The organism is Marivivens donghaensis (genome assembly GCF_030410045.1).
In the GTDB taxonomy this organism is placed as follows: Bacteria; Pseudomonadota; Alphaproteobacteria; order Rhodobacterales; family Rhodobacteraceae; genus Marivivens; species Marivivens donghaensis.
The window spans coordinates 56561-113677 of record NZ_JAUFRA010000005.1; the positions used below are offsets into that span (position 1 = coordinate 56561).

Annotated in this window: 60 protein-coding genes, 1 tRNA gene and 1 other RNA gene (2 of these 62 only partly in view); 13 read left to right on the plus strand and 49 right to left on the minus strand. The window is 56.5% G+C overall.

Annotation, left to right across the window (positions count from 1 at the left end; translation table 11 throughout):
* On the plus strand, positions 1–393 hold the 3' end of the coding sequence (locus QWY83_RS05820; RefSeq protein WP_249945686.1) for a methyl-accepting chemotaxis protein. It extends 1017 nt beyond the left edge of the window; the window shows 393 of its 1410 coding nt (coding positions 1018–1410); its start codon lies beyond the left edge, outside the window; it ends in the stop codon at positions 391–393.
* Positions 394–591: 198 nt separating this feature from the next.
* On the opposite strand, the gene QWY83_RS05825 is transcribed toward QWY83_RS05820, so the two are convergent.
* The 5 genes from QWY83_RS05825 to sciP all read right to left on the minus strand — a co-directional run bounded on the left by QWY83_RS05825 (position 592) and on the right by sciP (position 6335).
* Positions 592–714, minus strand: coding sequence for a hypothetical protein (locus QWY83_RS05825; RefSeq protein WP_290245694.1), 123 nt, complete (start codon positions 712–714; stop codon positions 592–594).
* Between the two features lie 108 nt (positions 715–822).
* The gene (gene recG / locus QWY83_RS05830) at positions 823–2913 is read right to left on the minus strand and encodes an ATP-dependent DNA helicase RecG (RefSeq protein ID WP_249945685.1); all 2091 of its coding nucleotides are present in this window, start codon (positions 2911–2913) and stop codon (positions 823–825) included.
* Complete coding sequence (gene ligA / locus QWY83_RS05835) at positions 2910–5174, minus strand: NAD-dependent DNA ligase LigA (RefSeq protein ID WP_249945684.1); 2265 nt, start codon at positions 5172–5174, stop codon at positions 2910–2912. The genes recG and ligA overlap by 4 nt, the downstream gene beginning before the upstream one ends.
* Before the next feature lie 77 nt (positions 5175–5251).
* Entirely contained in the window at positions 5252–5965 is a 714-nt protein-coding gene (gene ctrA, locus QWY83_RS05840; protein WP_249945683.1) for a response regulator transcription factor CtrA, read from the minus strand.
* Positions 5966–6056: 91 nt separating this feature from the next.
* Positions 6057–6335, minus strand: a complete 279-nt coding sequence (gene sciP / locus QWY83_RS05845; RefSeq protein WP_105236343.1) for a CtrA inhibitor SciP — start codon at positions 6333–6335, stop codon at positions 6057–6059.
* A gap of 139 nt (positions 6336–6474) precedes the next feature.
* On the opposite strand from sciP, the gene mnmA reads away from it, so the two are divergent.
* Positions 6475–7614: a tRNA 2-thiouridine(34) synthase MnmA gene (gene mnmA / locus QWY83_RS05850; protein WP_249945682.1), complete on the plus strand. Its 1140-nt coding sequence runs from the start codon at positions 6475–6477 to the stop codon at positions 7612–7614.
* Positions 7615–7617: 3 nt separating this feature from the next.
* On the opposite strand, the gene QWY83_RS05855 is transcribed toward mnmA, so the two are convergent.
* From QWY83_RS05855 to pyrH, 14 genes are all read right to left on the minus strand, one after another.
* On the minus strand, positions 7618–8046 hold the full coding sequence (locus QWY83_RS05855) for a YqaA family protein (protein ID WP_249945681.1): 429 nt from the start codon (positions 8044–8046) through the stop codon (positions 7618–7620).
* The gene (gene lpxB / locus QWY83_RS05860) at positions 8047–9186 is read right to left on the minus strand and encodes a lipid-A-disaccharide synthase (RefSeq protein ID WP_249945680.1); all 1140 of its coding nucleotides are present in this window, start codon (positions 9184–9186) and stop codon (positions 8047–8049) included.
* Positions 9183–9980 carry an LpxI family protein gene (locus QWY83_RS05865; RefSeq protein WP_249945679.1) on the minus strand — a complete coding sequence of 266 codons (798 nt, stop codon included), beginning with the start codon at positions 9978–9980 and terminating at the stop codon, positions 9183–9185. Before QWY83_RS05865 ends, lpxB begins: the two co-directional genes overlap by 4 nt.
* On the minus strand, positions 9980–10765 hold the full coding sequence (gene lpxA, locus QWY83_RS05870; protein ID WP_249945678.1) for an acyl-ACP--UDP-N-acetylglucosamine O-acyltransferase: 786 nt from the start codon (positions 10763–10765) through the stop codon (positions 9980–9982). Before lpxA ends, QWY83_RS05865 begins: the two co-directional genes overlap by 1 nt.
* Positions 10765–11226, minus strand: a complete 462-nt coding sequence (gene fabZ / locus QWY83_RS05875; protein WP_249945677.1) for a 3-hydroxyacyl-ACP dehydratase FabZ — start codon at positions 11224–11226, stop codon at positions 10765–10767. Before fabZ ends, lpxA begins: the two co-directional genes overlap by 1 nt.
* 77 nt (positions 11227–11303) lie before the next feature.
* Entirely contained in the window at positions 11304–11867 is a 564-nt protein-coding gene (locus tag QWY83_RS05880) for an OmpH/Skp family outer membrane protein (protein WP_249945676.1), read from the minus strand.
* The gene (gene bamA / locus QWY83_RS05885; RefSeq protein ID WP_249945675.1) at positions 11867–14191 is read right to left on the minus strand and encodes an outer membrane protein assembly factor BamA; all 2325 of its coding nucleotides are present in this window, start codon (positions 14189–14191) and stop codon (positions 11867–11869) included. The genes QWY83_RS05880 and bamA overlap by 1 nt, the downstream gene beginning before the upstream one ends.
* A 125-nt stretch (positions 14192–14316) precedes the next feature.
* On the minus strand, positions 14317–14451 hold the full coding sequence (locus QWY83_RS05890; RefSeq protein WP_290245703.1) for a hypothetical protein: 135 nt from the start codon (positions 14449–14451) through the stop codon (positions 14317–14319).
* Between the two features lie 75 nt (positions 14452–14526).
* A complete protein-coding gene (gene rseP / locus QWY83_RS05895; protein ID WP_249945674.1) occupies positions 14527–15840 on the minus strand; it encodes an RIP metalloprotease RseP in 1314 nt (437 codons plus the stop codon).
* A 3-nt stretch (positions 15841–15843) separates the two neighbouring features.
* Positions 15844–17013, minus strand: coding sequence for a 1-deoxy-D-xylulose-5-phosphate reductoisomerase (gene dxr, locus QWY83_RS05900; protein ID WP_249945673.1), 1170 nt, complete (start codon positions 17011–17013; stop codon positions 15844–15846).
* Positions 17010–17795: a phosphatidate cytidylyltransferase gene (locus QWY83_RS05905; protein ID WP_290245705.1), complete on the minus strand. Its 786-nt coding sequence runs from the start codon at positions 17793–17795 to the stop codon at positions 17010–17012. The genes dxr and QWY83_RS05905 overlap by 4 nt, the downstream gene beginning before the upstream one ends.
* 3 nt (positions 17796–17798) lie before the next feature.
* On the minus strand, positions 17799–18530 hold the full coding sequence (gene uppS, locus QWY83_RS05910) for a polyprenyl diphosphate synthase (protein ID WP_249945672.1): 732 nt from the start codon (positions 18528–18530) through the stop codon (positions 17799–17801).
* Positions 18531–18557: 27 nt separating this feature from the next.
* Positions 18558–19118 (minus strand): ribosome recycling factor, encoded by a 561-nt coding sequence (gene frr / locus QWY83_RS05915; protein WP_067545256.1) that lies wholly within the window; start codon positions 19116–19118, stop codon positions 18558–18560.
* 49 nt (positions 19119–19167) lie between these two features.
* On the minus strand, positions 19168–19893 hold the full coding sequence (pyrH, locus tag QWY83_RS05920; protein WP_249945671.1) for a UMP kinase: 726 nt from the start codon (positions 19891–19893) through the stop codon (positions 19168–19170).
* 126 nt (positions 19894–20019) lie between these two features.
* Between pyrH and miaA the strand changes: the two genes are divergently transcribed.
* Both miaA and QWY83_RS05930 read left to right on the plus strand, forming a co-directional pair.
* Positions 20020–20886 carry a tRNA (adenosine(37)-N6)-dimethylallyltransferase MiaA gene (gene miaA, locus QWY83_RS05925; RefSeq protein WP_249945751.1) on the plus strand — a complete coding sequence of 289 codons (867 nt, stop codon included), beginning with the start codon at positions 20020–20022 and terminating at the stop codon, positions 20884–20886.
* 142 nt (positions 20887–21028) lie between these two features.
* A complete protein-coding gene (locus QWY83_RS05930) occupies positions 21029–21814 on the plus strand; it encodes a helix-turn-helix domain-containing protein (RefSeq protein ID WP_249945670.1) in 786 nt (261 codons plus the stop codon).
* Here QWY83_RS05930 and QWY83_RS05935 read toward each other — a convergent pair.
* The 4 genes from QWY83_RS05935 to QWY83_RS05950 form a co-directional block, all read right to left on the minus strand.
* A complete protein-coding gene (locus QWY83_RS05935; RefSeq protein ID WP_105235007.1) occupies positions 21811–22392 on the minus strand; it encodes a lytic transglycosylase domain-containing protein in 582 nt (193 codons plus the stop codon). The genes QWY83_RS05930 and QWY83_RS05935 overlap by 4 nt on opposite strands.
* Before the next feature lie 44 nt (positions 22393–22436).
* Positions 22437–22991 carry a helix-turn-helix transcriptional regulator gene (locus tag QWY83_RS05940; protein ID WP_249945669.1) on the minus strand — a complete coding sequence of 185 codons (555 nt, stop codon included), beginning with the start codon at positions 22989–22991 and terminating at the stop codon, positions 22437–22439.
* A gap of 3 nt (positions 22992–22994) precedes the next feature.
* The gene (locus QWY83_RS05945) at positions 22995–23522 is read right to left on the minus strand and encodes a cytochrome b/b6 domain-containing protein (RefSeq protein WP_249945668.1); all 528 of its coding nucleotides are present in this window, start codon (positions 23520–23522) and stop codon (positions 22995–22997) included.
* A 69-nt stretch (positions 23523–23591) separates the two neighbouring features.
* Complete coding sequence (locus tag QWY83_RS05950) at positions 23592–23837, minus strand: PepSY domain-containing protein (protein WP_249945667.1); 246 nt, start codon at positions 23835–23837, stop codon at positions 23592–23594.
* A 234-nt stretch (positions 23838–24071) separates the two neighbouring features.
* On the opposite strand from QWY83_RS05950, the gene ssb reads away from it, so the two are divergent.
* Complete coding sequence (gene ssb, locus QWY83_RS05955; protein ID WP_105235003.1) at positions 24072–24569, plus strand: single-stranded DNA-binding protein; 498 nt, start codon at positions 24072–24074, stop codon at positions 24567–24569.
* A gap of 53 nt (positions 24570–24622) precedes the next feature.
* On the opposite strand, the gene QWY83_RS05960 is transcribed toward ssb, so the two are convergent.
* The gene (locus QWY83_RS05960) at positions 24623–25030 is read right to left on the minus strand and encodes a SufE family protein (protein ID WP_249945666.1); all 408 of its coding nucleotides are present in this window, start codon (positions 25028–25030) and stop codon (positions 24623–24625) included.
* Positions 25031–25151: 121 nt separating this feature from the next.
* Here QWY83_RS05960 and QWY83_RS05965 point away from each other — a divergent pair, with 121 nt between their 5' ends.
* The gene (locus QWY83_RS05965; RefSeq protein ID WP_249945665.1) at positions 25152–25640 is read left to right on the plus strand and encodes a hypothetical protein; all 489 of its coding nucleotides are present in this window, start codon (positions 25152–25154) and stop codon (positions 25638–25640) included.
* Here QWY83_RS05965 and rnd read toward each other — a convergent pair.
* From rnd to QWY83_RS06015, 10 genes are all read right to left on the minus strand, one after another.
* Positions 25637–26794, minus strand: a complete 1158-nt coding sequence (gene rnd / locus QWY83_RS05970) for a ribonuclease D (RefSeq protein ID WP_249945664.1) — start codon at positions 26792–26794, stop codon at positions 25637–25639. The two genes, QWY83_RS05965 and rnd, sit on opposite strands and share 4 nt — an antisense overlap.
* Positions 26795–26854: 60 nt before the next feature.
* Positions 26855–27451 carry a phosphoribosylglycinamide formyltransferase gene (gene purN / locus QWY83_RS05975; protein WP_290245714.1) on the minus strand — a complete coding sequence of 199 codons (597 nt, stop codon included), beginning with the start codon at positions 27449–27451 and terminating at the stop codon, positions 26855–26857.
* Positions 27448–28491 (minus strand): phosphoribosylformylglycinamidine cyclo-ligase, encoded by a 1044-nt coding sequence (purM, locus tag QWY83_RS05980; RefSeq protein ID WP_249945663.1) that lies wholly within the window; start codon positions 28489–28491, stop codon positions 27448–27450. The genes purN and purM overlap by 4 nt, the downstream gene beginning before the upstream one ends.
* Before the next feature lie 107 nt (positions 28492–28598).
* Complete coding sequence (locus QWY83_RS05985; protein WP_249945662.1) at positions 28599–29723, minus strand: ABC transporter permease; 1125 nt, start codon at positions 29721–29723, stop codon at positions 28599–28601.
* Between the two features lie 11 nt (positions 29724–29734).
* A complete protein-coding gene (locus QWY83_RS05990; RefSeq protein ID WP_249945661.1) occupies positions 29735–30643 on the minus strand; it encodes an ABC transporter ATP-binding protein in 909 nt (302 codons plus the stop codon).
* Entirely contained in the window at positions 30640–31578 is a 939-nt protein-coding gene (locus tag QWY83_RS05995; protein WP_249945660.1) for an HlyD family secretion protein, read from the minus strand. The genes QWY83_RS05990 and QWY83_RS05995 overlap by 4 nt, the downstream gene beginning before the upstream one ends.
* 154 nt (positions 31579–31732) lie before the next feature.
* The gene (locus tag QWY83_RS06000) at positions 31733–32725 is read right to left on the minus strand and encodes a phosphotransferase family protein (RefSeq protein WP_249945659.1); all 993 of its coding nucleotides are present in this window, start codon (positions 32723–32725) and stop codon (positions 31733–31735) included.
* On the minus strand, positions 32725–34257 hold the full coding sequence (locus QWY83_RS06005; protein WP_249945658.1) for an AMP-binding protein: 1533 nt from the start codon (positions 34255–34257) through the stop codon (positions 32725–32727). Before QWY83_RS06005 ends, QWY83_RS06000 begins: the two co-directional genes overlap by 1 nt.
* Positions 34258–34304: 47 nt before the next feature.
* Positions 34305–35513: an acyl-CoA dehydrogenase family protein gene (locus QWY83_RS06010; RefSeq protein ID WP_249945657.1), complete on the minus strand. Its 1209-nt coding sequence runs from the start codon at positions 35511–35513 to the stop codon at positions 34305–34307.
* Between the two features lie 10 nt (positions 35514–35523).
* The gene (locus tag QWY83_RS06015; protein ID WP_249945656.1) at positions 35524–36255 is read right to left on the minus strand and encodes an SDR family NAD(P)-dependent oxidoreductase; all 732 of its coding nucleotides are present in this window, start codon (positions 36253–36255) and stop codon (positions 35524–35526) included.
* A gap of 78 nt (positions 36256–36333) precedes the next feature.
* On the opposite strand from QWY83_RS06015, the gene QWY83_RS06020 reads away from it, so the two are divergent.
* Positions 36334–37023, plus strand: a complete 690-nt coding sequence (locus tag QWY83_RS06020; protein ID WP_249945655.1) for a TetR/AcrR family transcriptional regulator — start codon at positions 36334–36336, stop codon at positions 37021–37023.
* A gap of 29 nt (positions 37024–37052) precedes the next feature.
* Here the strand turns inward: QWY83_RS06020 and QWY83_RS06025 are convergent.
* The 9 genes from QWY83_RS06025 to acuI form a co-directional block, all read right to left on the minus strand.
* A tRNA-Ser gene (locus QWY83_RS06025) sits at positions 37053–37142 on the minus strand.
* Between the two features lie 75 nt (positions 37143–37217).
* Positions 37218–37934, minus strand: coding sequence for an alanyl-tRNA editing protein (locus QWY83_RS06030; protein ID WP_249945654.1), 717 nt, complete (start codon positions 37932–37934; stop codon positions 37218–37220).
* Position 37935: 1 nt separating this feature from the next.
* A complete protein-coding gene (locus QWY83_RS06035; protein WP_249945653.1) occupies positions 37936–40287 on the minus strand; it encodes a DUF3772 domain-containing protein in 2352 nt (783 codons plus the stop codon).
* On the minus strand, positions 40287–41318 hold the full coding sequence (locus tag QWY83_RS06040; protein WP_105234988.1) for a cysteine synthase A: 1032 nt from the start codon (positions 41316–41318) through the stop codon (positions 40287–40289). Before QWY83_RS06040 ends, QWY83_RS06035 begins: the two co-directional genes overlap by 1 nt.
* Positions 41319–41369: 51 nt before the next feature.
* Positions 41370–42470 (minus strand): NUDIX domain-containing protein, encoded by a 1101-nt coding sequence (locus tag QWY83_RS06045; RefSeq protein ID WP_249945652.1) that lies wholly within the window; start codon positions 42468–42470, stop codon positions 41370–41372.
* The gene (locus QWY83_RS06050) at positions 42470–42913 is read right to left on the minus strand and encodes a TrgA family protein (protein WP_249945651.1); all 444 of its coding nucleotides are present in this window, start codon (positions 42911–42913) and stop codon (positions 42470–42472) included. The genes QWY83_RS06045 and QWY83_RS06050 overlap by 1 nt, the downstream gene beginning before the upstream one ends.
* Before the next feature lie 40 nt (positions 42914–42953).
* Complete coding sequence (locus QWY83_RS06055; protein ID WP_249945650.1) at positions 42954–44162, minus strand: SAM-dependent methyltransferase; 1209 nt, start codon at positions 44160–44162, stop codon at positions 42954–42956.
* A gap of 79 nt (positions 44163–44241) precedes the next feature.
* Complete coding sequence (locus tag QWY83_RS06060) at positions 44242–45663, minus strand: cryptochrome/photolyase family protein (RefSeq protein ID WP_249945649.1); 1422 nt, start codon at positions 45661–45663, stop codon at positions 44242–44244.
* Positions 45664–45713: 50 nt separating this feature from the next.
* Positions 45714–46703, minus strand: coding sequence for an acryloyl-CoA reductase (gene acuI / locus QWY83_RS06065; protein WP_249945648.1), 990 nt, complete (start codon positions 46701–46703; stop codon positions 45714–45716).
* Positions 46704–46791: 88 nt separating this feature from the next.
* On the opposite strand from acuI, the gene ssrA reads away from it, so the two are divergent.
* Positions 46792–47145, plus strand: a transfer-messenger RNA (tmRNA) gene (gene ssrA, locus QWY83_RS06070).
* A gap of 6 nt (positions 47146–47151) precedes the next feature.
* Here ssrA and QWY83_RS06075 read toward each other — a convergent pair.
* Positions 47152–47535 carry a hypothetical protein gene (locus QWY83_RS06075; protein ID WP_249945647.1) on the minus strand — a complete coding sequence of 128 codons (384 nt, stop codon included), beginning with the start codon at positions 47533–47535 and terminating at the stop codon, positions 47152–47154.
* Positions 47536–47674: 139 nt separating this feature from the next.
* Here QWY83_RS06075 and chrA point away from each other — a divergent pair, with 139 nt between their 5' ends.
* The 5 genes from chrA (at position 47675) to QWY83_RS06100 (ending at position 51456) form a co-directional block, all read left to right on the plus strand.
* Positions 47675–48916: a chromate efflux transporter gene (chrA, locus tag QWY83_RS06080; RefSeq protein ID WP_249945646.1), complete on the plus strand. Its 1242-nt coding sequence runs from the start codon at positions 47675–47677 to the stop codon at positions 48914–48916.
* Between the two features lie 64 nt (positions 48917–48980).
* Entirely contained in the window at positions 48981–49451 is a 471-nt protein-coding gene (locus QWY83_RS06085) for an SspB family protein (RefSeq protein ID WP_197498061.1), read from the plus strand.
* A gap of 118 nt (positions 49452–49569) precedes the next feature.
* Positions 49570–50964: a class II fumarate hydratase gene (gene fumC, locus QWY83_RS06090; protein WP_249945645.1), complete on the plus strand. Its 1395-nt coding sequence runs from the start codon at positions 49570–49572 to the stop codon at positions 50962–50964.
* Between the two features lie 97 nt (positions 50965–51061).
* Positions 51062–51241 carry a DUF4169 family protein gene (locus QWY83_RS06095; RefSeq protein ID WP_105234980.1) on the plus strand — a complete coding sequence of 60 codons (180 nt, stop codon included), beginning with the start codon at positions 51062–51064 and terminating at the stop codon, positions 51239–51241.
* A complete protein-coding gene (locus QWY83_RS06100) occupies positions 51238–51456 on the plus strand; it encodes a ribbon-helix-helix domain-containing protein (protein ID WP_067545352.1) in 219 nt (72 codons plus the stop codon). Before QWY83_RS06095 ends, QWY83_RS06100 begins: the two co-directional genes overlap by 4 nt.
* On the opposite strand, the gene QWY83_RS06105 is transcribed toward QWY83_RS06100, so the two are convergent.
* The 5 genes from QWY83_RS06105 to QWY83_RS06125 form a co-directional block, all read right to left on the minus strand.
* Positions 51441–51665 (minus strand): hypothetical protein, encoded by a 225-nt coding sequence (locus QWY83_RS06105; RefSeq protein WP_249945644.1) that lies wholly within the window; start codon positions 51663–51665, stop codon positions 51441–51443. The genes QWY83_RS06100 and QWY83_RS06105 overlap by 16 nt on opposite strands.
* A 173-nt stretch (positions 51666–51838) precedes the next feature.
* Positions 51839–53191 (minus strand): cytochrome P450, encoded by a 1353-nt coding sequence (locus QWY83_RS06110; protein WP_249945643.1) that lies wholly within the window; start codon positions 53189–53191, stop codon positions 51839–51841.
* Positions 53188–54429: a hypothetical protein gene (locus QWY83_RS06115; protein ID WP_249945642.1), complete on the minus strand. Its 1242-nt coding sequence runs from the start codon at positions 54427–54429 to the stop codon at positions 53188–53190. Before QWY83_RS06115 ends, QWY83_RS06110 begins: the two co-directional genes overlap by 4 nt.
* Before the next feature lie 57 nt (positions 54430–54486).
* On the minus strand, positions 54487–55251 hold the full coding sequence (locus tag QWY83_RS06120) for a cytochrome c biogenesis CcdA family protein (protein WP_249945641.1): 765 nt from the start codon (positions 55249–55251) through the stop codon (positions 54487–54489).
* A 135-nt stretch (positions 55252–55386) separates the two neighbouring features.
* On the minus strand, positions 55387–57117 hold the 3' portion of the coding sequence (locus tag QWY83_RS06125; RefSeq protein WP_249945640.1) for an Rne/Rng family ribonuclease. 1059 nt of this gene lie beyond the right edge of the window; the window shows 1731 of its 2790 coding nt (coding positions 1060–2790); its start codon lies beyond the right edge, outside the window — the gene reads right to left on this strand; its stop codon occupies positions 55387–55389.

Consider the following 57117-nt stretch of genomic DNA (forward strand, 5'->3'; position numbering starts at 1 on the left):
ATCCCTGCAACCAATCCACAGCAGGTCATGTCGCGCTTTACGCGGTTCACGGATGCCGTTCTTCCGAAATTCCAAGAACCTGCGCTGAAACTCGATCCAAGAGTGGTGTTCAGCGCCGCCGTGGACGATCGTGGCTACTTGCCAACGCACAACCTCAAATTCTCGTTCCCGCAAGGACCTGACGTTGTTTGGAACACTGCGAACAGCCGAAACCGCAGGATTTTCGACGACCGTGTCGGCCTAAAGGCTGGTCAAAGCCGCGAACCTTTCCTTATGCAGGTCTATCGCCGTGATATGGGCGGTGGCGAATTTGCGATGATGAAAGACCTCTCTGCCCCGATCACCGTGAACGGTCGTCATTGGGGTGGCCTCCGCCTCGCCTATAAAATCTGACCGCAAAAAGAAAACCGCCGCACGTCACAATGGACGGCGGCGGAGAGCGGTGTTTCGCGTGGGACCCGTATCCGGTGAAAACGGAAAAGAGGCAGGACTCCGTTTGACCAATTTGGACAGGCAGTGGTCGACGTCAGAAGTTTGGGACAGGACGACAGACCGGAACGGCGCGGAACACGAGGGCAGTTGATAGGCAGGTTACAAGAACGCAGGCAGCGTGAGGCCAGCATAGAGGATCACAACCAGCGACACCGCCCCAATCAGATCGGACAGAACAGTCACGGGTGACCGGCTCAGTACGGCTTTGATATCTTTCGCCATGTTGATTTCTCCTGCTGCGTTAACCTTGTTGCTTATTTGTTCTCACATGATTCCGATTCAATCAAGAACTTTTTGAGAACATTTGCGAACATTTAGGAGAACATCAGGTTAACCCACTGAAATCAAACGGATCGCTTTGTCCTGTTCCATGAGCCAAAGGAGAACACGCGCGGCCCGTCCCCGATCCGATTCCAGTTTTGGATCATCCAATAACAGCTTTCGCGCATCCGCCTGCGCGGTCTGCATCAGCGCCGCCTGACGTTCCAAGTCAGCGATCCGAAACCGCGGAAGACCCGATTGCGCAGTGCCGATCATGTCGCCCGCACCACGAATGGCGAGGTCTTCCTCAGAAATACGGAATCCGTCTTCCGTCTCGCGCAGAATTTCCAAACGCCGTTTGCCACTCTCGGTCAGGGGCGGTTGATACATCAGCAGGCATGTCGAAGCCGCAGACCCGCGCCCTACCCGTCCACGCAATTGGTGCAACTGCGCAAGACCAAAGCTTTCCGCCCGTTCGATCACCATGATCGACGCGTTTGGCACGTTCACGCCCACCTCGATCACGGTCGTTGCAACCAGAACTTTGGTCTCGCCCGCCACAAACCGCGCCATTGCGGCATCCTTTTCGGACGGTGGCATTTGGCCATGCACCAGCCCGACGACGCCATCGCCCAAGGCCGCACGAAGCCGTTTGAACCGCTCTTCGGCGGCGGTCATATCGCTGACCTCGGACTCTTCGACCAAGGGGCAAACCCAATAGGCCTGACGCCCCTCGGCCACAGCGCGGCGCAGACGGTCAACGACCTCATCCATCCGCTGCGTGCTGACCAAGGCCGTTTGCACAGGCGTCCGCCCCGGTGGCTTTTCATCGAGCACCGACACATCCATATCGCCATATTGCGCGAGCGCGAGGCTGCGCGGGATCGGCGTCGCCGTCATCACCAGAACATCGACAGCCGTGCCTTTGGCACCCAGTTCCATCCGTTGTGCCACGCCAAAACGGTGCTGTTCGTCGATAACCGCGAGCCTAAGGTCCGCGAACTCCACATCCTTTTGAAACACCGCATGGGTGCCTACCAAAATCCCGATGTCGCCATTTTTCAGCGCGGCGAGTTTGGCCTTACGTTCATTGCCCTTGTCGCGACCCGTCAGAATTTCCAGAACGACACCCGCGCTTTCGGCCAAGGGGCGCAACCCCTCTAGGTGCTGGCGTGCCAAAATCTCGGTCGGGGCCATCATGACGCCCTGCCCGCCGGCCTCAACCGCAATCAAGAGTGCCATCAACGCAACGAGCGTTTTCCCTGACCCGACATCGCCCTGAAGCAAGCGGTTCATACGCGCCCCATGCCCCATGTCGTCAGCGATTTCGTCAATTGAACGGAGCTGCGCATTGGTCGGCCGATAGGGCAAGGCCGCCAAGACCTTGGACCGCAGCGCTCCATTCCCTTTGTTCACTTGACCCTTGCCACGCCGCACCTGCGCGCGCGCCAGCGTTAGTGTCAGTTGGTGCGCTAGAACCTCGTCATAGGCGAGCCGTTGACGCGCTTTATCAAAGGGCGACAAATCGGTTGTCGATTGCGGATTATGCGCCGCCTCGACCGCATCACGCCAATCTGGCCAGTTTTCGCGGGTCTTAAGCGCGGGATCGATCCACTCTGGCAGAACGGGCGATAGAGCTAACGCGGCACGACTGCCTTTGAACATCAGCTTTTGCGTGATGCCAGCGGTCAGCGGGTAAACCGGTTCAAAGGCGGGAATGCTGTCGGCGTCATCGGCGGCAAGAATGTGATCGGGATGAACCATCTGACCCACACCGTCGAAAAACTCGATCTTACCTGACACGATCCGCCGCGACCCAACGGGCAAAATCTTAGTCAGATAATCGCCACGCGCGTGGAAGAACACGATCTGAAACGAGGTCTCGGCATCCTCGACCGTGACCCGATACGGACGCCCTTTTTGACGGTTCGGCGTGTGGCCCGTGACCACTACTTCAACGGTCACTGTCGCTGGCGGCGTCACATCACGGATAGACCGACGCCGATGGCGATCAACACCGGATTGCGGCAAGGTAAACAGCAAATCGCGCGGCGTTTTGATTGCAAGGTTTTCAAGATGCGCAGCCGTTTTCGGACCGATCCCGTCTAACCCAGTCAAATCGCCAAATAGCGGCCAGAGTATTTCGGGCCGACCGCTCATGCGTCCCCAATCAACGCGAGCCAACCGTCTTCGTCGATGGTCTCAATGCCTAGTTCTTCGGCCTTCTTCGCCTTGGACCCTGCACCTGGTCCCGCGACCAGCAAGTCGGTTTTTGCACTCACCGACCCCGCGACCTTCGCGCCCAGTGATTCCGCTCGCGCCTTTGCCTCTGCCCGTGTCATCTTCTCGAGCGAACCGGTAAAGACGACCGTTTTACCCGCAACAGGACTGTCGTTTGATCGTTGTTCCGGCGCTTGAATGTCAAGCTCGGCCACCAATCGGTCAATGACGGCCCGCTCTTCGGGTTGGGACAGCGTGGTGATCAACGACACCGCCAAGACGGCCCCGATCCCATCGATTGACGTAAATTCATTCCACGCCGCGAGTGCGTCAGTAGGACAACCCGCCCAAGCCGTATCCCGCGACTTCTTAATATTCGCCCGACGGCCTTGCGCCTCAGCCGACGCGCGTTCTTGGGCTTCCGCCTCCTCAGCCATGACTTCGCATTGCGCGGCCATGCGGGCAGCATCTGCCGTTTGAACCAAGGCATCCCAAGTGATAAAATGACGAGCAAGATCGGCACCTGCGACCTCACCTAGGTGGCGAATACCGAGAGCGAACAAGAACTTCCCAAACGGTATTTTTCGTTTCTGTTCAATAGCCTCAAACAGCTTATTCGTGCTCTTTTCACCAAAGCCATCGCGATTTTTCAAACGCGCTAGGTTCTTTGCGTCACGTTTCGCGAGCGTGAAAATATCGGCAGGTTCATTGATCGGGAGCACTGGATCATTGTGGAACATTTCGATCTGTTTTGCGCCGAGGCCTTCGATATCAAAGGCCCCGCGCGATACGAAATGCTTGAGCCGTTCAACAGCCTGCACAGGACATACCAAACCGCCCGTGCAACGCCGAACCGAGTCTCCCTCGTCGCGGATCGCCTCTGACCCACATTCTGGGCATACATGCGGGAACGCGAAAGGCTCAGCATCATCGGGACGTTTTGACAGATCAAGGTCCGCAATTTTGGGGATCACATCGCCAGCGCGGTAGACCTGCACCCAATCGCCGATCCGAATGTCTTTGCCATCGCGAATGGGGTGACCATTGCTGTCACGGCCCGCGATGTAATCCTCGTTATGGAGCGTGGCATTCGACACTACGACCCCGCCGACCGTCACGGGCTGGAGACGTGCCACGGGCGACAAAGCCCCCGTTCGACCAACCTGAATGTCGATCGCCTCAAGCCGCGTCCACGCCAGTTCAGCAGGGAACTTATGCGCAATCGCCCAACGCGGCGTCGTGGATCGGAACCCGAGACGGCGCTGGAGGTTCAGGTCATTCACCTTATAAACCACACCGTCGATATCGTAGCCGAGCGTTGCTCTCTGCGTTTCAATATCTCGGTAGTGGCTGATCATTTCTGCGGTGGACGCACATAGTCGCGTTAAAGGATTTACTTGAAATCCCAATGCTTTAAATCGCTCAATTGCATCAAATTGAGTCTCACCAAGCGGCTCACTGACCTCACCCCAAGCATAGGCAAAAAACCGAAGCGGTCGTGCGCGTGTGATCTCTGCGTCTAGCTGACGAAGGCTCCCCGCGGCAGCGTTTCGAGGGTTCGCAAAGGTCTTTCCACCTGTCGCGGCATGGCGTTCGTTCAGCGCGGCGAAATCCGCGTGGCTCATATAGACTTCGCCGCGAACTTCGATCACGGCTGGTGCGCCAACGATCTGATGCGGAATATCTGAAATCGTCTTGGCGTTTTCTGTGACGTTTTCACCGACTTCGCCGTCGCCACGTGTCGCGGCTTGAACCAAAATACCGTACTCATACCTTAGCGACAATGAAAGCCCATCAATCTTAGGCTCAGCGGTGTAAGAGATCGCCTCTTCCGTGCCGAGGTATTTGCGCACCTGTTCATCAAAATCGGCAACATCATCGTCGTCAAACGCGTTCGACAAGGACAGCATGCGAACAGCATGCGCGATTTTGCCAAACCCATCGCCGACAGCCGCACCAACCTGTTCGGACGGGCTATCGGAACGTTTCAGGTCAGGAAAACGAACCTCAATCGCAGCATTGCGCCGCTTGAGCGCGTCATACTCCGCATCCGAAATATCTGGAGCATCTTCAGTATGATAAGCCGCATTCGCCCGCGCCAAAACATCGGCAAGACGTGCCAATTCTTCGGCGGCTTGTTCACTTTCTAGCTGCTCTACCGCGATTGTCGCTGTGGCCGATTGCGTCACGCTCTTCCCCATCTTCTGCCAAGGCTGAAATCAGCCTCAGCAATGTTCTAGGGGTCCACCTGCCAATCGACAAGATGCTAGGGGCAATCTCAGGCGCCGACCGCGATTTTGGTCGTGGCACGCATCGGTTCAGGATCGCGGAGCACATAGCCACGGCCCCAAACGGTCTCGATGTAGTTCTCACCACCTGTAGCCGACTGCAATTTCTTCCGCAGTTTACAGATAAACACGTCGATGATCTTCAGTTCAGGCTCATCCATGCCGCCATAAAGATGATTAAGGAACATTTCCTTGGTCAGGGTGGTCCCTTTGCGCAAAGAAAGAAGTTCAAACATTTGATACTCTTTGCCCGTGAGGTGAACAGGCGAGCCTTCAACCTCGACCGTTTTAGCATCGAGGTTCACACAAATTCGGCCCGTGTTGATCACCGACTGCGAATGGCCTTTGGACCGACGGATAATCGCATGGATACGCGCCACGAGTTCTTCGCGGTGGAACGGTTTGGTCAGGTAGTCATCGGCACCGAACCCGAACCCTTTGATCTTGCTCTCAATTCCATCGTCACCTGACAGGATCAAAATTGGGGTTTCAACCCGCGATAGACGCAGCTGGCGCAGCACCTCGTGACCGTTCATATCTGGCAAATTCAGGTCCAGAAGGATCAAATCGTAATCGTATAGCTTTGCTAGATCGATCCCCTCCTCACCTAAATCCGTCGAGTAGACGTTAAGGTTCGCATGGGTCAGCATCATTTCAATGCTTTTCGATGTCGTCGGGTCGTCTTCAACCAGCAGCACTCGCATCTGCAGCCTCCGCATTTTGTGTTCTGACGTTAACCTTGATGCACAATGGTTAATTACACGTTACCGCTAAGGCTACCTTCACACATTCTACCTAAAGTTGTCTATATTTTTGTACAGCCGTAGCTTTTAAGGCTGACTTTCCATGCAAACGGATCGCCGAAACCCACCCATCAAACTCTTCCTCAGAGAGATCATACCGATCCAAGGCGTTGTTCTTAGTTAACAATCCCGAGAATACTGCCTGCACAACCGCTGCTTTGCGCGACGCAACCCAGCGGTTTGTTCCCTCCGGCGGCAGGTCTGCCACCGTCATGTGCGTCCCATCGGGTAAGGTCACCGCACGCGGACCATCAATTTTCCTAAGGTACATGGTTTCATCCTCATATAGACACGTCATGCACAAACACTGTGCCGTGATCATTTAACGAGGAGTGAAACCGCCCCTTGAGAGTAGTTAGCATTTTCATATATTCCCTCGGACTTGCCCTACCCAGTCGCCGGAGGCTGACATGTCGCTTGATCACCCACTAAACTCTCTTGGCTTTGCCAAGCCGCCCTCGGAAACCCGCGTGGTTGTCGCTATGTCAGGCGGCGTGGATTCATCTGTAGTCGCCGCGCAGCTCGCCGAAGAAGGCTATGACGTGGTCGGCGTGACGCTCCAGCTTTACGATCACGGGGCGGCGCTGGCGAAAAAAGGCGCGTGCTGTGCGGGTCGTGACATTCATGACGCCCGCCGCGTGGCCGAGGAAATGGGCTTCCCGCATTACGTGCTCGACTACGAAAACATCTTCCAAGAAGCAGTGATCGACGAATTCGCTGACAGCTATCTGGCTGGCGCGACCCCTGTGCCCTGCATCCGTTGCAATGAGCGCGTAAAGTTCAAAGACCTCTTGCAGACGGCAAAGGATCTGGATGCCGACTGCATGGCGACGGGTCACTATATTCAGCGCATGATGGGGCCGAATGGAGCGGAACTGCATTGCGCCGCCGATGCGAACCGCGACCAGTCGTATTTCCTGTTCTCAACCACGCCAGAGCAGTTGGATTACCTGCGCTTCCCACTCGGCCATTTGCCGTCCAAAGACGCGACGCGCGCTTTGGCGACGAAATACGGTCTGGCGGTTGCGGACAAACCTGACAGTCAGGACATATGCTTTGTCCCGAATGGTAACTACGCAAGCGTGATTGAAAAGCTGCGTCCGGGCGCGGCTGAGCCTGGAAAGATTGTCGACACGGACGGCAATGTCTTGGGTGATCATCGCGGCGTGATCCATTACACGATCGGCCAGCGGCGTGGTTTGGGTATCGGCGGCCTCGCTGACCCGCTCTATGTTGTGAAGCTCGACGTGGACAATCGTCAGGTCGTTGTCGGCCCTAAAGAGCTGCTCGCGACCCGTCGCGTGCCGATCCGCGAAATCAACTGGCTCGGCGATGGGGCGTTCACTGACGTGGCTGAACGCGAAATCTCGGTCAAGGTGCGGTCCACCCGTCCTCCTGCCCCTGCGATTTTGCGGGCGATCTCGGACACGGAAGCAGAGGTTGAATTGCTAACGCCCGAGGAAGGCGTGTCGCCCGGTCAGGCCTGTGTGTTCTACGATCCAGAGAGCACTCGCATTCTAGGCGGCGGTTGGATTTGGAAGGGCAATTAAGCCTTACATCAAACCAACCGTGACCCAAGCGAGCACGGCATACCGCCCAAACTTTGCAATCGTGACCACGGTCAGAAACCGCCAAAGCGGTTCTTTCATCGTACCCGCAACAACGGTGAGCGGGTCTCCAATAATGGGCACCCATGATGCAAAGAGGCTCACCCAACCCCATTTATGATAGCTCCGCTGTGCCCGTTCGATCTGTTCGGACGAAAACGGAAATCGTGGATGGCTGAACAGGCGACCCAGATAGCGACCGAGGATCCAGTTGACCAAAGATCCAGCCACGTTTCCAACAGTCGCGACAAAAAGCAGAGTGCCAACCGCGTGTTCGCCCGCGATAATAATCCCGACCAAGACAGCCTCTGACTGTGCGGGGACAATCGTCGCAGCCAGAAACGCGGCAAGGAATAACCCCGTCAGCCCCAACATCTAGAGCCGCGCAAGCACCGCACGTGCCGCACGAAGGCCCGGTGCTTCGCCCCCTTCACCAAGCCGCTGCATCGTCAAATCCATGGCAGCGCGCTGCGCGGTCGGGTCATTGAGGACAGAAAGCATCGCAGGTGCGATCAACTCGGGGCGACACTCAGGCCCGAGGAACTCAGGAACAGCCCGCGTTTCGCTGACGAGGTTCACGAGGGTAAACGTATCAATCAACGCCATGCGCCGCATGATCGCCCATGTGATTTTGTTAAAATCGTAAGCAATTACCATCGGTGTCCGCGCTGCTGCCAATTCGAGAGAGACAGTGCCAGAGGCCGCCAAAGCAATATCCGCAGCCTTGAATGCCGCGCGTTTGTCTGCTGCCGTTGTTTCGCTTGGGTCTAGCAGAATGGGCTGCACCGACCAATTTGCGGTCAGTTCACGCACCAACTGGGTAACTGGTGCAGCGCAGGGCAAAACAATCTTTGCATCAGGTTTCTCCGCAACAACCTGTGCCAAAGCCGCGCCAAACCGATCCGCCAAACGCGACACTTCCCCCCGACGCGACCCGGGCAAAGCCAAGATCAAAGGCGCATCTCCAATGGCAAAACGCGCACGGAAATCGGCAGCCTCAGCATCAGTCGCTTGGATCTCTGTTGTAACGGGATGTCCGACAAAGTCACACTCCATCCCATGCGGCGTCATATAGGGCGGCTCGAACGGTAAGAGTGCGAGGACGTGATCAATCACCTTCGCCATCTTCGCTGCACGTTTCGGTCGCCACGCCCAAACAGAGGGCGCAACATAGTGGACGGTCCGAATGTTAGACGCCTCTTTGACCAGTTTGGCCACCCGCAGCGAAAAATCGGGCGCGTCGATGGTAATCACCACGTCAGGTTTGAGACGCAGGATTTCATCGGCCGTTTCACGAATACGGCGTTTGAGGTGAAAATACTTTGGCAGAACCTCAGCCAAGCCCATGATGGACAGTTCTTCCATCGGAAACAGGCTGGTCAGCCCATGCGACTGCATCTGTTCGCCGCCGATGCCGTGGAATTCGATGTCGTCGCGCAACTCCTTGAGGCCCGCCATCAGTGCTCCACCAAGGCGATCCCCAGAAACTTCACCCGCTAAGAGAAAGACCTTCATCCCCGCGCCCTCACCGACAGAAACATGCCATGCGCGTCCAATGTGGCGATGACCTGCGGCAAGTCCATGACCATCACGCCGCCTGCCTCGATCACGATACCGTCCATCCCCGCCTCAGCCGCGCCAAGCGCCGTTTTCGGACCAATCACAGGAAGGTCCACGCGGCGGTCTTGATTTGGCTTAGGGGCTTTGAAAAGGATGGCCCGCTGCGCGTTGGATAACGTGCCAATCATAGCGTCCGTGCCATCTGGGCCTTCTTCGGCGATGACCTCACCCGCACGAACAACACAGGCTTGCCCACTGTCACGGCGTCCCATGTCGGCGACAAAGGCCTGCCCGATTTCAGCATCGTTGCTATTCTGTTCTGACGGGCGAACAACAGTTAAAACGCCAGATGGCGGCAATAGCGTAGGCGCGATCTCGTGAGCGGCGCGAATGGCGATGCCGGCCTCCTCAAAGATCGACAGGATCACGCGAAGCGCACCATCATCACCCTGCCCCAAGGCCGCCATCAAACGCGGCACCAATGGCGCTGTTTCGGCATCGATCAAACTGGGATCGACGTCAGGACGACGCACCGCACCAGCGAGGCAAACCTCTGTCACGCTACGACGTTGCAATTCGGAAATGAACGACCCGAGCGTCTCTAATCGAAATCGCACCCGTGGCAGGTCAGACGATACATCAGGTTCAAAGTCGCCAAAGATGCAGATCAGTGGGGTTTCCCCCTGCGCTTGCAATTCGGTCACAAGCGCAGCAGGCAACGCACCTGTCCCTGCGATCAGTGCAAGCATCAGGACGGTGTCAGAAAATTACGGTCACTTTCACCTAGGATGAAACCGACCATCTCGCGGACATATTCGCTCTCTGCTTCGTCTCCCAAACGCTTTGCACGGTCGAGGAACGTGCCCTCACCGTCTTTGAGCGCCTGAAACGCAGCACGCAGCGCTGTAATGTCCGACCGATCAACGCCTTTGCGCTTCAATCCAACCAGATTGAGGCCATCGAGTTTGCCGCGTGGACCTTGAACCAAGGCATGCGGGATCACGTCGTTCGTCACCATGGTCAACGCGCCGATGATAGCACCACGGCCGATGCGAACGAATTGGTGGATACCACAAAGACCACCGATGATGACGTCATCCTCAACAATGCAATGGCCCGCAACCGCTGAACTGTTCACCACAATCACGCGATTGCCAATGTGCGCATCATGGGCGACGTGACATCCAGCCATCAACAGGCAGTCGTCGCCGATCGAGGTCAGCCCACCGCCACCAGCGGTCCCCGTATTCACCGTCACATGTTCACGAATTCGCGCCCGTGCACCGATGCGGAGCGCGGTCTTTTCACCACCGAACTTCTTATCCTGCGGGATTTCACCAATCACGGCGAACGAAAACACCGTACTGTCGTCACCGATGTATGTGTCGCCCGTAATCACCACATGAGATTTCAGCGTCACACCACGGCCCAGAACAACCTCTGAGCCGACGATGCAAAACGGCCCGATCACACAATCAGGACCGATAGTGGCGCCATCCTCAATAACGGCGCTGGGGTGAATTTGCGCAGTCATTAGGCGCTCGTGTCCATCATTGCGGTGAATTCAGCTTCAGCAGCCATTTCACCATCGACTGTTGCAACCCCTTTGAATTTCCAAACCTTTGCACCCGGTTTGCCGCGTGTCGTTTCGATCTGCATCTCTAGAACATCACCCGGCACGACCATGCGACGGAACTTCACGCCATCAATCGCCATGAAGTAAACCTTCATGTTTTTATCAGCCATGCCAAGCGACACGCCGACCATAACGCCAGCCGTTTGCGCCATTGCCTCGACGATCAGAACGCCAGGCATGACAGGCTGATCAGGGAAGTGACCTGTGAAATGCGGTTCGTTCATCGTGACGTTTTTGATGCCCTTACCAGACTGAGTGCCATTGATATCGACAACCTTATCCACCAGCAAAAACGGAAAGCGGTGCGGGATAATCCGCTGGATCAGTTGGATATCGGCGGTGGTTACGGCGTCAGTCATGTCGTGGTCCTTATCGAGCCCGTCGCGGGCACTTCGTCTATTGAGTAGCAATTCGCCCGCAACGGGGCAAGGTCGCGTTAGTTCTCAGGGGCTTGGGTGCCATCACCCAATGTTGCATCAATCTGCGCGATGGCGGCATCCGTGATATCGATGGCGCCGAAGTAGAGGATCACATCGCGGCGGGCCATGAGAACCGCGGCCTCACGGTCTTGCATCAGTTTGCCCAAAACGGGCCGGATAGCCGTGTCAAAGTTTGAACGCGCCGCTGTGAGACGGTCCTGAAGCTCTTGTTCTTTGGCATCCTGCGCACGACGAATACCGACAACCTTTTCGTCAAACGCATCCGCCTCAGCACGAAACACCGAAGGCTCCATCGACGGACGGCGCGCGGCAATATCTTGTTCTTCGGCGGTCAACGCATCCGCAATGCGCTGGTTTTCAGCCTTCAATGTTTCAGAAGCGGATTGGATTTCGGACAAAATCCGCTGACCGTATTGTGTCCCCGAAAACACCGTTTCAATGTCGATCAACAAGACAGGTGATCGAACAACTGCTGCCGCGTCCTGCGCCTGAACCGGCGCGACTGCCCAACCCCCAAAGGTCAGCGCAATCGCAACGGTCAGAGCATGAACCCAACGCATTAGAAGCTTGTCGAAATGGTCACGTCAAAGGATTTGGCTTCATCCAAGTCCTCGGACAGCAACGTATCGGTAAAGTTAAACCGCAGCGGACCAACTGGCGTATCCCAGAACAGCGATACACCAGCGACCGCGCGAGGCGTGAAATCGCAGTAGTAGTAATTCGTGCCACAGGTCATGCCTGGATCCCAAAGTGATCCGTAATCCATGAACGCGCCACCGTGGATGCCGTATTCATCGGGCAAACCAATTGGGAACTCCGCCTCAACACGAGCGACGGCGTAGGCGTTACCCCCAAGCGGATCGTTAAAGCCGTTCGCAGAGTCGTAGTAACGCGGCCCCATGCCATACAAATCAAAACCGCGCATCTGGCGACCAGACAAGAAGAAGCGGTCAGAAATGGTGCTGTCGCTACCCGAATAGTGCAAATACCCGCCTTCGAGCGTCGCACGAAGGGTTACCTCTTCGTTCAGCACCTTCGACTCCGCCCCTGCGGTCGCGGTCGTCTTGATAAAGGTGGTGTCCCCGAACCCGAATTCCTGTCCAAAGCGCAAGATCGCTCCACGATTGACGTCAAGACCAGACCGGCGTGTATCCCATGTATAGGTATAGCCGAGAGAATGGGTCCACTGCCCATCCAACGCGACATCAGCCGCGATGATTGGAGACAACGTGGTCGCAGCATCGGTTAGGTCCGAATAACGGCTCTGGACGTATGTCTGCAAACGGCCATTTTCGCTGACGCTAAAGGTCAGGGACGGACGAATGGTGAAGCTCTCGGTATCGTAGTTCGCTGACTCGTTGTTCGTCTGGCCGTAGTTCATATCGAAACCAAACGCGAGGTCGCGGCCCAGAAGGTAAGGCTCATCGAAGTTGAGCGTGAAGTATTTATTCGTCTCAGCGGTCGAGAACTGCAGGCTCAACGCTTGACCACGGCCAAGGAAGTTCTGCTGACGGAAGGACGCCAAAAGACCGAGGCCAGTATCGGTGTTAAAGTTCGCACCAAAGGACAGCGACCCAGTGGGGGCTTCGGCCACGTTCACATCAATGACAACCTGATCATCGGTCGACCCGCGACGGGCCTGAACATCGGCGTTGGCAAAGAAGCCAAGCGCACGGATACGTTCAGCGGTTTCACGAATGGAACGCGGGTTAAAGGGATCGCCCTCTACTTCGCGGAATTGCTGACGCACCACACGGTCGAGCGTGGTGTTGTTACCTTCAACGTCGATACGCTCCACGAAAATGCGTTCGCCGCGTACCAGCGCATAGGTCACATCAAGCGTAAGGTCGCGGTCATTTCGGGTAATGCGCGGTTCGACCTGAACAAACTGAAGGCCGCGCTGCAGCGCCAGACGCTCCAAACGGGCAACGTCGTTTTCGATATCGAGCGGCGTATAAGTCGTGCCCGAACGGGTCCGAACGGCCTCTTGGAATTCTTCGAGGTTGGCTTCGGGGATTTCCGAAATGACATCAATCGCGCCAAAATCGAACTTCTGCCCCTCTTCAACGTCAAACGTGATCAGATAGGCATCACGGCCACGGGTCAGCTCAACGTTCACATCATTAACCGTGAAGTCGACGTAGCCACGCGATTGATAGAAGTCGGTCAGAACGCGTTTATCGAAATCAATACGATCAGCAACGTAAGTATCGCGGCCGATAATTGCGCGCAGGATACCTGCTTGTTTTGTAGCGAGGACACCGCGCAGGCGACGATCCGAGAAGCTGCGGTTGCCAGAGAACCCGATCCGTTCCACCTCGGTCACGCCGTTTTCTGCAATTTCGAAAACAACGTTAACGCGGTTGTCGGGCAGACGGATGATGCGCGGCGTTACGATGGCGTTGATCCGCCCCTTATCTGCATAGGCTGCCGTAATGTCGGCAACGTCAGCCTCAACGCTGCTCGGGCTGTAAATCCGGCGTTCTTGCGAGCTCAGAAGCGCAAAGAGTTCGTCATCCTTGAGACGGCTGTTGCCTTCAAAGTTGATGCGATACACGGTCGGGTATTCAGATACGGTGATGACCAGCTGGCCGCCGCGAGGCTCTACCTCGACCGTTTCAAACAATCCCGTTGCGCGAATACGTTGGCTCGCATCGTTAAGTTCGGCGGCCGATACTGTCTCACCCTGCGCGATGCCCAGATAGCTGAGGATCGTTGCGGTTTCGATCCGCTGGTTCCCCTCGATCGAGACGGTGTTCACGGTAAAGGACTGCGCCCCAACCGGTAGCCCCTGAAACGTCAAAAGCGAAAGCCCAACCGCCGCTGTGAGTTTCAAGAGTGCTTTGCCCGAAGGCCCGTTTTCAGAGAAAGAAGTAAATCGCATGAATCCAGCCAATTCGAACAGCCCCGTTTGGACTATGACCTAACCAGATTGAGGGGTCTTGTCAAAACGAACAACGCACCCCGTGGGGTGCGTGCGATCCATTGCTCATCGAGGGTTAACCGATGTTAGTGCAGTCCGTAGGTGCCAATCAAAGACCCGATCCATAGTGCGGCAACAATAGCCACAAAATAGAAGATCCGGTCCCAATTGAGGTTCACCAGAAAAGACAGGCTGCGATAGCTCGCGTTGATCGTATGCATTTCTTCGGCTCCCTTGCCATGCGCAGGCTCAACCTAAACAATAAATGGGGCGAAATAATGACGTCAGACGCGAAATTATGGGCAGAGCACCAAATCGTTCAGAAGGCCAAACAGTGTCAGTGTCAGAATGACCGATAGCCCCAGCGCGATAAGGATACGCATTGCACCATCGCTGGGACGACGACCCGTAATGGCCTCATAGGCGTGGAACACAAGGTGCCCACCATCCAAAACAGGGATCGGGAATAGGTTCAAAAGCCCAACCGCTGCGGACAGGAACCCGATGAAACTGATAAAGTCCGTCAGGCCAGCCGCAGCCATCGCGCCAGATGCTTGCGCAATACCGACAGGGCTCGATAGGTTACAAGTCGAAATCTGCCCAGCAATCATATGCCACAGGGCCGAGATAGAGGTTTGCAGTACATACCAAAGCTGACGCAGGGCGTCGGTGAAAGCCTCAACGACGTTGGGCGTCATGGTCTCAGGGTCAAAGAAAATGCCGCCAGAAACACCCATCAACCAACGGGTTTCAAACCCGCCGTCAGCCGTTGGCAAATCTGTGCGACGCGGCGCAACTTCGATCTGCAAGCTTTCACCCGACCGCCAAATATCGAGCGTCAGAACCTTGCCGTCCGAGGCGCCGACAATCTCGACCATTTGCGAGAAAGCATAAACAGGCGCACCGTCGATTGCGGTAATTACATCGCCCTCTTTCACGCCAGCAACGGCCGCCGCGCTGTCATGGTTGACGGACAGAACGCGAGTGGTTTCGGGGAATGGACCTTCCACCTGCTGTTCAACACCATCCCGCAGGACCGTGTAAGTAAGAGACGGCTGAACAGGCAATTGATCCAAGGCGATGCTGAAATCGGCCACGGACCGCGCATCCATGTCCTCAACCGCGATGATTTGATCTCCGACCTCGAGGTCTTGGATAAAGCTTGCGGGCAAATCAGGAACGCTGCGCAAGGTTAGCGGATCAGTGGCCTTACCGACCCAGAGGCCAAGGCCCGTGAAGATCACAATCGTCAGGATAAAGTTGAACACGGGGCCCGCAGCCACGGTCGCGGCCCGCGCCCAAAGAGGCGCACCCAGCATCGTATCACGCCCGCCGACCGTGCCACCAACACTGGCAGCATTCGCATCACCGTTAAACTTTACATATCCACCCAACGGGATCGCAGCGATCTGCCAGCGTGTGCCGCGTTTATCGACCCGCGAAAACAGAACAGGACCAAACCCGAGCGAGAACACCTCTGCCCCGATCCCAGACCAGCGGCCAACGATGTAGTGACCATATTCATGGATCGCGACGATGATCGACAAAGCGACCACAAACGCCGCAATCGTAAACCCTGCGCTTCCGAAAAATGGAAGAAAATCGGCCATAAATTATCCCAACTGCTCTATCATCTGCGAAGCCACGCGGCGGGCCTCTTTATCTGCGTCACGGATCGTATCTAGGTCCGGAATGTCATTTTGCAGCCCCCGACGTGGCGAAATCGCGTCCATTGTCCGTTCAACAACGCGTGCCATATCGAGGAACCCGATTTGACGGTCGATAAACAGGTCCAAGGCGCGTTCCTTAGCTGCGTTGAAAATCGCCCCAGACAAACCGCCGTCTTCCATCACCCGCCATGCGAGCGGCAAAGCAGGATAACGGTCAGGATCGGGCGCACGGAACGTAAACTGTCCGATCCTTGTCAGATCGAGACGTTCTACAGGCAACGGTTTGCGGTCAGGCCAATGAAGCGCGTAGCCGATTGCGTGGCGCATATCAGGCGCCCCAACGTGGGCCATCAGCGCCCCATCATGGAACCCAACGAGCGCGTGGATCATGCTTTCAGGGTGAACGACGACTTCAATTTGATTGGGCAGAACACCAAAGAACTCTTTGGTTTCAATAACCTCTAGCGCCTTATTAAACATGGAGGCGCTATCAATTGTGATCCGCTGCCCCATGTCCCAGTTCGGGTGGGTCGAGGCCTGTTCAACGGTAGCCTTCGCCAGTTCGTCCATCGGCCAATCGCGGAAAGCACCGCCTGAGGCAGTGATGATGATCCGCTCCACCGCATTGATGTCTTCGCCAACGAGACCCTGAAAAATCGCAGAGTGTTCGCTATCTACGGGCAGAACACGACCGCCATGATCCCGCGCGGTCTTCATCAGCAACGGCCCAGCAGTGACGAGGGATTCCTTATTGGCCAGCGCGAGTGTCGCGCCCTGCTCTAACGCCCGAAGCCCCGGCGCTAGACCTGCCGCACCAACAATCGCCGACATCACCCAATCGGCAGGGCGTGTGGCCGCATCGTGCATCGCGGCCTCACCCGCCGCAGCCTCGACCCCAGACCCCGCCAACGCATCACGCAGCGCGGGGAGTTCGTCATCAAAGCATGTCACAGCAACATCAGCGTTCAGTCGAATAGCATCGCGGGCCAACTGCGCCACATTGCGACCGCCCGTCAAAGCCACCACATCGTAGCTTTGGGGATCGCGAGCAATAAGATCGATTGTGTTCTGGCCGATGCTACCCGTCGCGCCAAAGATAGAGACACGCCTCATCGCCACCCATGAACCCCGAACTGCGGCCCAGCAATATAAATGAAGGCTTCAACAACCAAAGCCGCCCCCATCAGAGCGTCAAAGCGGTCCAAAACGCCACCATGCCCAGGGATCAGGTTCGAGCTATCCTTGACCCCTGCCCGACGTTTCAGCGCGCTTTCCGCAATGTCGCCCATTTGTCCCGCAAAGGACATGAGAACCGACACTGGTACGATGATCCAACCTGCTTGCGGCATGATGAGAACACCAACGACAGCCGCGCCGATCCAACCAGCAACAGTCCCGCTCCATGTTTTTTTGGGGCTGACAGCGGGCCAGAATTTCGGACCGCCGATCATGCGACCCGCGATATAGCCCATCACGTCAGAGGCAACGACGACCAGCGCGAGCCAAAGTGCGAGACGCAGGCTTTCCCCCCGAATGAGCCAGAAGGCATCGCACGCCAGAAGTGCCAGAAATCCATAGATGGCGAGAACCTTGCGGTCATGTTTGCCTCGAAGGAAGATCACACCAGCAACAAGCGCAAAGAGTAGAACATCGGCCCATTCAGGCAGACGCAACGCCGCAGCAACCAGTCCAGCCGCGACGAGGCCAATGACCTCAGGCTGAGCGATACGCGCCATCCGCGCGACTTCCCAAGTGAGAAGTCCACCAGCTGCAATCACGAGCAGAGCGAAGGGCAGTCCGCCCCAAACGACAGCCCCCACAAAGACGACCGCCATCACAACGCCCGAGGCGACGCGAGGACCGAGGTCCTGCCAATTATCCTTGAAAACAGCCAATGATCAGACCTTCACGTCGCCAAATCGGCGTTCACGTTTTCCGTAGCCTTTCATCACGCGACCAAATTCGGCAGCGGTGAAATCGGGCCACAGGGTGTCGACGAATTCATATTCCGAATAGGCCGACTGCCACAAAAGAAAGTTGGAAATCCGCGCTTCGCCACTGGTGCGGATCACCAAATCGGGGTCAGGCAAAACATGCGTATCGAGGAAGCGCGACAGCGTTTCCGCATCCACATCTTTGTGCGACAGACGCCCCTGTTCGACCTCATAGGCCAATCGTTTCGCCGCACGGGTCACCTCATCCCGACCACCGTAGTTGATCGCAATGGTGAGGTGCACACGGTCATTTCCAGCGGTGAGAAGCTCCAACTCGTCCATCAGCGTGACCAGCTTATCCTCAAGCTTGATCCGATCGCCGATAAAACGAACACGGATGCCAGCCTCGAACAGTTCACGGGACTCGCGTTGGATATAACGGCGGAACAGTTTCATAAGACCCGCAACTTCGGTCTGGGTCCGCTTCCAGTTTTCGGTCGAGAACGCGAAAATCGTCAGGTACTTAACGTTATTTTCAGGGCACGCTTCGACAATTTCACGAACACGGCGCGCACCTGCGTGGTGCCCGAAAAGCCGCGGGCGGCCGCGCATCTGCGCCCACCGCCCGTTGCCATCCATGATGATCGCGACATGCCGCGGGCCTTGGTCTTGGCTGGGTTCATTCAGCGTCGTCATTTCGGCCCCCCGGCACAGTGCAGGTGATTAGACCTGCATAATCTCGGCCTGTTTAGACTCGAGCATTTCATCAACACTTTTAATAAATTTGTCTGTCATGCCCTGAACTTCGGATTCCCAGAATTTCTGGTCATCTTCGGACATGCCGTCTTTGTTCTTTTTAATCTGGTCCATGCCGTCACGACGAATGTTGCGGATCGCAACACGGCTGTGTTCGGCGTAGCTGCCAGCGACCTTGGTCAGTTCGCGGCGGCGTTCTTCGTTCAATTCTGGGATCGGCAGCATGATGATTGTGCCGTTGAGCTGCGGGTTAATGCCGAGGCCCGACTCGCGGATCGCTTTTTCGACCTTACCAACCATCGCCTTGTCCCAGACGTTGATCGTCACCATGCGCGGCTCTGGAACGTTCACAGTGCCAACTTGGTTAATCGGAGTCATCTGACCATAAGCATCGACCATCACCGGTTCGAGCATCGACGCAGAGCCACGGCCCGTACGCAACGACGCAAATTCGGTGCGCAGCGCCGAAAGAGTGCCTTCCATGCGGCGGTTCAGGTCATCGGTATCGAGTTCAAAATCGTCGGACATATTTTCTGCTCCCCATGCGGGTTCTTAGTAGGTTTGAACCGCTATAGCCTTAGGCGTGCACAGTTGTATAGGTGCCTTCACCAGCGAGAATGCCACAGAAACCGCCTGCGTCGTTCAAGTTGAACACAATCAGCGGCATCTTGTTATCGCGGCAAAGCGCGATCGCCGAGGCGTCAGCGACCTTCAGATTGCGACGCAGCACTTCGTCATAAGACACCCGATCAAACCGCACAGCATCTGGATTGGTTTTAGGATCGCTGTCGTAAATGCCATCAACCTGCTTGCCCATAAAGATCGCTTCGCAGTGCATTTCGGTCGCGCGAAGCGCGGCAGCAGTGTCGGTCGTGAAATACGGGTTACCGGTGCCAGCCGCGAAAATACAAACGCGCTTTTTCTCGAGGTGACGCACTGCACGGCGACGGATGTAGGGTTCGCACACCTGATCCATCGGAATTGCGCTGATCACGCGGGTGAACACGCCCAAACCTTCAAGAGCGGATTGCATCGCAAGTGCGTTCATCACCGTCGCGAGCATACCCATGTAGTCAGCGGTCGTGCGTTCCATGCCTTGGGCAGAGCCAGACAGACCGCGGAAGATGTTACCGCCACCGATCACGAGGCAGATTTCAACGCCAAGATCGTGAACCGATTTAATCTCTTGCGCGATACGCTGAACGGTCGGAGGGTTCAGACCGAACTGGGTATCGCCCATCAGGGCTTCACCTGATATCTTGAGCATGACCCGCTTGAACTTTACCTGTTTGGCCTCGCCCATCGTGACATCCTCTTTGACTGGTCTTTGATTGGGCGCGAAAATGTCGCAAAAGGCGAAAAGGTGCAATGGGCGAATACCCGAAAAACCGCGCCTAGGCCTATAAATCCGCAAAAGGACCCCTAAGTGGTGTTTGATCCCAAAGACATTCCCGACCAACAGCCCGTACTGATTGCTGGACCGACGGCATCGGGGAAATCTGCCTTGGCCTTGGAAATTGCGGAAACAGGCGGTGGTGTCATTATTAACGCGGACGCGTTACAGATCTTTGATCGCTGGCGGATTTTGACCGCGCGTCCTGATGATAGCGATTTGGCGAGGGCGCCGCATAGGCTTTACGGTCATGTGCCGATTGATGGCGCCTATTCGGCAGGTCATTGGCTGCGCGATGTCGCGCCTCTGCTCACTGGTGCGGAACGGCCAATCATCGTCGGTGGGACCGGTCTGTATTTCATGGCGCTGACCGAAGGGTTGGTCGAAATCCCATCAACACCGCAAGAGGTCCGTGACGAAGCAGACACAATCGCCCTGCCCGACCTCATTGCGACCTTGGACGACCAAACCAAAGCGCGGATCGACCTGAATAACCGCGCCAGAGTGCAACGAGCATGGGAAGTTCTGCGAACCACAGGTCGCCCGTTGGCCGACTGGCAAGACGATACGCCGCCGCCGCTGCTGCCCATCGAACAGAGCACCGCACTTGTTTTGCGGCCCGACGTTGAATGGCTCAACGATCGGATTGAGCGGCGGTTTGACATCATGCTGGACCAAGGCGCACTGGACGAGGCCCGCGCGATACTTCCTGATTGGGACCCAGCCTATCTATCGTCCAACGCCATTGGCGCGCCTGAGCTTATCGCCCATCTCAATGGTGAAATGACCCTCGCAGAGGCCCGAATGGCCGCAATCATCGCGAGCCGCCAGTATGCAAAACGACAACGAACATGGTTCAGAAATCGCATGAAACTCTGGACACCGATCTCATTGCCTTGCTAGGCATTGGCAACAATATGTTTCCGTAATGGCACAAGAACAACCTTGAGGTGATTGCGAATTCCGATATTGTTTCACAATTCGAACATTCGGAGTCGCAATGCAAAGCCACCAATTTTCCCATCTCAGCGATTTGGAAAATCGATTGGCTCTGTCAGCAGTGCATCAACCTACCCCTGCGACGCGGTGGAAGACGGAATGCCTGCACAGCCACCCGACCCCTCGCCTATTGATCTTCACCAAAGGTCAGGGCCGCATCACTGTAGCAGGTCTGACCAGTGGGTATGGTCCGAACAACGTGATCTTCATTCCTGCCCACACGCTCTTTAGCTATGAAATCGGCCCCACCGTCTTTGGCTACATGCTGACGATTCCGTCGGCTATGTCAGGTGATTGGCCCGAGGAACCTGTGCACATGCGTCTGCGAGATGTGGTGGCACAGAAAGAACTGATTTCGCATGTTGATGCTCTCGAACGGGAACTCAAGTCGGATAAAGAAGGCCATAATCGTGCGGCTCTCTATCTGCTCGGTATTCTGTCGGTGTTTATCGAACGGCAACTTACAGACAATCCGCCAAAGGACACCATGGCGCGGGCGGCAACGACATCGGCACGTCTTGTCGCCGCCTACACGGATTTGGTTGAACGGGATTTCGCGACGGGCAAAGGTGTATCAGACTACGCGGCCGCATTGGGCGTCACCGCCACGCACCTCACCCGCTGCTGCAACCAAACCTGTAGCCGTTCGGCCATCGCAATATTACAAGACCGCATCTTGTTTGAGGCCCGCACGCTCCTTCAATCGACGAAAATCCCGGTCAAAGATATTGCGGCGCGTTTGGGTTTCTCTTCCGCGGCCTATTTCACCCGCAGTTTCCAAGGCGAAACCAAGCTGACACCAAGCGCATTCCGCAAGGCGTCGCAAGCTTAACTGCCGTAGATCACGCGCACATAGTTACGGGTTTCGCGATAAGGCGGAATACCACCGTGCCGTTCGACGGCCTCAGGCCCCGCGTTATACGCCGCCAGAGCTAGACGCCAATTCCCGAAACGGTCGTATTGTTGACGCAGATACCGTGCCCCGCCCTCTAGGTTTTCAGCAGGGTCATGTGGATCAACGCCCAAGAGACGCGCAGTCTGTGGCATCAATTGAGCAAGCCCAATCGCACCTTTGGGGCTCACAGCGCCAGGGTTCCAACCGCTTTCTTGTTGGACCAATCGCAGGAAAAGTCCTGACGGTATTCCATAACGGTTCGCCGCCGCCCGCGCCATTTGCAGATAAGGACCGCTATAGCTGCCTAGAAATTCGGGCCCATTGATCGTCGGAACGCGGAACTCTTCGGGTTGGAGGCGGATAGAGTTGGAATATTGCTCAGACGCACGACCATCGAGGATCGCGGTTTGGCTCTGAAACAACGCCATTCGGGAAGATGTGGACACACTATCCGCACCGGCAACTCCGCTCAGGCCTGACAAGACAAAAGCGGCTAACACACTCAATTTACGCATAAATGGCCTCGGCTCATCCAATCCGCTGCGTAACTTAGTGCATTTTAGGCCAGTCCGCTAGCTTTTGGCATGTCCTTCGGCGGTTCTTTGCGTTCGATAAGAGGCTGCGCAAGTAGATCATCAACCAAAAGCCCCAACAACGCACCCCGCCCAGAGGTCCCAGATTTGCGATAAATTGCATTGAGGTGCGCCTTGACCGTTCCCTCAGCCGTTCCGCGCAGTTCGGCAATCTCGGCGATATCCAGCCCTTTGATCGCAAAAGTCGCGACGTCCGCCTCGGACGGTGTAAGCCCCCACTCATCGAAATACTGCTCCATCAAATCATGGAGAGCACCAGAGGCAATCGATAGCCCACGTTCGGCATGGGCATTTCTGCGCAGCAACCGAACCAGAAACTGACCTTCTAATATTACCGCCACAATCAGCGACAATGTGGCGATCATTTCGACATGAAGATGCACGTCGTTCAGGGCCGCCATGCCGTCAGCGATGATATCAGCAACCGCGTCAGAGAGGAAAAACACACTACAGGCCGACTGGGTCACGATGAGAGCCAAAAGGCCGATGGTCGTTTTATCGGGCTTGGTCTTTGACGACATTCGTTAAACTTCCGTCGGGAGCGTCTTTGATCCAGTTACCATAGCTTTGGGAAGGTTGACACCGGTACGGCGGCTTTCCCAGACAACTGCGGCGATATGTGCAACGACGGAAAATTCCGCCCATGTCACGCAAATCTCATGCAGTTCTTTGACCCACTCGATGCCCCAGAACCGCAGGGTTGTCATCATATATCCAGAAATCGCGATGCCAATCAGGGTCAGAATCAAGTTATAGATCATCAGCGCACCAAGGGGCGTATGGCCCACGTGTATCCGCTTCCGACCCGTCGCCATGTCAGACAGCTGACCCACAGAGCCAGAGATGCTCGGGGGAAAGTCACGGAACCGCGCGTGACGCGACCCGATAAAGCCCCAGATGATCCGAAATGCGACCAGCCCTGCGACCACATAGCCAATCTGACGATGAAGCTGGGACTCTGGATCGGTGATCAACGCGTTCGAGGTAAAACAAATCACCAAGGACCAGTGAAATATCCTGACAAGCGGGTCCCAAACTTTGACGTTTTTCATAGTGGCCTCCTGATGCTGGCATTACGGGGACGGCGCAAAAGGGAGTTCGCGCCGTCCAACCGCAGGTGATTAGTTTTTGACTTCGATGATGTTCATTTCTGCATCGAGGTAGACCTCAAACGCTTTGCCATCTTTGATCGCGTAGGCTTCGATCATGCCGTCTTCCATTTGCACGGAACGCACTTCGTAACCCTGCGCGGTCAAGGCAGCGGTTGCCTGTGCTTTGACTTCGTCAGAAACGGGCGAGCCTGCGACTGCAGCGCCAGCAACAGCGAACGAGAGAACAGATGCAGCTAGGATGGATTTGAAGGTCATAGGGTAATCTCCGAAATTGATGTGAACGGATCACCGTGATCCGTTGCTGATCAATTGCCCTGCCCCCTCAACCATTGGTATTGCACTGCGGTTGCAGATGCCCGTCTTAGACCTGCGGTTAGAGGCTCCTATGACCGAAGTTTAGGTCGTCCGCCCCGATATTGGGGTTTCATTAACGCCGCTGGAGTGATGTAACGTCTGAAACGGTATTTTCAGATTCGAGGGGGACGCGGCATGGCCGGATCCGTGAACAAAGTTATCATCATCGGCAATCTTGGTCGTGACCCAGAGGTTCGCACCTTTTCCAACGGCGGCAAGGTTGTGAACCTGCGCATCGCAACGTCGGAAACCTGGAAAGACCGCAACACTGGCGAACGCCGCGAGCGCACCGAATGGCACTCTGTCGCGATCTTCAACGAAGCGCTGGGCCGCATTGCAGAGCAATATCTGCGCAAAGGTTCGACCGTTTACATCGAAGGCCAGTTGGAAACTCGCAAATGGCAGGACCAATCTGGCGCCGACCGTTATTCGACTGAAGTCGTTCTGCGCCCCTACGGCGGCAACCTGACCCTGCTTGGCGGTCGTGGTGATGGCGGCAGCGGTGGCGGTGCTGGCGGTGGCTACGATGGCCCGCCCGCTGATGGTGGTTACGGTGGCTACGACGACCGTTCGTCGGGTGGCTCCAGCAACCAAGGCGGCGGATCGAACATCGACGATGAGATCCCGTTCTAAGAAACACAAAACCCCGCCACTGGCGGGGTTTTTCTTTGGGCGATGGGGATTGTTTAGGCCGCAGCCGCAACAGCCCGAATACGTTCGACCATCGCGCGGACACCGTTGGATCGTTGCGCCGAAAGGTGATCATTCAGCCCAAGCCGCCCCAACTCTGCTTGAGCGTCAATTGAGAGCACCTCAGACACGGGCACGTCGTTATACAGCGCCCCAAGGATCGCCACGAGACCGCGTACGATCATCGCGTCGCTTTCCCCACGGAACCGAAACACGCCATCTGAAATCTCAGGCACGAGCCAAACCTGCGACGCACAGCCTTCAACCTTGGTCGCGGGCACTTTGAACGCATCCTCAAGCGGTGGCATCGCCTTGCCCAATTCGATGACATGACGATAGCGATCTTCCCAGTCGTCTAGGAAATCAAAGGTATCCGCGATGTCTTCGAATGCTTGCGTGGCCATAGTGCGTCCTTTCTATTGCCCCATGACTTAGGTTGCATCACATGAAACGTCCAGAGGGTGCTTTTCAACTCGGTTCAATCCCGTTATCCCTTTTGGCAACGATACGGGAAAGGAAATTCCAATGTTGCGACCCATCGGGATGGCTGCTTGTCTGGTTCTGACAGTTTCGGGATGTTCCCGTTTGGCAGGATCGCCCGTGAACCCGATGAATTGGTTCAACAAAGATCGTGAGGCCCCTGTCGCCACCGCACCGCAAGCCACACAGCCCTTGGTCCCGACCAAACGTGACCTGGTTGTCGTCGATAGCCGCGATCTCATCGCACAGGTGGTATCTGCCGAAGTCTCACAAACCCCATCGGGCGCGATCTTGCGTGCAACTGGCGTTGCCCCGACCCAAGGCTATTTCAACGCGGAACTGGTCCTTGAGAGCATCCAGAACGGCACAGCGACCTATGCGTTCCGCGTCGAACGCCCTGCCCGCTTTGAAATCGAAGGCACTACGGCGTCCCGCACTATCACAGCCGCAACGGTTTTGTCGGCGGGTGACCTAGCAGGCATCCGATCCGTGGTCGTCAAAGGTGCTGGGAATACTGTGACGGCCCGCCGTTAAAGGCGGATCGTCACCACATTGGTGCCCTTGGTCGCCAGCGCAACCTTACCCTGACACAAGAGCAGCGCCTCTTCGCCAAAGACCTCACGGCGCCAGCCGGACAAGGCAGGCACATCACGCTCTCCTGCTGCAATCGCATCGAGGTCCGCAGAGGTCGCAATCAGTTTCTGCGCAACACCTTCTTCTTCGGCTTTTGCTTTCAACAGCACACGCAGAAGGTCCGCGATCGCAGGGTTCACCTGTAGCTTTTCACGGGTCAGATCGGGCTTTGGCGCCTTTTCGGGCGGGGTCGCAATACCAGCTTTCACGGCGGCCAAGATACCATCGGCAATCTCGCCCTTGCGAGCTTCACGCAGCAACAAACGCGACCGCGCGAGGTCTTTTTCGTTCTCGGGTTTGGTCGAGGCCAATTCCACCAACGCATCGTCTTTATACACACGACTGCGCGGGATGTTGCGGGTCTGGGCGAATTCCTCGCGGAAACGCGCCAACTCTTTGACGATCGACAGGAACTTGCCCGAATTGGTGCGAGTTTTCACGCGCATCCACGCATCTTCGGGATGGGTGCGATAGGTGTCTGGGTCCTTGAGGACGGCCATTTCCTCGGACACCCAACGCTCACGACCCGATTTAGCGAGGCGTTTGGACAGAACCTCGTAAATGTCGCGCAAGTGGGTCACGTCTGCCAGCGCATAGGTCAACTGCGCGTCCGTCAGCGGACGGCGCGACCAGTCGGTAAAGCGCGACGATTTATCGAGCGATGCATTGGCGATCTTGCGCACCAATGTCTCATACCCGACCTGTTCGCCGTAGCCGCAAACCATCGCAGCAACTTGGGTATCAAACAGCGGTTCAGGGATCACGCCACCTTCGACAAAGAAGATTTCGAGGTCCTGACGCGCGGCATGGAACACCTTAACCACATTGGTATTTCGGAACAGGTCATAAACGGGTTCGAGCGACAAGCCTTCCACCAGCGGATCAACCAGCACAGCATCCGACCCAGCGTCGTCCTGATACGCCATCTGTAGAAGGCAAAGTTTGGAGTAATACGTACGTTCACGCAAAAACTCTGTATCGACAGTCACATAGGGACGTTTGGCGGCTTCTGCGCAAAAGGCGGCCAGCGCCTCGGTCGTGGTGATCGTCTTCATACTAAGTCCGTAAACTGCTCTTGATCGATATCTTTAAGGCAATTCACCAACAAAGGAAAGTTACCCTAGAAACAGAGGGGTACGATCCCCAACCGCATAGCGACGCAGGACCGCGGGATAGAGTTTGTGTTCCCATGTCAGCAAACGTGACGCGAGGGCGTCGGCGGTGTCGCCTGCCTCAATCGCGATCTTTGCCTGACCGAGGATCGGCCCGCCATCCAGTTCTGCCGTCACCTCATGCACGGAACAGCCATGTTCCGTATCGCCAGCCTCAAGCGCACGTTGATGCGTGTGCAGGCCTTTGTATTTCGGCAAAAGCGACGGATGAATATTGAGCATCCGTCCGCCCCAATGGCTCGTGAACCCTTCGGTCAGGATACGCATAAACCCCGCACAACAAATGATGTCGGGCTGGGCCTCTTCTAACACGCGGGTCAGTTCGGCCTCGAACGCCTCGCGGTCTTTGCCGAATGGTTTGTGATCGACGACAGCGGTCGCCACGCCCAGATCAGCGGCCTTTTGTAGACCGCCAGCATCGGCAAGGTTTGACACGACCAAAACAGGCGTCGCTGGGTGATCGCCCGATTGCATATCCTTTACCAGCGACACCATGTTTGAGCCGCCGCCAGAAATCAGGATTGCAACGCGTTTTGTCACAGAAGTTTGCCTGTGTAAGCCACGCCAGCCTGATCGGTCACGGTGCCGATGCGGGTCACAGCTTCGCCTTCAGCGGTCAGCAGCGAAGCGATTTCATCTACGCGGTCTGCCGCAACGACAACGATCATGCCGATGCCAGAGTTGAAGGTTTTCAGCAGTTCTTTTTCTTCCATGTTGGCGGTTTCAGCCAACCAACGGAACACCGCAGGAAGCTCCCACGACGACAGGTCAATCGTTGCGCCCATATCGTCAGGCAGAACGCGCGGCAGGTTTTCAGTCAGACCACCACCTGTGATGTGAGCGAGAGCGTGAACGCCCCCTGCCCGCACAGCCGCCAGAGCTTGTTTCACATAAAGACGGGTCGGCGCGAGAAGTGCCTCACCCAGAGTGCCGTCAGAAAACGGGCTCGCCGCGTCCCAGCCGAGGCCAGAGAGTTCAACAACCTTGCGCACGAAGGAATAGCCGTTCGAGTGCACGCCGTTGGAACCAAGACCCAAGAGAACGTCACCAACCTGAACGCCAGCTGGCAGATCAGCGCCACGCTCCATCGCGCCAACGGCAAAACCAGCGAGGTCGAAATCGCCATCGTGATACATACCGGGCATTTCAGCGGTTTCACCACCGATCAATGCGCAACCGCTGTCTTCACAGCCTTTAGCGATGCCGTTGATGATGCGGGTCGCGCTGTCCACGTCCAGTTTACCTGTCGCGAAATAGTCGAGGAAGAACAGAGGCTCTGCCCCCTGACACACGAGGTCATTCACGCACATCGCAACGAGGTCGATACCAACGGTATCAACATTGCCCGTATCAATCGCGATGCGGAGTTTCGTGCCAACGCCGTCGGTTGCTGCAACGAGGATCGGATCCTCATAACCCGCACCCTTGAGGTCGAACAGAGCGCCAAAACCGCCCAGACCCGCCATAACACCCGAACGGGCCGTGCGTTTCGCGGCAGGTTTGATCCGTTCAACAAGCGTATTGCCTGCGTCGATATCCACACCCGCGTCTGCGTAAGTCAGGCCGTTTTTCTTGGTCATGAGAGTCCCCTAGCTAGCTTGCCGCTGCGATAGCTTATTCAGACTACGGGGGCAACGTCCATCAACACCCCATTTAGGTTAATCATACTAGCCTGCGGGTTTTATCCCTAGTCGAGTGTCTTTCGGAACCTGAACAGCGCCAGAACTGCCAGCCCAAATGCAAAGAGGACCAACGCAAAGAACGGTCCTGCCACCGCCGAAAAATCCGCACCCTTAAGCATCACCGCACGAATAAGCCGCAAGAAATGCGTGAGCGGGAATATCTCACCAATTACCTGCGCCCAATCTGGCATCCCACGATATGGGAACATGAACCCAGAAAGTAAAAGCGATGGCAGGAAGAAAAAGAAGGTAAGCTGCATCGCCTGCATTTGGGTTCGTGACACCGTGGACAAGAGATACCCCAAGATCACCAGTGCCAGCACTAACACGAATACGCCCGCAAGCACGAGCGAGAGCGACCCAACGAACGGCACGTTGAACACCAGTTTCGCAGACACCAGAACCACGACAACCTGCACCGCGCCCACGATCAGATAGGGCACCACCTTGCCCAGCATGATCTCAAGCGGATTTGCGGGCATCGACAAGAGGTTCTCCATCGTACCCCGCTCGACCTCACGCGTCAGCGCCATCGCGGTCATCATCACCATCGTCAACTGCAGGATCACCCCGAGCAATCCCGGGACGATGTTGTATTGCGTGATGCCTTCGGGATTGTAGCGGCGATGCACGATGATCTCTAACCCGTTTGACGAGGCCTGACCCTGCCCTGCCTCCCTCAACAGCGCAGAATTCGCGACCGTGCTGAGTGTTGAGATCGCACCAGAGGCCACCGACGGGTCCGTCGCATCCGCCTCGATCAGAATGCTCGCATGGTCGCCCCGCTCAATCCGACGTCCGAAATCTGACGGCACCGTTACGACAAAGGCGACTTCGCCACGGGATATCAAATCTTCGGCCTCACCCTCGGTCGCATTTGGGGCGATGAAGCGATAATAGCCTGTCAGTTCCAATGCCGTGACCATCGCACGTGTATAGCGGTCTTGGGTCGGGGACACGAGCGCGGCAGGAAGCGCCTTGGGATCGGTATTGATCGCGAACCCAAAGAGCATCAACTGCATCAACGGCACACCCAGCATCATCGCAAAGGTCACACGATCCCGCCGCATCTGGATCATTTCCTTTATCAAAAGCGCGACAAGCCGATGGAGCGAAAAGAACCTGTTCATTGCATATTGTCCTACGCCGCGCCCATAAGCTGGATAAATACATCCTCAAGGCTGGTGTCAGACAATTCCGCGTGGCTGCCTGTCTGAAACGCGACCGTATCCACGCTGGTTTTCAGGGCCATCGCATCCCGCCCAACGACATGCAGCGTTGCGCCAAAAGGCGCTACTTGATCGACACCAGCAGCGCCGCGCAAAAGCCGCGCGGCCAGTGCCGTGTCGCCACCTGTCACAACATAGGTGGTAAGCGCCGCCCCTTGGACGACCTCTGGCACGGTGCCTTGTGCGATCAGATCACCGTAAGAGATGTAGGAAATGCGGTGACAGCGTTCCGCCTCGTCCATGTAGTGGGTCGACACCAACACGGTCAGCCCACCATGGGCCAAGGCATGGATTTCATCCCAAAACTCGCGCCGCGCCTTTGGGTCCACGCCCGCCGTCGGTTCGTCCAACATCAAGAGAGCGGGTTTGTGCATGATACACGCCGCCAAAGCCAACCGTTGCTTCCACCCACCCGAGAGCGACCCCGCCAGTTGATCCTTGCGCGCCGTCAGACCGAGATCGGCAATCGTATCGCGCACGACCTGCCGTTTCGGCGACATCCCATAAAGCCCCGCAACAAAGCTTAGGTTTTCGGCGATCGTCAGGTCCTCGTAGAACGAAAACCGTTGTGTCATATAACCGACCTTGCGTTTGATAGCGCGACGCTCAGTACGGATATCATGGCCTAAAACGCGGCCTTCGCCACTGTCTGGCTCCAACAGCCCACACATCAACCGAATGGTCGTCGTCTTGCCTGACCCGTTCGGCCCGAGAAAACCCATGATCTCGCCCTTGCGAACATCAAGACTGACGTTGTTCACAACGGTCTTTTCACCGAACCGCTTGGTCAGACCACTGACCGAGATGGCAAGGTCACTCATGGCAACCGCACATTTACGATCTGCCCCGGATTAAGGTCGTGATCCGATGTCGGGCGAGCCTCGATCAAATACACCAGCTTTTGACGGTTCTCGACCGAATAGATGACGGGCGGCGTGAACTCTGGTTCGCTGGCGATATAGCTAATCGTGGCGGTCAGACCCTCTGCACAGCCATCACATTCGACCGTGAGCGTATCCCCGACTGAAATCAACGCATAAGACGTTTCAGGCACGTAGAGGCGCAATTTCACAGCGCCCTGAGGCAGTACCGATAACACAGGCGCAGTTGGGCCTGCGATCTCGCCCTCTTGGCGCAGAATATCGACCACGGTGACAGGCACCGACAGGGACAACTCGCGCTGCTCTAGCTGCAATTCGGCCCGATCTAAGGCCGCATTGGCCGCGGCCACGACTGCCTCCGCCTGCGCGATGGCTTGCGGACGGGCGGGAAGTCGCGCCACCGCCAATTCAGCGGAAACGACAGCAACTTTGGACGCAGCAACCTGTGCCGCCGTAATCGCATCGTCGCGCTGGGCATCTGTGATCACGCCACGGGTGAAAAGCTGCTCTAATCGATCCCGTTCGCGGTTGGCCTCATCCGCTTGCAAAGTCGCCGAGGCAAGGTTCGCCTCGATCACCGCGATTTCCTCAGGCCGAGCCCCCTCTTGCAAATTGGCGAGCTGGCTTTCTGCCTGCGCCACGTTCGCCTGCGCCTCAGCCAATGCAATCTCAGCATCGTGGCGTTCCATCGCGACCATCACCGTATCGGCCTCAACGTGATCGCCCCGCGCCACGGTAATCTCGCGGACCTGCGCTACACTGACAGGCGCAACAAGGGTGTAATCCCCTTCGACATAACCCGTAGCGAACGACGCCCCGTCGCTACAGCCCGATAGCAAACCAGCAATGATCGGTAGACTACATAGAATGCTCACGGTGACGTCCTTTCGGAATGCGGCTCAGCCCATTTACTGACAACTCATCGCCCGTGGCGGCCTAAGTGCAATAGGTAAATGAACCTGCAACGCCAGCGCATTGACCTCGATCAGGTTAGGGTAAACATTTAACCAACTGACTTTTAGCCGAAAATCAGCCAACCAAGTCCCTTGCGCGCTTAGCAAAGGCTCGTGCTAGAGGTGCCATCTCTGCGGCATTCGACGCCGTCGCTGTGCCTTGTGCCACGCGGTCCCGAATACCGACAAAGATCACGGCAAAGCGAAACAAAGAAAATATTACATGGAAATCGCTGAGCCGCGCTGCCGTTTTGGCTGTTTCAAAATAACGTGCCGCAAACTCTTCTTTGGTTGGAATTCCTAGAGCCGCCCAATCGAGGCCCAAGATCCCCCCGTATTCCTCTGGCGCGGAATGCCATGTCATCGAACAGAACCCCAAATCCGCCATCGGATGCCCGAGCGTAGACAGCTCCCAATCAAGGATCGCAATAACCCGTGGCTCTGTCGGGTGGAACATGAGGTTCCCCAGACGAAAATCGCCATGAGCCACGGCAAGTTCGCCGTCATCGTCGGGTTGGTTTTCTACCAGCCATTTCGCGAGGAACTTCAGATCAGGGATAGTCTCCCCAGTCGATGCAAACAGCTGTTTCGACCACCGACGCACTTGCCGTTCAAAGTAATTCCCCGGCGGACCATAATCGCCCAGACCCGCCTCTGACGGCACCACGCTATGCATTTTCGCCATCGCATCCGCCATGCCCAGATAGATCGCGCGACGTTCATCAGGCGTCATGTCAGGCAGGCTACAATCCTCGAACACACGCCCATCCAAACGCTCCATCAAATAGAACGGTGTACCGAGCGTTTCGGCGTCCTCATGAAACAGGATCGTTTTGGGCACTGGCACGCCTTGGGCGCCCAGTGCATTCATCACCCGATATTCACGATCAATCGCATGTGCGCCTTTTAGGATCGGTCCATCGGGTTGTTTGCGCAGCACCATTCGGCGGCCGCCGTGGGTGACAAAGTAGGTTGGGTTTGATTGACCGCCTGAAATCTTGGTCAGTTCCGACAGATCCTCCGCGCCAAATGTTGCGTTGAGGAAACCGTGTAAGGTCGACCGATCCATCACAGGTCCCCTCCACCAAATCGCTCTTTAGCCTCTTGTCGCAGGATGAACTTCTGAACCTTGCCAGTCGCTGTTTTCGGGATCGAACGCGGCACGAAATACCGTGGCCGCTTGAACCCTGCGAGGTGTTCGCGACAGTGCGCCTCGACCTCTTCAATGGTTCCACCGTCCCGTAATTCGATAAACGCACAAGGCGTTTCGCCCCATTTTTCATGAGGCGCCGCGACCACAGCCGCCAGCGCAACAGCCTCGCAGCGATGCAAAACATCCTCGACCTCAATCGACGATACGTTTTCGCCACCTGTGATGATGATGTCCTTTGCACGGTCTTTAATCATCAACCGACCATCTGGCAACACCACGGCGAGGTCGCCCGTGCGGAACCAACCATCGCGGAGCGCCTCGGCCGTCGCATCGGGATTTTTCAGATAACCCGCCATGAGGGTGTTCCCGCGCAAAACGATCTCACCCGTCGTTTCACCGTCGTGCGGAACCTCTTGATCAGCCTCATCAAAGACCTTGAGGACACAGGCCGTCGTATGGCGCTTCCCTTGCGAGGCAAGGTATTTCGCCCGCACGCTCGCCTCTGCCTCGCGCAAGTACTGCGGTAAATGGTTCACGGTCGCAGGGCCATAGCATTCGGTCAGCCCATAGAGGTGAGACAGATCGAACGCCAAGGCATCCATCCTCTCGATCAAAGAGGAGGTTGGAGCAGCGCCACCCGTACCAACCTTAACAGGACGCGACGCAGCCGACCGTTTTACCCGATCTGGGTGGTCGAGCAGCATGTAGAGCACAACAGGTGCGCAGAAGAAATTCGTGACGCCATGATCCTCAATCGCGCTGTAGACCTGTGACGGGTCTACCCCATCAAGGCACACATGCGTCCCGCCCGCAGAGGTCACAGCCCAACCGTGACACCATCCGTTGCAATGGAACAAGGGCAGCGTCCAGAGATAGACCGTATCGCGATCAAATCCCAAGGCATCCGCATTACCAAGTGCGTTCATATAGGCACCCCGATGGTGTAGAACGACGCCCTTGGGATTGCCGGTCGTGCCCGACGTATAATTCAAGGCAATCGGCTGCCAATCATCAGTCACCACACCGCGCCAATCGATCCGTTCGGACAATGGCCCCGTTGCTATGTCGAAATCCTGCCCAAACACATGCACAGGCAGCGTATCCGACGCGCGGCCTAGATCAGCACGCGGTGCGTCGGTGATCAGAACTTTGGCCTCGCAATGACGGACGATGAATTGCACCGTTTCAGGATCGAGCCGCGTGTTGATCGCATTCAAAACCGCGCCCAAGGTCGGAATGGCAAAATGCGCCGCCAGCATTTCTGGGATATTGCCCGCGATGACTGAAACCACATCGCCCTTGCCAACGCCGAGATCGTGCAACCGCCCAGCGAAGCGCTGCACCATCGCATCGAACTCTGCCCAAGTGATCCGTTGTTCGCCCCAAACGATGGCCAATGCATCTGGCTGCTCTGCCACCGTTCGGTCGAGCATATCGAGCGGTGTCATCGGCACATGGTTCGCCTGTGATGAACAAAGGTGAGACGCCGAAAACATCATTCGCCCTCCACCGACCATTTCCAGAAATCGCGTCCATTGGCGATCAGATCGCGGGTCAGAACCATCTTATGTACCTCATCCGCACCATCGACCAAACGCGCCTGACGGGCGTAGCGGTAAATCCATTCGAGGACGGTATCCTTTGAATATCCACGCGCACCATTAATCTGGATCGCACGGTCCGCTGCGTCATGGAGGATGTTTGCCACCTGTATCTTGGCCATTGAAATCTCTTTCTTGGCAAAGTTCCCGCGGTCAATCTCCCATGCCGCTTTCATCACCAGCAAACGACCCACTTCGATCCGCATTGCCAGATCACCCAGCATCAGTTGCACGCTTTCGCGGTCGATAAGCCGCTTCCCGAACCCCTCACGCCGTTCAGCATATTCGGTCGCGATCTCAAGACACCGTTTGGACAGACCGAGCCACCGCATACAATGGGTCAAACGCGCAGGCCCCAGACGGGTTTGAGTGACTTTGAGCCCGCGACCCTCCTCCATCAGAACATCGTCGACAGGGATTTTCAGACCGTCAAAGCGGATTTCGCAATGGCCGCCATGCTCTTCGGGCCCCATGATCGGGATTCGGCGAGTGATTTCCCAACCGGGTTGATCCTTGTGGAACAGAAACGCTGTGTGGCCACGACGGGCATCGTCAGAAGTGCGTGCTAGAAGAATAAAATGCTCCGCCCCTTCGGCCCCCGTGATAAACCACTTATGGCCATGAACAACATAGTGATCGCCCTGACGTTCGGCGCGGGTCAGCATCATCCCCGGATCAGACCCACCGCCCGGATGCGGTTCGGTCATCGCAAAGGCAGAGCGAACCTTACCCTCAACAATAGGACCAAGCCATTTGGCCTTTTGCTCAGGCGTGCCAAGCGCCTCTAGCACCATCATATTCCCGTCATCGGGCGCAGCGGAATTGAACACCACGGGGCCAAAGATCGAACGGTTCATTTCTTCATAACACACCGCCATGCCCATTTTACCCAAACCGCGACCGCCTGTTTCACGCCGCAGTTGAAGGCACCACAGACCTTGAGCCTTGGCCTCGGCTCTAAGGCGCTCCAACTGATCGGGATGGATATTGCCGTGCTCATCGTAATTCGCCTGATCCCCCTCAAGCGGGATGATCCGATCATTCACAAACACTGCGATCTCTTGGCGGAGGGTTTCGACCTCTTTTGTAATCGTGAAATCCATGTGTCCCTCCTTAAAGCGATGAAACCAGATGCCCGCCGTCAACGGCGATCTCGGCCCCTGTCATGTAGGCCCCTGCATCTGACGCGAGCAGCAGAAGCGGCCCATCTAAATTCTGCAACCGACCAAGCCGCCGTTGCGGGATACGTTTGATCAACGCTTGCCCTGCATCGGTCGCAAAGAAATCGGTATTCAACGGCGTCTCAATGTACCCAGGGCACAGCGCATTCACACGGATGCCATAGCGCGCCCATTCCAGTGCGGTGGCCTTGGTCATTTGAACCAATGCGGCCTTGGAGGTGGCGTATGCCGCAACCGCGCCAGCCACCCGAAGGCCAAGAATAGAAGCGATGTTAATGATCGACCCGCCACCGTTGTCTTTCATCTTTTGGGCAGCGGCTTGGCTCACGAGGAAGGCACCCTTGAGATTGATATCCATGGTACGATCCCAATCCGCTTCCGAATAGTCCATCGCTGGCCCCGCTGCGGAAATGCCCGCGTTATTGACAACGATATCGAACGGCTCTGCACAGACTTCGGCAACGCTGGCTGCATCGGTGACATCCAGACGAATGGCATGGGCCTGACCGCCACCGCTGGTGATCTTCTCATAAACGCCTTGTAATTCCGCCAAACGACGTGCGCCAAGAGTAACCTCCGCCCCCTGCGCCGCGAGCACTTGCGCGAAGTGCGCGCCAAGCCCGCTTGATGCGCCAGTGACCAGCGCCTTGCGTCCTTTCAGCATATCTTCCTCCCCAAAGATATTTCGAACGAGCGTTCGATAGATTTACAATACACAAGACTTCACCTATGAAAAGACCCCATGACGCTAAGGACCTCGACTATCCCTGACGCCCGCATCACCGACGATTTGTCGATGGATGCCCTGTGTCGACAGATGCTGGAACGGCATGCGGACACGATCAAGGTCCGCAAACCAGATGTGGCCGCAGCGAAACTTTCTCGGATTGTGGAATCGGTTCTGCGCCTATCGAACCGCAACGGATTTCACGCCACCAGCATGCGCGACATCGCGAATGATACGGGCCTGAGCATGGGCGGCCTTTACGCCTATTTTGACAGCAAAGAGACCCTTCTCTCCATGGTGCTAGAGACCGTGATCTCCACGGCCACCGCGCAATTGATCCTACCGCCTGCCCTGCCCGTCAAAGACCAACTCGAATGGCTTATTCATCGCCACATCCTCATGACCGAAGCGATGACCGATTGGTTCGTTTTCGCTTACCTTGAGGCCAAATCGTTTCCGCCCGAACAACGCGCCCGCGCGGTGCAGAGCGAGGCGGAAACCGAAACCGTTTTTGCAAAAGTCATCGAACAAGGAGCTAATGACAGGATTTATCAGACAGACGACGCACAACTCGATGCGGCGCTACTGAAACCATTGCTTCAAGACTGGTATGTCAAACGCGGCAAATGGCGAAAACGCGGGCTGACACCAGAGGCATATGCGGAGCGCGTAACGGCGATGATCCATGCCAAACTGATGGCCTGAAACCGCATCAATTTGAGATTTAAGGGAAGTGGCGGACAGACAGGGATTCGAACCCTGGAGACGGTCTCCCGCCTACACACTTTCCAGGCGTGCGCCTTCGACCACTCGGCCACCTGTCCGTGACGCGGGGTTTAGCCGCAACGGATTAGGGAATGCAAGAGCCTCTTGCAAAAATTCCGCACTGAATCGGCGTCTTATTCGATGTGAATGGAAACGCGACGGTTCTGCGCGCCTTTCTTTTCGATTTTCCCGACCCGAACGGCACCGATTTCCGAGGTCCACGCCACATGTGTGCCGCCACAGGGCTGCAAATCGACGGTCTGTTCAGCTTCTCCGATCCGCACCAATCGGATGCGCCCAGACCCACGCGGCGGCTGGACCGACATCGTCTTGACCAGTTCTGGATTCGCATCGAGTTCTGCATCGGTGATGTATTCGTCCGATACGCGATGATCCCCCGCGATCAGATCGTTCAGCGCGGTCTCTAGCGCCTCTTTATCGCTCGGCGCTTCGGGCATATCGAAATCGAGCCGCCCTTTGTCCACGCCAATCGACCCGCCGGTCACAGGGAGCGGAATCACGACCGACAAAAGGTGCAGCGCTGTGTGAACTCGCATCAGACGATACCGACGGTCCCACTGAATTTCCTGCGTGACTACGGTGCCGACGGGTGGCAATGGCGCAGGCTCTGCGGGAACCAGAACGATATCATCGCCCTCCCCTTTGAGCGTCGTCGCGATCTTCATCTGACCGCCATCCCACGTCAGCTGTCCACTATCCCCAGGCTGACCGCCCGCCGTTGGGTAGAAGATCGTCGCATCCAGAACGATCCCGCCTTCTTCGGTTAATGCTGTCACAGTGCCAGAGGCAGAACGGCAATAAGCATCATCACGAAATAACGGCTGGGTCATCTTAGCTCTCCGAGTCTTGGTCCGATCTGGGATGTAGGGCTTCGGGATTGCGGAGCCAAATATCGCGCTGCGCAAACGGGATTTCGATACCTTCAGCCGCGAAGCGTTCGGCGATCGCATGGTGAATTTCGGATTTTGTCACGACCGAGAAATAGACGTCCCGCAGGACCGCCCGAATTTCAAAGTCGAGGCTATCCGCACCAAAGCCAACGAACAGAACGTTCGTGGACTGACAAATGACGACCATCGGATGGGCTTCGACGATTTCGCGCAGGATCGCCTCAACCCGTTTGGTGTCGGTGCCGTAAGCTACGCCAACGCGCACCGTGATACGACCAGCGAGGCTGCCTCTGGTCCAGTTCGTCACCTGTCCGCTCACGAGATCCGCGTTCGGCACAATAACGTCCTGACGATCAAACGTCTCAATCCGCGTTGCACGAACAGAGATGTCTCGAACGATACCCATCTGGCCGTTCACTTCGATCCAATCCCCCTCAGAGATCGGACGTTCGATCAAAAGTATGATGCCAGAGACAAAGTTCGACACGATGGTCTGCAAACCAAAACCGATACCGACAGAGAGCGCACCAGCGACGATCGCGAGGCTCGACAGGTCAATGCCTGCAGTTGTGATGGCAATCACGGCAGAGAGGAAGATACCCAAATACCCAAGGCCAGAGACAACCGCGTTTTGCCCGCCAATATCCAGCTTTGTCTTTGGTAGAACTGTCGACCGCAGAGTTCCCTGAACAAAACGCGTCATCGCGTAGCCCGCGCCAAAAATCACAACGAAAGTTAAGAAGTCGGTCGGTGAAATCCGCGTATCACCGAGCGTAAAGCCCTCGCGGAAACGGGTCCACACTTCGAGAAGGTCCGCCTCGCGCGCGCCCCAAATCAGAGCCAAGAGCGGAACAGAGAGAAGAAGTAGCGCAAAGCCGATTAGAACAGGGATCAACGCTTCGGCTGCGGTATCTACTGCACCCGTCAGCATCACATAGAGGTCGAGCACCAACCGCTGCAGCAGTAGAACCACCGCTAGAACAGCGAGCGTGTTCACCGCTGGATACAACAGCGCCTGTGCGCCGCTCGAATAGCCAGCAATAGCTAGGAGCGGCGATAGAACCGCGACAATCGTCACCGCCTGACCGAGCACCGATATGATGCGATTGCGATAGACCTCAGGATCGTCTCCATCTTTGCAGTGATGAACGATCAGTCGACCGAATTGGAACAGAAACACAGAGGCCACGAGTTCGATCGGGAACAACACGACAGTGCCGGCCAATCCGGTGGTATCGCCCACTCCGACCACGGCGACCATGACCGCACCAATAGCCAATGCCCAGAACAACCGTTGAAGGATACGACGGCCGCGTAGACGGTCATCGGCGGACATGCACAAGGGGCCTTTTTCGCCTTCGATCACACTAAAGAACTGCATCGACAGCCAGCGCCCAACGATCACATACATTGCCGCACTAGGAAGCGCCGACAAGATCGTCGTCCCGCGAAACCCTAAGATTTGCGTCGCGGCAAGGGCCTCTGTCAGCAGCAAAACCGCGATATAGGGCAGCGCAATCAAGCCAAGCGATACAACGAATTTCCAAACGTCCGCGCCGCGTAGGTTCCGCTCTGTCACCTGGCGGTTCAGGGCCATAACCCATGACCGCGACCGCCAGAACAATCCGACCGACACAAGGATCATCAGACCCGCCGCACCGAAAAGGTCGCTCCAGATGGTGCCGTTCTTAAAGCTGGTGGCGAATTTGGCTTTGCTCTCGACCACCACAGCCGAAAGACCCTGCCAAATCGCAGTGATCGCCAGCGACCAGTTCGCGGGATCGGCGGGCGTTGCCCCGCGGGTCGTCAAACGCTCTGCCTCGCGCATGCGCATGACAGCGTCAATCTCACCGATCAAACCATTCGACCGCGTGTGCGCCTCTTGGGCGAGGATCACAGGCGACCGAAGCCGATTCAGTTGACCGTTCAACTCGGTCCGACGTGTCGAAATGGCGAGCGGCTCTGTCTCTCCATCCGCAGGAGCCGCACCCAACGCATCGAGCTGCGCACGAACTGTCGCAATCCGCGACGCATTCAGCGATTGCGCGTCCAAAAACTGATCGCGCCATCCCGCGAGTTCAGCGCGCAGTCTGTCCAATGCAAAGGTTGATACCGCGCCCGATTCCAACGACCGCTCTGCCCGTGTCGCGACACGATCCCACGCGGTGTAATCTGGCGCACCCTCGACGATAGTATCAGGAAGCTGCGGGCCAATGACTTGAGCATAGGACAGGGCTGGCACAACGGCCAACCATGCCACCAATGCTACGACAATAGCCCGAAGCGCTGACATCAATCTTCGAACACGCCTGGGATAGAGGACGGTCCGTGCTCCATCCATCCGGGAACCGGAAGGCCCTTCGATTTGAGAAAATCAGGGTTAAAGAGTTTCGACTGGTAGCGCGTGCCGTAGTCGCACAGGATCGTTACGATGGTGTGGCCCGGACCCATCTCTTTGGCCATGCGGATGGCACCCGCGACGTTCACGCCAGACGACCCACCGAGGCAGAGCCCTTCGTGTTCGAGCATATCAAAGACAACAGGCAGCGCCTCTTCGTCAGGGATCTGGTAGGACATATCAGGCGTAAACCCTTCGAGGTTCGCTGTGATGCGACCCTGACCGATGCCTTCGGTGATCGAGGTGCCCTCGGACGCCAATTCGCCCGTGGTGTAGAAGCTGTGCAGCGCAGCGCCCATCGGATCAGCAAGGCCGATCTTCACGCCTTTGGGCTGGAGCGCCATACCAACGCCTGCGAGCGTGCCGCCCGACCCTACCGCACAGATAAAGCCGTCAACCTTACCGCCCGTCTGTTCCCAAATTTCGGGCCCAGTGGTTTCGATGTGTGCCTGACGGTTCGCGGTGTTGTCGAACTGGTTCGCCCAGATCACACCCTCTGGCGTGGTTTTCGCGAGCTCTTCGGCAAGACGGCCAGAGTAGCGCACGTAGTTATTCGGGTTCTTATAAGGTGCAGCAGGCACCTGAACCAATTCCGCACCCGCAAGGCGCAGCATGTCTTTCTTTTCCTGCGACTGGGTCTCAGGAATAACAATCACGGTCTTAAAGCCCATCGAGGCGCCAACCAGAGCGAGGCCGATGCCTGTATTCCCTGCGGTGCCTTCGACAATCGTGCCACCCGGTTTCAGATCACCACGCGCAATCGCATCCTTGATGATATAGAGGGCAGCACGGTCTTTGACCGATTGACCGGGGTTCATGAATTCAGCCTTGCCCAAGATGGTGCAGCCAGTTGCCTCTGACGCGGCACGGAGCTTGATCAGTGGGGTGTTCCCGATTGCGGCGGCGAGGTCTTCTTTGAACTGCATGGTTTGGCCTTTCTGTCTATCATCCCTGTGTAGGGGCGACGCGCCGATAACTCAAGCCAGTGCAGTCATCGCAGAGCGGTTTCGGTCAAGCCAGTATAACATCATGATCAAAGGCAGAACTGTGATTTCGCCGCTGTCCACCAAACCCAACGCCCGTTCGCGATCCAGAAGGTGAAGGCGAATATCTTCCGCCTCTGTGTCTAGCCCGCCCAAACGCGGTAAATCATCGGGCAAATCGCAAATGCCGATGTAGCAGTAGAAAAATTCCGTGCAATTCCCTGGGGTTGGGTAAGCATTCGCCACAGGGAGCAGTTCGCCAATGGTCAAACCCGCTTCTTCGACGGCTTCGCGGCGTGCTGCGTCCTCGGGTGTTTCGTAGTCGTCTACGATGCCCGCGACTGGCTCTAGCATCCACGGATTCCCGTCTCTGCGGAAAAACGGACCTGTGCGGAACTGTTCCGTCAAAAGCACCCGATCACGCACAGGATCATACGGCAAAACCAGCGACGCATCGAAACCGACCGTCGTTTCCCGTGCCATAGGTTCCGCAATCACGCCGTTAAACGTCTCGCGCTCGAGGTCCACACCACGGAATTTGTAAAAGTCTCCAGACAGCACGCGGTTCTTCACAATTGCCGCTTGCCCCGCTGTGCGACGCACTTCGTTCGGTCCTGTTTCGCGCCCTGCCCGCACATGAGCCGCCGCCCTTGCCCGTATGGGCTTCCATTGCTGACGAAGCGCCTCACCACTGAGCGGCGGTGAATGAAGCGCGATTTCTGCAGCGGCCATTCGCGACACATCGCCATCTTCCCGTTCCCAAGTCTCTAACGACCAAAGCTCGCCACTGGTGACATTAGGAAGGTCCGCAAAATACACGCCCGTTTCGATCCCGTCGATCACGACCGACCCACGGCTGTAATCCCAGGGCAGTTCATAAGCATCCAGACGCTCCATCTGCGCCTCGGACAACCCACGCCAAAGCACACCTTTAGCCAGTTCACCCACGGCAGGCACCAACATCGGCACCGTCGCGCCTGCGACCCGTTCAACGCGGTAATCAGGCAAGACCGTTTCAGTCGGTGTGCCACCCTCGCCCGCGATCAGGTGGAACAACCGTGGATCGCGGAGCGACCCGAACACAAACAAATCCATCAGGAATCCATTTTATCAGCGACAAATTCAGTCACGATCCCAATCAAAATCGATCCAGCCAACAGAACCGCAATGACTGTCGGCTTTGCCAGTACCACGGCGAGATCAAAGGAAATCCCGATCCCCGACATCATCGCCTGCATCAAACCATTGTACCGCAACTCCGCCGACCGTAGCAGCATCTGGGTGAACCCGTGCAGCGCTAGGGTGCAAAACACGATCGCTACAAGTGCCGTAATACCGTTGCTGATCCCGCTCATTGTGCCCAAACCTGCACGACCACCCGCGATCCGCCAACCGAGGATCAAGGCGATCCCGCCATTGAACTCTGTGAAATACCAAGGCGTCAGGCCGAACGGGAACAGTGGCACCATCAGGAAAGACGCCCCAATAAAGAGCGCTGCAAATCCAACTGCGCCAAAGAGTTTTGCAAAAGTGGGCATAGACACCGGTCCTTTTGAACATCGGTGCCTACTCACGCGCTCAGGTCGGGCGCGACACCGTTATCTGGGTCACGTCGCAGTTTCCGCTATGGAATGTTCCCGCGCAAGAGGAGAGATACAAATTCCACATTCGCCGAAAACGATCATCGAACCCCAACGCCGCGATCTGGTCCCATCGGTCATTGAACACATCCGACCAGCGCCGCAGAGTTTGGCTATAGCTTTCGCCAAATTCGATTGAGCCGTCGACGGTCATACCAGACTTTTCAACCTCTTTACGCAGTACAGAGGGGCTCGGCAGCATCCCACCGGGGAAAATGTATTTCTGAATGAAATCAACGCCCTTGCGATAAACCTCAAACCGACGATCCTGCACAGTGATGATCTGCAGCGTCGCCTTTGCCCCCGGTTTCAGACATTTGCGAACCGTTTCGAAATAAACGGGCCAGTATTTCTCACCGACCGCTTCAAACATCTCAATGCTCGCGATGCCATCATAGGTGCCCGTCTCATCGCGATAGTCCTGCATCTTTAGCGTGACGCGATCAGAAAGTCCTGCCTTTTCAATACGCTCACGCGCGTAGTTCAACTGCTCCTTACTGATGGTAAGGCCCGTTACGTGCAGACCACGTTCCTTTGCCGCGTATTCGGCGAAACCGCCCCATCCACAGCCGATTTCGAGCACATGATCACCAGCGCTGACGCCCATTGCGTCAACCATCGCCGCGTATTTCTGAATTTGCGCCGCTTCGAGGCTTTCTTGACCCGTTTTGAAATAAGCCGACGAATACGTCATCGTATCATCGAGCCATAAGCCATAGAAATCGTTACCTAAATCATAATGATAACTGATGTTCTTTTTGGCCTGTCGTTTCGAATTCGACTGCAGCCAAAACCTCAGTTTTTCATAGGCGCGCACCAAACCCTGACCAGGGAACCCGTCAAATACCTCATCTTCAGCGTCGTGTACGAAATCCATAAAGGTCATCAGGTCAGGCGTATCCCACCATCCCTCCATATAGGATTCCATAAACCCAAGGTCGCCCTCGCGGATCAGACGCGCAAAGATATCCTTGTTGTGAATGGTGATCGCTGTGACATAGCCAGCAGATTTGCCTTCGGCACGAAACACGCGGCCATCAGGGAGCTCGATATCGATCCGACCACGCGGAATATTGCACAGGATGTCGAAGACCGGACCAAAATAGCGCGGAAGATTGGATTGCCCTTTGGTGCTGGTCAGTATCATTTATTTCCCCATTTCAACGGAACTTCGCCCGAATTATTTGTTATCTTATGTAGGGTTACGCACATCTGACCAGAGTGGATTATTTTTCGCGTGCAGAATATGCATCCAACGCTCGCGCTCGTCCCGCTTCTAAAGAAACAACTCGTTCAGGGTAGTCCATATTAGGTGTCAGCCCCCAACTTAGCGGGACGGCATCAAAATAGCTCAGAGCCGTTTCAGTCGGCGTGGCGTAACGTTCCGCGATCCAGCGTTTGCGGTAAATGCGATCCCCATCGAACTTCTCAAGCTGGGTTTCGGGGTTAAAGATACGGAAATAGGGTGCCGCATCTGGACCCGACCCTGCCGTCCATTGCCATCCCATCGCATTCGCCGCAGGGTCCCAATCGGTAAGGCAATCCTCGAACCACTTTAACCCGACCTCCCAGTGGGTCATCAAATGTTTCGTCAAATAGGACGCCACAATCATGCGAGACCGATTATGCATCGTGCCCGTGACATACATTTCGCGCATCGCGGCATCGACGAATGGCTCGCCTGTCCGCCCCTGTTTCCATGCGACAACCTCGGGTGTGTCCTCATCCGTATTCCACGGGAACGCATCCCATTCAGGCCGCCAATTCGAATCGAGAATATGAGGCGTGTGATGAAGCAAGTGATATGCAAATTCACGCCAGACGACTTCCTTTAAGAAATGCTCGGCTCCCGCTGCACCGCCCTCCATCGCCCGCCACCCAGCGTGCCACAGAGCCCGAGGCGCGATTTCGCCATAGGTGAGGTTTTCGGACAGGCGTGAGGTCGCCTCGACCGCCGGAAAATCCCGATTGGCTTTGTAATCATCGATCCGATGTTCGATGAAATCATCCAACCGCGCGGCAGCCGCCTTTTCACCGATCGCTTGATGGGCGGTCACAACATCTGCGCCACCACGCATCGCGGCACTGAGGTTCCAATCCTCCAGTCGATCCGACGCGGGCCAAACCTCTGGTGTGGGAATGGTTTCTGGCGCGGGCAGACACGGAGCAACAGGCCGATCCCGAACGGCTTTCCACATTGGCGAATAGACGCGGTAATACCCGCCATCCTTTGTCGAAACTGTCCATGGTTCGAACAACAGATGGCCCGCGAAACTCTGCGCATCGATGCCCTGATCCTTTAGCGTCGATTTGATCGCCGTATCCCGCGCTTTGCAGGCGGGATCGTAAAGACGCGACCAATAGACCGCCCCAGCGCCCGTCTCTGCGATCAATTGCTGAAGAACGTCCAAAGCGGCCCCACGGCGCAGGATCAAGCGGCTCCCGATCTCATCAAGCTGATCCGCCAAAGCCCCAACAGATTGCCCCCAACGCATCTTTGGCGCTGCACCTGTTCCGTCCACAATGTCATCGCAAATGAAGACAGGAATAATCGGACGCCCCGTCGCACAAGCCGCGGTGAGTGCTTCGTGGTCGGCAAGGCGCAAATCACGGCGGAACCAAAGGAGGATCGGGCGCTGGTCGGTCATGCATAGTCCTATTTAACGATTGCAGCGAAACTAGCGCCCGTCATTAAAGGTCAAGCGTTTACATCAACGACAACACGCCCTTTGACTTGCCCCTTTAGGATATCGCCCCCCAATTTCGGGAGATCAGTCAGGGTTGCGGGCTGAACCATCGCTTCAAGCTTGTCCATCGGCAGATCAGTTGCGATCCTCTGCCATGCTCGAACGCGGTTTTCGTAAGGTTGCATCACGCTGTCGATGCCCAAGAGGTTCACCCCCCGCAGCAAGAACGGAACAACGGTCGCGGGCAAGGCGGCACCACCTGCCAGACCAACCGCCGCAACGCTTGCACCATATTTCATTTGCCCCAACACACGGGCCAACATCGCGCCACCAACAGCGTCAACGCAGCCAGCCCACGTTTCCGCCTCAAGCGGACGCTTGACCGTTTCAGCGATGTCTTCGCGGGCGACGATACGGGTCGCACCGAGTTCGCGCAGGTATCCTTCGGTCTCTGGACGCCCCGTCACGGCAGCCACTTGATACCCTAAATGCGCCAAAATCGCCGTCGCAACAGACCCGACGCCACCCGCAGCGCCCGTGACCAAAACTTCGCCTTTTTGAGGGGTTAGACCGTGATCCTCAAGCGCCATGATGGCAAGCATTGCGGTAAACCCTGCGGTCCCAACCGCCATCGACTGTCGGGTGCTTAACCCCTCAGGCAGCGGCACTAGCCAATCGCCATTGACCCGCGCCTTTTGCGCATAACCACCCCAATGTACCTCGCCCACGCGCCAGCCCGTCAGAACGACCTTATCGCCCACCGCATAGCGCGGATCTTCAGAAGCTTCGACCGTGCCAGCGTAATCGATACCGGGCACATGCGGATAATTCCGAACAAGACCGCCCCCTGACCCAAGGCACAGCCCATCTTTGTAGTTCACACTCGAATACTCCACCGCGACCGTCACATTGCCTTCTGGCAAACGGTCGGTGCTGATATCCTGAACCGATGCACTGGTAGTACCCGCTTCATCCTTGTCGACGATCAATGCCTTGAACATGCTCTCTCCCTCATGTGTATCACTTGAGGATAGCGGCACGCGCCGCGCCGTCAAACGCAACCCGTTCATCCTGACCTTTTGCGCGAAGCCACTTGAGTTCGCCAAAGGTCGCGCCTATATTCAAGATGTCTCTTCGGGGACTATGGACATAAACGCGCTCGTAATAAGCGGATCGGACCCGGGGGCGGTACCCGGCGACTCCACCAAACATCCTTCATTTGGGGATCATGGGGTCGAAATAGGATCGACGAACGTCTAAAGGGGTTATGCTTTGTCTCGGTGAGATACCACCGTTATCGGTTCAAACTGTACAATTGCAAATGACAATCGTGCTCCGGCAATGGCTCTGGCTGCGTAAGCAGTTCGGGTCGCCGAAATTAAGTCCTGACGCCTAGCAGCCTCAGGCGGGGTTCGGAGGTACCTGGCAACAGAAACCTCCACTTCATCCCTAGCATTTATTGACCGTTGAAACCGCCATGACAGTGCCGTTCGGCTCTAGCTTCCAGATAAACTCGATGGTCGCGCCGCTTTGGATCAACAAACGCATACGGCGGTAATTGCAGACCGTTGCCTGCACCATGCTGTCTGATGGGGCGATATGCGTAATTTCAACGGACAGCTTCATACCCGTCACACGTGTCGACGCCACAATATCGGTGGAGTCCCACGGCAAATATCCTTCGGCCTCAAGCTGCTTTGCCTGATCAATAAGCGCCAATTGCAACTCAACTGCCTGTCGGTCGGGATTACCAAAGAGACCTAATGATTTAGCGCCCATGTAGCCCAAAACAGACAACACGAGGATCGCAACGGCCCCTAACAGTTTTTCCATCCCGTGACCCCTTATGATAGTCTCTTCTCAGGATACCTATAAATAACGACATTGAAACGAAAAGTTGTAGTGGATGAAGATTTAGAGACAGCCGTTGGAATGAATTGCAATGGGCATAAAACAATGGCCAATTGCGCCCATGACCCAGCTCTCTGACCTTATCCGCATCTTTGGCCGCATTGGCCTTTTGTCCTTTGGTGGCCCCGCGGCGCAGATCGCCCTAATGCACCGTGAACTGGTCGAAGAACGCCCTTGGCTGTCGGAAACAGAATTCCTCCGCGCCTTGTCCTTTTGCATGCTCCTCCCTGGTCCCGAAGCAATGCAGCTCGCCACTTATGCAGGCTGGAAACAACGCGGCATCATCGGTGGATTGATCGGCGGCGGGCTCTTTGTCCTACCGGGTGCGATTGTGATCATGGCGCTGGCGCTGCTCTACGGCCAATTCGGTGCGTTGAACTGGGTTCAGGCGGTGTTTCTCGGCGTCAAAGCCACGATCGTCGTGATCGTGATCCAAGCCATCCTTCGTCTGTCCAAGAAAGCACTGAAACTCAAGGTGCATTGGCTATTGGCTTTGGGGGCTTTCGTCTGCCTCTACATCTTCGCCCTGCCCTTTCCGTTCGTGATCGCCGTAGCCGCTTTGGTTGGCGGTGCGTTCTGCACAACATCAGACGCAGCACCCAAGGTCTCCGTCAACTGGCGCACTCCACTCATGGTCATCATGATCGGAGGCATCCTCTGGGGCCTTCCGATCCTATTGGTGGGTGACGGCCTGCTGCGCGACATCGGCGTGTTCTTTTCCAAACTCGCCGTTGTCACCTTTGGCGGGGCCTATGCCGTTCTGGCCTATATGACCCAAGATGTCGTCGCGAATTACGGTTGGCTTTCGACTGATCAAATGATGGATGCCTTGGGGCTTGCTGAAACCACACCCGGCCCACTGATCCTTGTGACCGAGTTCGTGGCCATCGTTGCTGGCACCAACGCGGGGCTATCGGGTGTCGCGGCAGGGTTAATGGCGCTCTGGGTTACGTTTGTACCCTGCTTCATATGGATTTTTGCTGGGGCACCGCTCATCGACTGGCTCGCCTCGCGCCCTCGATTGTCTGCGGCGCTCGCTGGCGTAACAGCCTCTGTTGTCGGCGTTATTACCAACTTGTCCGTCTGGTTCGCGCTGCATTTATTCTTTGGCTCGGCGCAAACCATCACCTTTGGCCCAGCCCATTTCATCCTGCCCAAGGCTGCATCACTCGACCCAAATGCCCTAGGCCTTGCGCTCTTTGCGGGATTTTTGCTGCTTCGCAAATCCTACGGTTTGCCAATGGTGCTTGGCCTCACGGGCGGCGCTAGTTGGCTAGTGCAATTTGTCATAGCGGCAACGTGACTATCCCTCTTTTATCCCGCTCCGAATCCCGTATGTTGGGGGTAACAGGGCGAAAGGAACGACCGTGAGCCAGAAGATCGACTACGGCAATCTTATGCACGAGGCTATGCGTGGCCTCATTCAAAAAGTATTGGCCCGCGTCGCGGACGAAGGTCTGCCCGGACAGCACCACTTCTTTATCACCTTTGACACGATGCACCCCGATGTCGAACTGGCCGATTGGCTGTCGGATCGGTATCCGGGCGAAATGACTATCGTGTTGGAACATTGGTTTGACGCCCTGACCGTCACCGACGAAGGGTTCAGCGTCACGCTGAACTTTGGTGATAATCCAGAACCCATCTACATCCCCTACGATGCGATCCGCACCTTTGTGGACCCATCCGTTGAATTCGGGCTTCGGTTTGAAACCCAAGAAGACGATTTCGACGACGAGGATGACGACGACGAAGCGCCGATGGTCGAAATGGCCGAAGAAGAGCCGAAGCCCCGCAAAGAGGCCGAAGTCGTCAGTCTGGACCAATTCCGCAAGTAAGCTGCGGCAATTCGTTACCCTTGATAGCGATAACATCGCGGTATGCATCGGTATACTGCATTGATTTCCTGTGCGCATGGGGTATGACAAGCCCCAAGTCGTAACAGGGAGAGTCCAGATGACCGCAACCCGCACCGAAACCGACAGCTTCGGCCCGCTTGAAGTCCCCGCAGACAAATACTGGGGCGCACAGACCCAGCGTTCGATCATGAACTTCCCAATTGGTTGGGAACGTCAGCCCGTGCCGGTGATCCGCGCACTCGGCGTGATCAAAAAAGCTGCGGCAATCGTCAACGAAGGCTTTGGCGATCTGGACGCAACCCTGTCCAAAGCGATCCAAGAAGCCGCGACCGAAGTCATCGAAGGAAAATTCGACGACAACTTCCCGCTCGTTGTTTGGCAGACTGGCTCTGGCACACAGTCGAACATGAACGCGAACGAAGTGATCTCGAACCGCGCTATTGAAATCCTCGGCGGTCAGCTGGCATCGAAATCGCCCGTTCACCCGAACGACCACTGCAACATGGGTCAGTCGTCGAACGACACCTTCCCGACCGCAATGCACGTCGCAATCGGCATGCACACACGCGACGTTCTGCTTCCGGGCCTGCGTAAGCTGCACGCTGCTCTGGCTGCAAAGTCGGAAGAATTCAAAGACATCATCAAAATTGGCCGTACCCACACTCAGGATGCGACCCCGCTGACCCTCGGTCAGGAATTTGGTGGCTACGCGCATCAGGTTGCCCAAGGCATCAAACGCGTTGAGATGTGCCTGCCGGACATTTACGAACTGGCACAGGGCGGCACCGCTGTGGGCACTGGGCTGAACACCCGCGTTGGCTTTGCCGAAAAGGTCGCTGCAGAAATCGCGAATATCACTGGCCTGCCCTTCGTCACCGCGCCGAACAAGTTCGAAGCATTGGCAGCACACGACGCGATGGTCATGTTCTCTGGCGCTTTGAAAACCGTTGCTGGTTCGCTCTTCAAGATCGCAAACGACATGCGTCTATTGGGCTCTGGCCCACGTTCGGGTCTGGGCGAGCTGATCCTGCCTGAAAACGAACCTGGTTCGTCGATCATGCCGGGTAAAGTGAACCCAACCCAAGCCGAAGCACTGACCATGGTTTGCGCACACGTCATGGGCAACGACGCGGCGATTGGTTTCGCGGGTTCGCAAGGTCATTTCGAACTCAACGTCTACAACCCGATGATGTCCTACAACGTTCTGCAGTCCATGCAGCTGCTCGGTGATGCGGCTTCGGCCTTCACCGACAACATGGTTGTTGGCACGCAGGCAAACGTCGCACGCATCGACAAACTGATGAAAGAGTCGCTGATGCTCGTCACGGCGCTGGCTCCGACCATCGGTTACGACAACGCAACCAAGGTTGCTAAGACCGCACACAAGAACGGCACCACCCTCAAAGAAGAAGCTATCGCGCTCGGCTTTGTTGATGCAGAGACGTTCGATCGGATTGTGCGTCCAGAAGACATGATCGGCCCGAAAGGCTAATCAAACGGGCCGCCCTTCGGGGCGGCCTTTTTCTTTCCCTCTTGGCAGGGATACACGCTTTGCGATACTCCGAACCTCCAACTGACGGAGTCGCAAGATGAGTGACATCATCAACCTAAACAAAGCCCGCAAACAAAAGTCACGCGCAGAAGAAAAAGCGCAGGCTGATGCGAATGCTGTTAAATTTGGCCGCACCAAAGCGGAGCGTTTGTTAACAGCAGCGCGGGAAGAGAAAGCGCGCCAGCGGCTCGATCAGCAGAAGTTCGAGGACGAATGACCACACGGCCCGAAAAACATTCTCTGACACTTCAGGGACACCGCACATCGGTGTCTCTCGAACCTGAGTTTTGGGCAGCCTTCACAAAAGCTGCCAAAGAGGACGGTAAGGCGATCAACGAACTTGCCGTTGAAATCGACGAGGCCCGTGGCGACGTTGGCCTCGCGTCCGCAATCCGCGTTTGGATCCTGAAACGCCTTCAGTCCGACGCGTAGAGCGACGCACGCACCCGCGCGAGATCCTGCAACTCACGAAGCTCGGATTCGAGGATTTGCGCATAGGGTGCACGTTTGCGTTCGCGCAGCACCTCTTGCGGAGTTTGACGGACCGAATGCGAAAAACGTCCCCGCAGCATCAATCCCTTTACCCGATCCAAAGACTGACGGAGCCCACCGTCAGTAGTAGAAAAGTCAATCATAGCCATACCGACACCCATTCGGCTTAGCCCCCGATGACCTTTAGTATATATTTAAATCTGACCAGCTAGCTGTAAGTGCAAATAGCCACTAAACCACAGGGTTATTTACGAATTAACTTACTGACAAAAATACATAAAATTTCAGAAATTTATATTAGCCTTTCGGATAATGCGATACTCTAACCACGTTTTCGCAGACGCAACCATATGCCCTGAGATGACCGAACCGTAAGGTGCACAACTGGAACGGGTTCACGATTCTCATCTGGCTCTATGATGAAATTCCGCAGAATCAACGATAACAACATCGGCCCTTCTACCATGGCAAAGCCCGCGCCCGTGCAAACGCGACTCCCTGCGGAAAACGGGATGTAAGAGTCGCGCTGGCACTGTTTGCCATTCTCAGTGCCCCACCGCGTCGGATCAAATTCGTCAGGCCGTTCCCAGATCCGTTCATGCCGATGGAGGTGCCACGGCGACAAAACGATCTGCGAACCCGTTTTCACATCGCGACCACGGAAGGTTTCGGGACAGGTGGTTTCGCGCACCATCATCGGCACAGGTGGATAGAGGCGTAGCGCCTCGCGGAACACATCCCGCGACAGTTTCAGACGTGAGACAGAGCTGAAATCGGAACTTAGCTCGCCGGCTTCCACTGCCACACGCGCTTGCCACTCTGGATTGGTGGCCATCAGATATAATGTCCACGCCAAGGCAGAGGCACTCGTCTCATGCCCCGCGAGGAAAAAGATCGCGACCTGATCGATCATCTCGTCCACATCGAACTGATCTCCCGTTTCGGGGTCAGTGGTGGTCATGATCTTGGTCGCCAAATCATCTGGCGCGGTGCCTGCCTCAATCGCAGCCAAACGTTCTGTGGTCAGATCACCGATGAGCTTTCGAATGACGCCTGCCGTGCGTTTGGTTTCCGCGCTAAAGAACCGCGGCATCCATTTTGGCCCACGGATAAACGCCGCGAGGTTCAGGATCGGTTGGCTGCGTTGATGGGCTTTGAACTCTGAAAACACAGCCGAGGCGGTCGCATGTTCTATCGGGATCGAAAACAACGTGCGGAATATCACATCGGCCGCAGCGTGGCTCGTCTCGGCCTCGATCTCAATCGGGGTGCCATCGGCATGAGCCGAAAGGCGCGCGACAGCGGCCTCGCCCGCCTCCCACATCGCGGGATAGGTGTCGCGCAAACGACCGCCCTCAAATGCGGGATCAATGATGCGGCGCTGACGTTTCCACGTCTCGCCATTGGTCAGAAACACCGAGTTGCCAAGGAGCGGTCGCAGTCCCGCACCAATCCGGTCGCTTTTCGGGAAATCATCGGGCCGCTCTTTCAGAACCTGACGCACCAATTCGGGATCATTGCACAGGTAGCTGCGGAAAAACGGCGTCTTAAACTCTGCCATCCACGCCCGATAGAGGCGTGCGGGCTGCGCGCTCAGGATATCCTCGCGAAAGAGTTTGAGATATCGCCAAAGCGACACCTTATCAGCACGGGCCTTGGGTTTGGGCGGGATCATGGGGCCACCGATCTGTAACGAGATGCGGCAGCGACCTTGCGGCTCCGCGATGGCGGGCGTCCCTCATATCGATCGCTGAGCGTCAGCGGCCCCGCCGTAATCTGGAAATAATCGTAGTCTTTGGGCCGATCAAAAGCGCAGAGATATTGGAAATGCAGCCGAAAGAACCGCCACCGCAGTTCGCTCCACCGTTCCGCCGACAAGGACTGCGTAAAGGCCGCCGATATCACCAGCGGCCATTTCTGACCCTCGGGCGCCACGCCCGTGACCCCAACAGGATCACAGAGCGCGAATGCGCAACCATCCCCCGGTGCCGTGACATCCACCCATGTCAATTCATCCCGCGTCGACAGATAGGCCAAATCAGAACGCAACCGCCAGGCATCTCGCAGGAAGCTCACCATCGGGACGACTTGACCAAGCGAGAGGAACGACAGTTTCGCCCCTTGTTCAGGCACTCGCCCGTCACGGATCAAGTCGGAGAGGATCGACACGGCGAGGTGCGCGCCAGAGGAATGACCAACCACAAGAACTTCATCGTAGCCATCGCCAAACGCGGCCGCGATCTGGTCCCCAAACTCCGCCATCCGCGTTTCTAACTCCGGCGGGTTCGCGCCTTTCCAACGGGCCGAATAGGCGTAGTCATGCATGAGGTAATACGCAAAGAGCTTCCCGTCTTTGGATTTGAAGAACTGGAGGCATTGGACCACGCTCACCGCACCGATGGCCAAACCTACCAGCCCCACGATCCACTCAGGCAAACCGATCAAACTAGCGCCGAACGCGGCAGCCTTACCCAATAACGCGCCGATCCCGATAGCCACCGCCAATTGCAACAGGAGCATCCCGACAGGATAAAGCGCAGCAATCACGGGACCCTTGCGAAGGCGCATCAAACGAAACAGCGCACCCGTCGCGATATATTCCCACGCTGTGCGCACCAATTGACCGTAGGTCGCGGGAATGCTCTGCGACATCGAATTGCGCACGATGTCTGACCAGACCAGTACATCGACGTCCGCGTCCACGCCCTGCCCGTCGATCATCGCTGTGACGTGCCACCCATAGGCACCACCCGTTGTTTTGGGTTTGAGCGCGATCTCATAGCCCGACACGCGGGCCTGATCGGCGCTTTCTTTGCGGTAAAGTTCACGATAGCGGCGCGGATGAATCGGGTCGTAGCCGGGGATGTAAAACACCCGACGACGTTTCACCTGTTTTTGGGTCGTTTCCGTCATGCGCTATTCCGCGACTGTTTCGATCAGCCTAACGCGGAATTTGGGCGAGAGTAAGACCTAGCCTATAGTGCCGAGCACGGGGAAAGTATCCAACAGCCAACCCGACAGAATAGCGAACCGACCTGTAAGCAGGAGAAGGCCGATCACGACCAGCAACGCGCCCGAAACCTTTTCAATCACACCCATATTGCGTTTCATCCAAGCCATCGGCCCTTTGAGCCGCGGGAAGAAAATCGCGATAAGCAGGAACGGGATGCCTAGCCCCGCTGCATAAGTGCCAAGAAGGATCGCGCCACGGGCGGCTTGGGTTTCTTGGGCGGCAAGGGTCAGGATTGTCGACAAGATCGGGCCTAGGCACGGCGTCCAACCAAAGGCAAAAGCGAGGCCCAAGAGATAGGCTCCAAAAGCAGAGCCGCCCTGATCCTTCACCTCAATCCGCGCTTCTTTCATCAGAAACGGGATGCGGAACACGCCCATGAAATGCAGACCAAAGAGGATCACCAGCGCACCTGCGACGTAGTTCACCCACTCGATCACCGACCAATAAAGTCGTCCAATCGTGGACATTCCGTAGCCAAGGAACACAAAGACCGTCGACAGACCGAGGACAAAGAACACAGCCGCAAGGATCACCCTGCCCCGCGCCGATGCGGACCCATCCATGTCAGTGACCGTAACCCCGCCCATATAAGCAAGATACGGCGCCGCAACAGGCAGCACACAGGGGCTAAGGAACGACAGCAGCCCCGCAAACAGGGCAACGCCCATGGCCGTCAAAAGCCCTGAATCCATCACAATCTGCGTTGAGAGTAGTTCGCCCATGTCGTCTGGCCCTTTGATCTTTGCCCTTCGATACCGTGCCAGATAGCGCGCGTCACCCCCGATGTCCTGCGCTGATCGTCACAGTTTAGCGAAGGGCTGAAAGAAAAGGCCGCCCCGAAGGACGGCCTGATCAACTTAGCGACCCAGTGACCACCAACCGCGGCGTTTGGGTTTATCGTCTTTCGGCTCTTCGACCTCAGCCGCTGGGGCAACAGGCGCTGGCGCAGGTTCCGCCACCGGAGCAGGTTCAGGCGCTGCCACAGGTTCAGGTGCAGGTGCTGCTACCTCAATCGCTGCTTCAACAGGTGCCTCAGGCGTCGCCTCTGCAACAGGTTCAGCGACTACCTCAGCAGGTGCTTCAACAGCCTCAGCCTTTGGAGCGGGTTTCTTACGAGCCCGCGGTGCGCGTTTCGGCTTCGGTGCTTCCTCTGCCTCTTCCGCAGGTGCAGCCTCTACCGCTTCACCCTCTTCTGCTTTCGCAGCGGGTTTCTTACGGGTGCGAGTGCGTTTCGGTTTCGGCGCTTCCTCAGCAGGAGCCTCAGCAGCTTCAGCCTCGGTCGTAGTAGCCTCACCTTCAGCAGTCTCTGCAGCAGCGGCAGGTTTGCGGCGCGTACGCGTCCGTTTCGGTTTCGGTGCCTCTACAGGCGCTTCAGCCTCAACCTCAGCAACAGGTTCCGCAGCCTCGGTAGCCTCAGCCTCGGGCGCATCGCCCTCTGCATCCGCGTCACCACCTTCGGCCTCGTCACCAGACTCGGACGACTGCTCGCCCTCACCCTGACCAGGCTTCTTCCGACGACGACGACGGCGGCGGCGTTTCTTCGGCTTATCATCGCCATCACCTTCGCCCTCTGCTGTCTCTGCATCGGAAGCGTCCGCATCTGCTTCATCCTCGTCGAGGATTTCCGCATCTTCGATATCGTCTTCAAGATCGTCGATCACAACACTCGACGCAGACACAACAGGTGCGGCCTCGGGAACGATGCGTGTTGCGGTCTTGAACTTCTCAATCGCGAAATCAGGCGAAACCAGCGTGGGGTCACATTCGATGCGAACAGCCATACCGTAGGTGGCTTCAATCGCAGCGATGTGTTCGCGCTTCTGGTTCATCAGATAGTTTGCAATCGCAATCGGTGCGCGGACCAGAACCTCTTTGGAACGACCACGAACGCCCTCTTCTTCCAACTGACGCAGGATCGACAGAGCGACGTTGTCATCTGACCGCAGCAGACCTGTGCCGTGGCAATGCGGACAAGGCTGTGTCGTCGCCTCGAGCATACCCGGACGCAGACGCTGGCGCGACATTTCCAACAGACCAAAGCCAGAGATGCGGCCCACTTGGATACGGGCGCGGTCGGTTTTCAGCTTGTCTTTGAGACGCTTTTCAACGGCAGTGTTGTTTTTGCGCTCGTCCATATCGATAAAGTCGATAACGATCAGACCAGCAAGGTCGCGCAGACGCATCTGACGCGCAACTTCATCCGCCGCTTCAAGGTTGGTTTTCAGCGCGGTCTGTTCGATCGACCCTTCTTTGGTCGCGCGGCCAGAGTTCACGTCGATCGCCACCAGAGCTTCGGTCACGCCGATCACGATATAACCACCTGACGGCAACTGAACGGTCGGGTTGAACATACCAGCGAGGTAACCCTCAACCTGATAGCGCGCAAAGAGCGGCAGCTGGTCGTTGTAGGGTTTCACGTTTTTCGAATGCGACGGCATGATCATTTTCATGAAGTCTTTTGCTGTGCGATAGCCCGCATCACCCGCAACGATCACCTCATCGATCTCTTTGGAATAGAGGTCGCGGATCGTGCGTTTGATCAGGTCGCCTTCTTCGTAGATCTTGGCCGGCGCTGTCGATTGCAGCGT

Coding starts and splice junctions, on each gene's coding strand:
- lpxB (WP_249945680.1), bottom strand. CDS start 9,186: ATGAAGGTCTTTCTCTTAGCGGGTGAAGTTTCTGGGGATCGCCTTGGT.
- QWY83_RS06055 (WP_249945650.1), bottom strand. CDS start 44,162: ATGATACTGACCAGCACCAAAGGGCAATCCAATCTTCCGCGCTATTTT.
- QWY83_RS05985 (WP_249945662.1), bottom strand. CDS start 29,723: ATGAACAGGTTCTTTTCGCTCCATCGGCTTGTCGCGCTTTTGATAAAG.
- QWY83_RS06010 (WP_249945657.1), bottom strand. CDS start 35,513: ATGGATTTCACGATTACAAAAGAGGTCGAAACCCTCCGCCAAGAGATC.
- QWY83_RS05990 (WP_249945661.1), bottom strand. CDS start 30,643: ATGAGTGACCTTGCCATCTCGGTCAGTGGTCTGACCAAGCGGTTCGGT.
- QWY83_RS06050 (WP_249945651.1), bottom strand. CDS start 42,913: ATGCCCACTTTTGCAAAACTCTTTGGCGCAGTTGGATTTGCAGCGCTC.
- QWY83_RS06060 (WP_249945649.1), bottom strand. CDS start 45,663: ATGACCGACCAGCGCCCGATCCTCCTTTGGTTCCGCCGTGATTTGCGC.
- QWY83_RS05945 (WP_249945668.1), bottom strand. CDS start 23,522: ATGAAAAACGTCAAAGTTTGGGACCCGCTTGTCAGGATATTTCACTGG.
- QWY83_RS06075 (WP_249945647.1), bottom strand. CDS start 47,535: ATGGAAAAACTGTTAGGGGCCGTTGCGATCCTCGTGTTGTCTGTTTTG.
- QWY83_RS06040 (WP_105234988.1), bottom strand. CDS start 41,318: ATGCAGTTCAAAGAAGACCTCGCCGCCGCAATCGGGAACACCCCACTG.
- QWY83_RS05865 (WP_249945679.1), bottom strand. CDS start 9,980: ATGCTTGCACTGATCGCAGGGACAGGTGCGTTGCCTGCTGCGCTTGTG.
- ligA (WP_249945684.1), bottom strand. CDS start 5,174: ATGGGGAAGAGCGTGACGCAATCGGCCACAGCGACAATCGCGGTAGAG.
- dxr (WP_249945673.1), bottom strand. CDS start 17,013: ATGAGGCGTGTCTCTATCTTTGGCGCGACGGGTAGCATCGGCCAGAAC.
- QWY83_RS06095 (WP_105234980.1), top strand. CDS start 51,062: ATGAGTGACATCATCAACCTAAACAAAGCCCGCAAACAAAAGTCACGC.
- QWY83_RS06000 (WP_249945659.1), bottom strand. CDS start 32,725: ATGGATCGGTCGACCTTACACGGTTTCCTCAACGCAACATTTGGCGCG.
- QWY83_RS06020 (WP_249945655.1), top strand. CDS start 36,334: ATGACGCTAAGGACCTCGACTATCCCTGACGCCCGCATCACCGACGAT.
- QWY83_RS05880 (WP_249945676.1), bottom strand. CDS start 11,867: ATGCGTTGGGTTCATGCTCTGACCGTTGCGATTGCGCTGACCTTTGGG.
- QWY83_RS05940 (WP_249945669.1), bottom strand. CDS start 22,991: ATGTCGTCAAAGACCAAGCCCGATAAAACGACCATCGGCCTTTTGGCT.
- QWY83_RS05960 (WP_249945666.1), bottom strand. CDS start 25,030: ATGGCCACGCAAGCATTCGAAGACATCGCGGATACCTTTGATTTCCTA.
- acuI (WP_249945648.1), bottom strand. CDS start 46,703: ATGTTCAAGGCATTGATCGTCGACAAGGATGAAGCGGGTACTACCAGT.
- rnd (WP_249945664.1), bottom strand. CDS start 26,794: ATGAAGACGATCACCACGACCGAGGCGCTGGCCGCCTTTTGCGCAGAA.
- pyrH (WP_249945671.1), bottom strand. CDS start 19,893: ATGGGCGAGGCCAAACAGGTAAAGTTCAAGCGGGTCATGCTCAAGATA.
- QWY83_RS06045 (WP_249945652.1), bottom strand. CDS start 42,470: ATGGATTTGTTTGTGTTCGGGTCGCTCCGCGATCCACGGTTGTTCCAC.
- uppS (WP_249945672.1), bottom strand. CDS start 18,530: ATGACGACGCTGAATGAACCCAGCCAAGACCAAGGCCCGCGGCATGTC.
- QWY83_RS05950 (WP_249945667.1), bottom strand. CDS start 23,837: ATGACCTTCAAATCCATCCTAGCTGCATCTGTTCTCTCGTTCGCTGTT.
- QWY83_RS06015 (WP_249945656.1), bottom strand. CDS start 36,255: ATGCTGAAAGGACGCAAGGCGCTGGTCACTGGCGCATCAAGCGGGCTT.
- QWY83_RS06105 (WP_249945644.1), bottom strand. CDS start 51,665: ATGGCTATGATTGACTTTTCTACTACTGACGGTGGGCTCCGTCAGTCT.
- QWY83_RS06005 (WP_249945658.1), bottom strand. CDS start 34,257: ATGACACCGCTCGATATGCTCGACCGAACGGTGGCAGAGCAGCCAGAT.
- fumC (WP_249945645.1), top strand. CDS start 49,570: ATGACCGCAACCCGCACCGAAACCGACAGCTTCGGCCCGCTTGAAGTC.
- QWY83_RS06035 (WP_249945653.1), bottom strand. CDS start 40,287: ATGTCAGCGCTTCGGGCTATTGTCGTAGCATTGGTGGCATGGTTGGCC.
- chrA (WP_249945646.1), top strand. CDS start 47,675: ATGACCCAGCTCTCTGACCTTATCCGCATCTTTGGCCGCATTGGCCTT.
- QWY83_RS06110 (WP_249945643.1), bottom strand. CDS start 53,191: ATGATCCCGCCCAAACCCAAGGCCCGTGCTGATAAGGTGTCGCTTTGG.
- QWY83_RS06120 (WP_249945641.1), bottom strand. CDS start 55,251: ATGGGCGAACTACTCTCAACGCAGATTGTGATGGATTCAGGGCTTTTG.
- QWY83_RS06030 (WP_249945654.1), bottom strand. CDS start 37,934: ATGACCCAGCCGTTATTTCGTGATGATGCTTATTGCCGTTCTGCCTCT.
- QWY83_RS05965 (WP_249945665.1), top strand. CDS start 25,152: ATGTTGCGACCCATCGGGATGGCTGCTTGTCTGGTTCTGACAGTTTCG.
- QWY83_RS05935 (WP_105235007.1), bottom strand. CDS start 22,392: ATGCGTAAATTGAGTGTGTTAGCCGCTTTTGTCTTGTCAGGCCTGAGC.
- frr (WP_067545256.1), bottom strand. CDS start 19,118: ATGTCCGACGATTTTGAACTCGATACCGATGACCTGAACCGCCGCATG.
- lpxA (WP_249945678.1), bottom strand. CDS start 10,765: ATGACTGCGCAAATTCACCCCAGCGCCGTTATTGAGGATGGCGCCACT.
- bamA (WP_249945675.1), bottom strand. CDS start 14,191: ATGCGATTTACTTCTTTCTCTGAAAACGGGCCTTCGGGCAAAGCACTC.
- QWY83_RS06100 (WP_067545352.1), top strand. CDS start 51,238: ATGACCACACGGCCCGAAAAACATTCTCTGACACTTCAGGGACACCGC.
- sciP (WP_105236343.1), bottom strand. CDS start 6,335: ATGTACCTTAGGAAAATTGATGGTCCGCGTGCGGTGACCTTACCCGAT.
- QWY83_RS05855 (WP_249945681.1), bottom strand. CDS start 8,046: ATGTTGGGGCTGACGGGGTTATTCCTTGCCGCGTTTCTGGCTGCGACG.
- mnmA (WP_249945682.1), top strand. CDS start 6,475: ATGTCGCTTGATCACCCACTAAACTCTCTTGGCTTTGCCAAGCCGCCC.
- QWY83_RS06115 (WP_249945642.1), bottom strand. CDS start 54,429: ATGACGGAAACGACCCAAAAACAGGTGAAACGTCGTCGGGTGTTTTAC.
- fabZ (WP_249945677.1), bottom strand. CDS start 11,226: ATGACTGACGCCGTAACCACCGCCGATATCCAACTGATCCAGCGGATT.
- QWY83_RS05890 (WP_290245703.1), bottom strand. CDS start 14,451: ATGCATACGATCAACGCGAGCTATCGCAGCCTGTCTTTTCTGGTGAAC.
- rseP (WP_249945674.1), bottom strand. CDS start 15,840: ATGGCCGATTTTCTTCCATTTTTCGGAAGCGCAGGGTTTACGATTGCG.
- purM (WP_249945663.1), bottom strand. CDS start 28,491: ATGACCAAGAAAAACGGCCTGACTTACGCAGACGCGGGTGTGGATATC.
- ssb (WP_105235003.1), top strand. CDS start 24,072: ATGGCCGGATCCGTGAACAAAGTTATCATCATCGGCAATCTTGGTCGT.
- recG (WP_249945685.1), bottom strand. CDS start 2,913: ATGAGCGGTCGGCCCGAAATACTCTGGCCGCTATTTGGCGATTTGACT.
- QWY83_RS05825 (WP_290245694.1), bottom strand. CDS start 714: ATGGCGAAAGATATCAAAGCCGTACTGAGCCGGTCACCCGTGACTGTT.
- ctrA (WP_249945683.1), bottom strand. CDS start 5,965: ATGCGAGTGCTGCTGGTTGAAGACGACCCGACGACATCGAAAAGCATT.